Source organism: Gilliamella sp. CG25 (genome assembly GCF_046635705.1).
Taxonomy (GTDB): domain Bacteria; phylum Pseudomonadota; class Gammaproteobacteria; order Enterobacterales; family Orbaceae; genus Gilliamella; species Gilliamella apicola_I.
This window is the reverse complement of the sequence record NZ_JBIDFJ010000004.1, coordinates 1-57,671: the sequence shown is the minus strand read 5'-3', so window position 1 is coordinate 57,671 and position 57,671 is coordinate 1. Positions and strand designations below refer to the sequence as shown.

Annotated in this window: 57 protein-coding genes and 1 CRISPR repeat array (1 of these 58 running past the window's edge); of the genes, 28 read left to right on the top strand and 29 right to left on the bottom strand. The window is 36.1% G+C overall.

Features of this window, described 5'->3' with window-relative positions:
• A protein-coding gene (lpdA, locus tag ACGH6P_RS04465) for a dihydrolipoyl dehydrogenase (protein ID WP_065559371.1) crosses the window boundary here: on the top strand, positions 1–133 show its end. The gene continues 1,292 nt to the left of window position 1, outside the view; the window shows 133 of its 1,425 coding nt (coding positions 1,293–1,425); the start codon falls outside the window, past its left edge; its stop codon occupies positions 131–133.
• Positions 134–194: 61 nt separating this feature from the next.
• Here the strand turns inward: lpdA and manA are convergent, their stop codons facing one another.
• Positions 195–1,382, bottom strand: a complete 1,188-nt coding sequence (manA, locus tag ACGH6P_RS04460) for a mannose-6-phosphate isomerase, class I (RefSeq protein WP_411596821.1) — start codon at positions 1,380–1,382, stop codon at positions 195–197.
• Between the two features lie 416 nt (positions 1,383–1,798).
• Between manA and prfA the strand changes: the two genes are divergently transcribed.
• The 5 genes from prfA to ACGH6P_RS04435 all read left to right on the top strand — a co-directional run bounded on the left by prfA (position 1,799) and on the right by ACGH6P_RS04435 (position 9,227).
• Positions 1,799–2,884 carry a peptide chain release factor 1 gene (prfA, locus tag ACGH6P_RS04455; protein ID WP_267352540.1) on the top strand — a complete coding sequence of 362 codons (1,086 nt, stop codon included), beginning with the start codon at positions 1,799–1,801 and terminating at the stop codon, positions 2,882–2,884.
• Entirely contained in the window at positions 2,881–3,717 is an 837-nt protein-coding gene (gene prmC / locus ACGH6P_RS04450) for a peptide chain release factor N(5)-glutamine methyltransferase (RefSeq protein ID WP_267352541.1), read from the top strand. Before prfA ends, prmC begins: the two co-directional genes overlap by 4 nt.
• A 17-nt stretch (positions 3,718–3,734) precedes the next feature.
• Positions 3,735–4,589, top strand: a complete 855-nt coding sequence (kdsA, locus tag ACGH6P_RS04445) for a 3-deoxy-8-phosphooctulonate synthase (RefSeq protein WP_324123836.1) — start codon at positions 3,735–3,737, stop codon at positions 4,587–4,589.
• A gap of 529 nt (positions 4,590–5,118) precedes the next feature.
• Entirely contained in the window at positions 5,119–6,534 is a 1,416-nt protein-coding gene (locus tag ACGH6P_RS04440; RefSeq protein WP_267352543.1) for an OprD family outer membrane porin, read from the top strand.
• Positions 6,535–6,545: 11 nt separating this feature from the next.
• Entirely contained in the window at positions 6,546–9,227 is a 2,682-nt protein-coding gene (locus tag ACGH6P_RS04435) for a beta-N-acetylhexosaminidase (protein ID WP_411596819.1), read from the top strand.
• A 76-nt stretch (positions 9,228–9,303) separates the two neighbouring features.
• Here the strand turns inward: ACGH6P_RS04435 and rraB are convergent, their stop codons facing one another.
• Positions 9,304–9,702, bottom strand: a complete 399-nt coding sequence (rraB, locus tag ACGH6P_RS04430) for a ribonuclease E inhibitor RraB (RefSeq protein ID WP_267352545.1) — start codon at positions 9,700–9,702, stop codon at positions 9,304–9,306.
• 70 nt (positions 9,703–9,772) lie between these two features.
• Here rraB and rnm point away from each other — a divergent pair, with 70 nt between their 5' ends.
• The 3 genes from rnm (at position 9,773) to rluB (ending at position 12,488) form a co-directional block, all read left to right on the top strand.
• Entirely contained in the window at positions 9,773–10,609 is an 837-nt protein-coding gene (rnm, locus tag ACGH6P_RS04425; protein WP_267352546.1) for an RNase RNM, read from the top strand.
• Positions 10,610–10,713: 104 nt separating this feature from the next.
• Complete coding sequence (locus ACGH6P_RS04420; RefSeq protein ID WP_267352547.1) at positions 10,714–11,337, top strand: L-threonylcarbamoyladenylate synthase; 624 nt, start codon at positions 10,714–10,716, stop codon at positions 11,335–11,337.
• Between the two features lie 266 nt (positions 11,338–11,603).
• Positions 11,604–12,488, top strand: a complete 885-nt coding sequence (gene rluB / locus ACGH6P_RS04415; RefSeq protein ID WP_267360285.1) for a 23S rRNA pseudouridine(2605) synthase RluB — start codon at positions 11,604–11,606, stop codon at positions 12,486–12,488.
• A gap of 401 nt (positions 12,489–12,889) precedes the next feature.
• Here the strand turns inward: rluB and pgm are convergent, their stop codons facing one another.
• The gene (gene pgm / locus ACGH6P_RS04410) at positions 12,890–14,527 is read right to left on the bottom strand and encodes a phosphoglucomutase (alpha-D-glucose-1,6-bisphosphate-dependent) (RefSeq protein ID WP_411596818.1); all 1,638 of its coding nucleotides are present in this window, start codon (positions 14,525–14,527) and stop codon (positions 12,890–12,892) included.
• Between the two features lie 79 nt (positions 14,528–14,606).
• Entirely contained in the window at positions 14,607–15,116 is a 510-nt protein-coding gene (locus ACGH6P_RS04405) for a hypothetical protein (protein ID WP_065559380.1), read from the bottom strand.
• Positions 15,117–15,508: 392 nt separating this feature from the next.
• Between ACGH6P_RS04405 and ACGH6P_RS04400 the strand changes: the two genes are divergently transcribed.
• Positions 15,509–16,003: a glycine zipper 2TM domain-containing protein gene (locus ACGH6P_RS04400; RefSeq protein ID WP_267352550.1), complete on the top strand. Its 495-nt coding sequence runs from the start codon at positions 15,509–15,511 to the stop codon at positions 16,001–16,003.
• Positions 16,004–16,258: 255 nt separating this feature from the next.
• Entirely contained in the window at positions 16,259–16,666 is a 408-nt protein-coding gene (gene gloA, locus ACGH6P_RS04395) for a lactoylglutathione lyase (RefSeq protein ID WP_411596817.1), read from the top strand.
• A gap of 92 nt (positions 16,667–16,758) precedes the next feature.
• Here the strand turns inward: gloA and gmk are convergent, their stop codons facing one another.
• A complete protein-coding gene (gmk, locus tag ACGH6P_RS04390) occupies positions 16,759–17,409 on the bottom strand; it encodes a guanylate kinase (protein ID WP_411596816.1) in 651 nt (216 codons plus the stop codon).
• Positions 17,410–17,710: 301 nt separating this feature from the next.
• Between gmk and ACGH6P_RS04385 the strand changes: the two genes are divergently transcribed.
• Both ACGH6P_RS04385 and ACGH6P_RS04380 read left to right on the top strand, forming a co-directional pair.
• Entirely contained in the window at positions 17,711–18,406 is a 696-nt protein-coding gene (locus tag ACGH6P_RS04385) for an AzlC family ABC transporter permease (protein ID WP_411596815.1), read from the top strand.
• Positions 18,403–18,723 carry an AzlD domain-containing protein gene (locus ACGH6P_RS04380; protein WP_411596814.1) on the top strand — a complete coding sequence of 107 codons (321 nt, stop codon included), beginning with the start codon at positions 18,403–18,405 and terminating at the stop codon, positions 18,721–18,723. The genes ACGH6P_RS04385 and ACGH6P_RS04380 overlap by 4 nt, the downstream gene beginning before the upstream one ends.
• A gap of 45 nt (positions 18,724–18,768) precedes the next feature.
• Here ACGH6P_RS04380 and ACGH6P_RS04375 read toward each other — a convergent pair whose 3' ends face one another.
• From ACGH6P_RS04375 to ACGH6P_RS04340, 8 genes are all read right to left on the bottom strand, one after another.
• The gene (locus ACGH6P_RS04375) at positions 18,769–19,668 is read right to left on the bottom strand and encodes a heme biosynthesis HemY N-terminal domain-containing protein (protein WP_411596813.1); all 900 of its coding nucleotides are present in this window, start codon (positions 19,666–19,668) and stop codon (positions 18,769–18,771) included.
• A 10-nt stretch (positions 19,669–19,678) separates the two neighbouring features.
• Positions 19,679–21,121, bottom strand: coding sequence for a uroporphyrinogen-III C-methyltransferase (locus ACGH6P_RS04370; RefSeq protein ID WP_411596812.1), 1,443 nt, complete (start codon positions 21,119–21,121; stop codon positions 19,679–19,681).
• A gap of 7 nt (positions 21,122–21,128) precedes the next feature.
• Positions 21,129–21,878, bottom strand: a complete 750-nt coding sequence (locus ACGH6P_RS04365; RefSeq protein WP_411596811.1) for a uroporphyrinogen-III synthase — start codon at positions 21,876–21,878, stop codon at positions 21,129–21,131.
• Positions 21,875–22,795 (bottom strand): hydroxymethylbilane synthase, encoded by a 921-nt coding sequence (gene hemC / locus ACGH6P_RS04360; protein WP_411596810.1) that lies wholly within the window; start codon positions 22,793–22,795, stop codon positions 21,875–21,877. The genes ACGH6P_RS04365 and hemC overlap by 4 nt, the downstream gene beginning before the upstream one ends.
• Before the next feature lie 175 nt (positions 22,796–22,970).
• A complete protein-coding gene (purB, locus tag ACGH6P_RS04355; RefSeq protein WP_267352559.1) occupies positions 22,971–24,338 on the bottom strand; it encodes an adenylosuccinate lyase in 1,368 nt (455 codons plus the stop codon).
• Between the two features lie 40 nt (positions 24,339–24,378).
• Complete coding sequence (gene hflD, locus ACGH6P_RS04350; RefSeq protein WP_411590227.1) at positions 24,379–25,032, bottom strand: high frequency lysogenization protein HflD; 654 nt, start codon at positions 25,030–25,032, stop codon at positions 24,379–24,381.
• On the bottom strand, positions 25,022–26,143 hold the full coding sequence (gene mnmA / locus ACGH6P_RS04345; protein WP_411596809.1) for a tRNA 2-thiouridine(34) synthase MnmA: 1,122 nt from the start codon (positions 26,141–26,143) through the stop codon (positions 25,022–25,024). Before mnmA ends, hflD begins: the two co-directional genes overlap by 11 nt.
• 290 nt (positions 26,144–26,433) lie before the next feature.
• Positions 26,434–27,129 (bottom strand): helix-turn-helix transcriptional regulator, encoded by a 696-nt coding sequence (locus ACGH6P_RS04340; protein WP_267352562.1) that lies wholly within the window; start codon positions 27,127–27,129, stop codon positions 26,434–26,436.
• A 152-nt stretch (positions 27,130–27,281) separates the two neighbouring features.
• Here ACGH6P_RS04340 and ACGH6P_RS04335 point away from each other — a divergent pair, with 152 nt between their 5' ends.
• The gene (locus tag ACGH6P_RS04335) at positions 27,282–27,521 is read left to right on the top strand and encodes a transcriptional regulator (RefSeq protein WP_267352563.1); all 240 of its coding nucleotides are present in this window, start codon (positions 27,282–27,284) and stop codon (positions 27,519–27,521) included.
• A gap of 68 nt (positions 27,522–27,589) precedes the next feature.
• Here the strand turns inward: ACGH6P_RS04335 and tpiA are convergent, their stop codons facing one another.
• Positions 27,590–28,354: a triose-phosphate isomerase gene (tpiA, locus tag ACGH6P_RS04330; RefSeq protein ID WP_267380670.1), complete on the bottom strand. Its 765-nt coding sequence runs from the start codon at positions 28,352–28,354 to the stop codon at positions 27,590–27,592.
• A 100-nt stretch (positions 28,355–28,454) separates the two neighbouring features.
• Here tpiA and zapB point away from each other — a divergent pair, with 100 nt between their 5' ends.
• The 4 genes from zapB to ACGH6P_RS04310 all read left to right on the top strand — a co-directional run bounded on the left by zapB (position 28,455) and on the right by ACGH6P_RS04310 (position 31,921).
• Positions 28,455–28,700, top strand: a complete 246-nt coding sequence (gene zapB, locus ACGH6P_RS04325; protein ID WP_267352565.1) for a cell division protein ZapB — start codon at positions 28,455–28,457, stop codon at positions 28,698–28,700.
• Positions 28,701–28,775: 75 nt separating this feature from the next.
• Positions 28,776–30,080 (top strand): DUF2868 domain-containing protein, encoded by a 1,305-nt coding sequence (locus tag ACGH6P_RS04320; protein WP_411596808.1) that lies wholly within the window; start codon positions 28,776–28,778, stop codon positions 30,078–30,080.
• 1 nt (position 30,081) lies between these two features.
• On the top strand, positions 30,082–31,440 hold the full coding sequence (locus ACGH6P_RS04315) for a GTPase/DUF3482 domain-containing protein (RefSeq protein ID WP_411596807.1): 1,359 nt from the start codon (positions 30,082–30,084) through the stop codon (positions 31,438–31,440).
• Positions 31,388–31,921 (top strand): C40 family peptidase, encoded by a 534-nt coding sequence (locus ACGH6P_RS04310; protein ID WP_081299181.1) that lies wholly within the window; start codon positions 31,388–31,390, stop codon positions 31,919–31,921. The genes ACGH6P_RS04315 and ACGH6P_RS04310 overlap by 53 nt, the downstream gene beginning before the upstream one ends.
• A 74-nt stretch (positions 31,922–31,995) precedes the next feature.
• Here the strand turns inward: ACGH6P_RS04310 and ACGH6P_RS04305 are convergent, their stop codons facing one another.
• The 8 genes from ACGH6P_RS04305 to rsmE form a co-directional block, all read right to left on the bottom strand.
• Positions 31,996–33,183: a pyridoxal phosphate-dependent aminotransferase gene (locus ACGH6P_RS04305; RefSeq protein ID WP_411596806.1), complete on the bottom strand. Its 1,188-nt coding sequence runs from the start codon at positions 33,181–33,183 to the stop codon at positions 31,996–31,998.
• A 278-nt stretch (positions 33,184–33,461) separates the two neighbouring features.
• Positions 33,462–37,004 carry a pyruvate:ferredoxin (flavodoxin) oxidoreductase gene (gene nifJ / locus ACGH6P_RS04300; RefSeq protein WP_411596805.1) on the bottom strand — a complete coding sequence of 1,181 codons (3,543 nt, stop codon included), beginning with the start codon at positions 37,002–37,004 and terminating at the stop codon, positions 33,462–33,464.
• Positions 37,005–37,335: 331 nt separating this feature from the next.
• Positions 37,336–38,373: a phosphoribosylformylglycinamidine cyclo-ligase gene (gene purM, locus ACGH6P_RS04295; RefSeq protein ID WP_411596804.1), complete on the bottom strand. Its 1,038-nt coding sequence runs from the start codon at positions 38,371–38,373 to the stop codon at positions 37,336–37,338.
• Between the two features lie 99 nt (positions 38,374–38,472).
• Positions 38,473–38,883: a Holliday junction resolvase RuvX gene (gene ruvX, locus ACGH6P_RS04290; protein WP_267352571.1), complete on the bottom strand. Its 411-nt coding sequence runs from the start codon at positions 38,881–38,883 to the stop codon at positions 38,473–38,475.
• Between the two features lie 3 nt (positions 38,884–38,886).
• A complete protein-coding gene (locus tag ACGH6P_RS04285; protein WP_267360479.1) occupies positions 38,887–39,444 on the bottom strand; it encodes a YqgE/AlgH family protein in 558 nt (185 codons plus the stop codon).
• 21 nt (positions 39,445–39,465) lie between these two features.
• Positions 39,466–39,918 carry a GNAT family N-acetyltransferase gene (locus ACGH6P_RS04280; protein ID WP_411596803.1) on the bottom strand — a complete coding sequence of 151 codons (453 nt, stop codon included), beginning with the start codon at positions 39,916–39,918 and terminating at the stop codon, positions 39,466–39,468.
• A gap of 2 nt (positions 39,919–39,920) precedes the next feature.
• Positions 39,921–40,877, bottom strand: coding sequence for a glutathione synthase (gene gshB / locus ACGH6P_RS04275; protein ID WP_267380657.1), 957 nt, complete (start codon positions 40,875–40,877; stop codon positions 39,921–39,923).
• 144 nt (positions 40,878–41,021) lie between these two features.
• The gene (gene rsmE, locus ACGH6P_RS04270; RefSeq protein WP_267380656.1) at positions 41,022–41,747 is read right to left on the bottom strand and encodes a 16S rRNA (uracil(1498)-N(3))-methyltransferase; all 726 of its coding nucleotides are present in this window, start codon (positions 41,745–41,747) and stop codon (positions 41,022–41,024) included.
• A 112-nt stretch (positions 41,748–41,859) separates the two neighbouring features.
• Here rsmE and folB point away from each other — a divergent pair, with 112 nt between their 5' ends.
• Genes folB through ACGH6P_RS04250 form a run of 4 tightly spaced genes read left to right on the top strand, consistent with a single transcriptional unit; the run spans position 41,860 to position 43,936 of the window.
• A complete protein-coding gene (gene folB, locus ACGH6P_RS04265) occupies positions 41,860–42,228 on the top strand; it encodes a dihydroneopterin aldolase (RefSeq protein WP_411590241.1) in 369 nt (122 codons plus the stop codon).
• A gap of 14 nt (positions 42,229–42,242) precedes the next feature.
• Positions 42,243–43,241, top strand: coding sequence for an MBL fold metallo-hydrolase (locus ACGH6P_RS04260; RefSeq protein WP_267360473.1), 999 nt, complete (start codon positions 42,243–42,245; stop codon positions 43,239–43,241).
• Between the two features lie 57 nt (positions 43,242–43,298).
• Positions 43,299–43,505, top strand: coding sequence for a hypothetical protein (locus ACGH6P_RS04255; RefSeq protein ID WP_267352578.1), 207 nt, complete (start codon positions 43,299–43,301; stop codon positions 43,503–43,505).
• Positions 43,506–43,507: 2 nt separating this feature from the next.
• Positions 43,508–43,936 carry an EamA family transporter gene (locus ACGH6P_RS04250; protein ID WP_267352579.1) on the top strand — a complete coding sequence of 143 codons (429 nt, stop codon included), beginning with the start codon at positions 43,508–43,510 and terminating at the stop codon, positions 43,934–43,936.
• Here ACGH6P_RS04250 and moeA read toward each other — a convergent pair.
• The 3 genes from moeA to rsmI all read right to left on the bottom strand — a co-directional run bounded on the left by moeA (position 43,928) and on the right by rsmI (position 47,467).
• Positions 43,928–45,154: a molybdopterin molybdotransferase MoeA gene (gene moeA / locus ACGH6P_RS04245; RefSeq protein ID WP_411596802.1), complete on the bottom strand. Its 1,227-nt coding sequence runs from the start codon at positions 45,152–45,154 to the stop codon at positions 43,928–43,930. The genes ACGH6P_RS04250 and moeA overlap by 9 nt on opposite strands.
• Before the next feature lie 202 nt (positions 45,155–45,356).
• Positions 45,357–46,448 (bottom strand): redox-regulated ATPase YchF, encoded by a 1,092-nt coding sequence (ychF, locus tag ACGH6P_RS04240; protein ID WP_411596801.1) that lies wholly within the window; start codon positions 46,446–46,448, stop codon positions 45,357–45,359.
• 194 nt (positions 46,449–46,642) lie between these two features.
• Positions 46,643–47,467 carry a 16S rRNA (cytidine(1402)-2'-O)-methyltransferase gene (rsmI, locus tag ACGH6P_RS04235; RefSeq protein ID WP_411596800.1) on the bottom strand — a complete coding sequence of 275 codons (825 nt, stop codon included), beginning with the start codon at positions 47,465–47,467 and terminating at the stop codon, positions 46,643–46,645.
• A 398-nt stretch (positions 47,468–47,865) separates the two neighbouring features.
• On the opposite strand from rsmI, the gene ACGH6P_RS04230 reads away from it, so the two are divergent.
• From ACGH6P_RS04230 to ACGH6P_RS04205, 6 genes are all read left to right on the top strand, one after another.
• Positions 47,866–48,897, top strand: a complete 1,032-nt coding sequence (locus ACGH6P_RS04230; protein WP_411596799.1) for a peptidoglycan DD-metalloendopeptidase family protein — start codon at positions 47,866–47,868, stop codon at positions 48,895–48,897.
• Positions 48,898–49,014: 117 nt separating this feature from the next.
• The gene (gene gpmA, locus ACGH6P_RS04225) at positions 49,015–49,767 is read left to right on the top strand and encodes a 2,3-diphosphoglycerate-dependent phosphoglycerate mutase (protein ID WP_065559417.1); all 753 of its coding nucleotides are present in this window, start codon (positions 49,015–49,017) and stop codon (positions 49,765–49,767) included.
• A gap of 100 nt (positions 49,768–49,867) precedes the next feature.
• Positions 49,868–50,446: a thymidine kinase gene (locus ACGH6P_RS04220; RefSeq protein WP_065559418.1), complete on the top strand. Its 579-nt coding sequence runs from the start codon at positions 49,868–49,870 to the stop codon at positions 50,444–50,446.
• Between the two features lie 178 nt (positions 50,447–50,624).
• Entirely contained in the window at positions 50,625–51,833 is a 1,209-nt protein-coding gene (locus ACGH6P_RS04215) for an aldose 1-epimerase family protein (RefSeq protein WP_267352583.1), read from the top strand.
• Positions 51,834–52,266: 433 nt separating this feature from the next.
• Positions 52,267–52,860: a UbiX family flavin prenyltransferase gene (locus ACGH6P_RS04210; RefSeq protein ID WP_411596798.1), complete on the top strand. Its 594-nt coding sequence runs from the start codon at positions 52,267–52,269 to the stop codon at positions 52,858–52,860.
• Between the two features lie 67 nt (positions 52,861–52,927).
• Positions 52,928–53,317, top strand: coding sequence for a hypothetical protein (locus tag ACGH6P_RS04205; RefSeq protein WP_411596797.1), 390 nt, complete (start codon positions 52,928–52,930; stop codon positions 53,315–53,317).
• Between the two features lie 276 nt (positions 53,318–53,593).
• Positions 53,594–54,598: direct repeats of the CRISPR family, unit length 29 nt; unit sequence GTGTTCCCTGTATACACAGGGATAAACCG.
• A 400-nt stretch (positions 54,599–54,998) separates the two neighbouring features.
• Here the strand turns inward: ACGH6P_RS04205 and ACGH6P_RS04200 are convergent.
• The 4 genes from ACGH6P_RS04200 to ACGH6P_RS04185 all read right to left on the bottom strand — a co-directional run.
• A complete protein-coding gene (locus ACGH6P_RS04200; RefSeq protein WP_411596796.1) occupies positions 54,999–55,226 on the bottom strand; it encodes a hypothetical protein in 228 nt (75 codons plus the stop codon).
• Positions 55,227–55,596: 370 nt separating this feature from the next.
• Positions 55,597–55,965, bottom strand: a complete 369-nt coding sequence (locus ACGH6P_RS04195; RefSeq protein WP_411596795.1) for a hypothetical protein — start codon at positions 55,963–55,965, stop codon at positions 55,597–55,599.
• 112 nt (positions 55,966–56,077) lie between these two features.
• Positions 56,078–56,479, bottom strand: coding sequence for a DUF6896 domain-containing protein (locus ACGH6P_RS04190; RefSeq protein WP_411596793.1), 402 nt, complete (start codon positions 56,477–56,479; stop codon positions 56,078–56,080).
• Between the two features lies 1 nt (position 56,480).
• On the bottom strand, positions 56,481–57,671 hold a 1,191-nt coding region (locus tag ACGH6P_RS04185; RefSeq protein ID WP_411596792.1), incomplete at its 5' end, for a ParB/RepB/Spo0J family partition protein.

Genomic DNA, 57,671 nt, shown 5'->3' with positions numbered 1-57,671 from the left:
GGGGTGTGATGCCGAAGATATTGCCTTAACTATTCATGCGCATCCAACACTTCATGAATCAATTGGACTTGCTGCTGAAATTTATGAAGGAACGGTAACTGATTTACCGAATCCGAAAGCAGTAAAAAAATAGTTTATATTCAGTCATTCTATCTATCTTAAAATTTATGCCGTCAATGATTGACGGCTTTTTTTTAATCACTCACTTTTGCAAAACATCCTTTCCCACTATAACTATAATATTTGGCATGATACGCAACAAACACCGATTCCCCTTTATTTAAAGTGAGTACTTCATGTTTTGTTGTCAATGTAATAGCGCCATCTGCACAAAATAGGATTTGAGGGCTGTTGACTTTTTCTTTTCTTAATTGAAGATCACTTTGAATGATTTCAAATTTAAAATCATTAACGGGAACAGGAAAATCAATTTTATTATGATTAATTAACGGATTAATTAGCAATTCACTAGCATCAATACTGCTAAAGTTCGTATTCGCTATTAATGCGTCAATATCAATAAACTTATGGGTTAAACCTGCTCTTAAAACATTATCTGAATTTGCCATCACTTCAAAACCGGTTCCCGATAAATAACAATGCGGTGTTTGGGCATGTAAAAACATCGCTTGAGATGGCTTGAGTTCAATCACATTTAAAATTAAAGGCATAAACAAACCAATATCGTTAGGATAATCTTTTACCAGTGTATGAATGGTTAAAAAAGGCTCTTGATTGAAACTTCTAGTACAGGCTAATAATTGATGAATAGCTTGTATTTTTTGGTCTGGTGAAAGATTCAACAAAAATTGAAAAAAGTGTTTCAGTTGTTTTGGATAAGGATTATGTTGTAATTGTATTAATTCATGGTTAAAGATAGGGATAGTTATTTGCGAAAAAAATGATAATATTTGCTCAATCGGTCGAAACGAATTCATGGCTTTAAATGGCGTGAGTGCATACAATAATTCTGGTTTATGATTGGGATCTTTAAAATTTCGGTTTGGTGAATGAAGATCGATACCTAATTTATTTTCTTTTTCAAAACCTTTTTGAGCATCAGCTTTAGTTGGATGAACCTGAACTGAAAGGGGTTTATTTGCTGCGAGTACTTTGAATAAATAGGGAAGAGTACCGAAAAGTTGATAAGTATTTTTACCCAAAATCTGCAATGGGTTTTGATTGATAAGCGCATTAAGATTTATCTTTTCGCCATTTAAACCGATAATCTTTGAACAACCCAGAGGATGTATACCCATCCATATTTCAGCCATCGGCTTTTGGCTTGGGTTTTTAATACCAAATAAAGTCGTAATACTATCGATACTTCCCCAATCATAATCTTTAACACAATTTTCAAGTTTCCATATCGTTTGCTTCATATTATCAACCTGTAAAAGAGTGAATGTGATGCGAATATTGATATTTAAGCTTATTCCTTCTTAATAAACGTTATTTAACAGTAAAATCTGTGCTTTAAACCGATCATTTAACATATTTTTAGTTATCTTTTCCTGTATTCATAAAAAGCGTTGAATAAAGTAAAGACCTTTTAACAAAGTAATCAATCAACTGAATTATAGTAACGACTAAGCAAATTTTTGAAAAGATTAAAAAGTGATTTTTGTGAAATGAATAACACTTTTTGAATGTCTGTGTTTAAAACAAAATTCTGAGATATTACACAGCATTATTAATAGTTGCAAGGATGAAAAAGTAGGGAAACTGTATTTTAAAGGCGATTAAGTATATAATGCCCCGCAAATTCATTTATTCACGATTAAAAATAGACTTTTATATGAAACCCTCAATTATCAGTAAGTTAGAAACTTTGCAAGAGCGCTACGAAGAGGTTCAAGCGTTATTGTCTGATGCCTCGGTGATTGCCGATCAAAATCGATTCCGTACTCTTTCTAAAGAATATGCGCAATTAACGGGTGTGGTGAAATGTTTTACAAGTTGGAAGCAGACTCAAGAAGATATTGAAACTGCTAAAATGATGCTTGCCGATCCTGAAATGAGTGAAATGGCTCAAGAAGAGTTAAATGAAGCGTTAAACCGTATCGAAGAGCAAGAAAAGCAGTTACAAGTTTTATTATTACCTAAAGATCCCAATGATGATTATAACTGCTTTGTTGAAGTTCGAGCTGGAACAGGTGGAGATGAAGCAGCAATATTCGCTGGCGATCTTGCAAGAATGTATACAAGATATGCAGAATCCCGTCATTGGCGAGTTGAAATTATGAGTGCCAATGAGGGTGAGCATGGTGGCTATAAAGAAGTCATTATGTTAGTCAGTGGCGACGGCGTTTATGGTAACTTAAAATTTGAATCGGGTGGTCATCGTGTGCAGCGTGTACCTGAAACAGAATCGCAAGGTCGTATTCATACATCTGCATGTACGGTTGCGGTGTTACCTGAAATTCCAGAAGCAGAAATGCCTGAAATTAATCCCGCTGACTTAAAAATTGACACTTATCGTTCGTCTGGGGCAGGGGGTCAGCACGTTAATACAACCGATTCAGCTATTCGTATTACGCATATTCCAACAGGAATTGTGGTTGAATGTCAGGATGAACGTTCTCAACATAAAAATAAAGCTAAAGCGATGTCGGTTTTAGCAGCACGAATCCAAGACGCTGAAACCCGAAAACGCCAACAAGAAGAGGCGTCGACCAGACGTAACCTTTTAGGTACTGGTGATCGTTCAGATCGTATTCGAACCTATAACTATCCACAAGGACGAGTAACAGATCATCGTATCAATTTGACGATTTATCGCTTAGATGAAGTTATGGAAGGCAAGTTAGAAATGTTGATTGATCCAATTGTACAAGAATATCAGGCAGACCAGCTTGCTGCATTATCGGAACAAGATGAATGACTTATTTAGAGTGGCTTAAATATGCATCTCAAACCTTAAGTGAAAGTGAAAGTCCCAAGCGTGATGCGGAAATACTATTGAGTTTTGTGACGCACAAAACACGAACATTTTTAATGGCGTTTAGTGAAACTTCATTATCAGACGATGAGTTAACGCGCCTCAATGCATATTTAGCTCGTCGGCAAGCGGGTGAACCGATTGCTTACATTACCGGGGAAAAAGAGTTTTGGTCTTTAAAATTTAATGTGTCGGACTGTACTTTGATTCCAAGACCAGATACCGAAAAATTAGTTGAGCTGGGATTAGAATACCTACCTAAAATTCCCTGTGAAGTTTTAGATCTTGGAACAGGTACAGGAGCCATAGCCATTGCTATGGCAACAGAACGCCGAGACTGTCTTTTTACTGCTGTTGAAAAAAATCGAGATGCGCTAATATTAGCTCAACAAAATGCGACACAAATCGGTGTAAATAATGTTTATTTTTTACAAGGTGATTGGTATAAACCACTCAAAACCCGTAAATTTTCGATGATAACATCCAACCCGCCTTATATTGAGCCAACAGATATTCATCTATCTCAAGGTGATGTTCGTTATGAGCCAAGAACAGCACTTGTGTCAGACGACGATGGACTTGCGGATATAAAGTTAATTGTCAAAGGGGCTACCAAACATCTGAATCAATATGGTTGGTTACTGATCGAGCATGGTTGGAAGCAAGGCTCTGCAGTACAAACGATTTTCAAACAACATGGATTTCAATTAGTTGAAACCTTCACAGACTATAGTGGCAATGATCGAGTGACGCTTGGTCGTTGGTTCAAACCTTAACTAGGAAACAATTTATGATGAAGCAAAAACAAGTAAAAGTCAGGGATATTACGGTCGCAAATGATCTTCCATTTGTGTTATTTGGTGGTATGAATGTGCTTGAATCACGTGATTTGGCAATGAAAATTTGCGAGCACTTTGTGACGGTCACGGATAAACTCAACATCCCTTATATTTTCAAAGCTTCGTTTGATAAAGCGAATCGTTCTTCTGTTCATTCCTATCGTGGCCCTGGTTTGGAAGAAGGTATGAAAATTTTTCAAGAATTAAAACAACAATTTGGCGTAAAAATCATTACTGATGTTCATACCGAACAACAGTGTCAACCCGTTGCCGATGTTGTTGACGTTATTCAATTACCGGCTTTTTTAGCCAGACAAACCGATCTCGTTGTGGCAATGGCGAAGACAGGTGCCGTCATTAACGTTAAAAAACCACAATTTGTTAGTCCCGGACAAATGGGCAATATAGTTGAAAAATTTGAGGAAGCAGGCAATGATCAAATCATTCTTTGTGATCGTGGTAGCTGCTTTGGTTATGATAATTTAGTGGTTGATATGCTTGGTTTTAATATCATGAAAAAAGCCAGCCATGGTTCACCAGTAATTTTTGATGTCACTCATGCCTTACAATGTCGTGATCCTATGGGAGCAGCATCCGGAGGACGTCGTGGACAAGTGACCGAACTTGCTCGTGCAGGCATGGCAGTGGGTATAGCAGGGCTATTTTTAGAATCACATCCTGATCCAAGTCATGCAAAATGTGATGGACCTTCAGCACTTCCATTAGCTAAACTTGAGCCATTTTTAAAACAGATGAAAGCTATTGATGAGCTAGTAAAAAGTTTTGATGAAATTAATACTGAAAATTAAAATTGATTGATGTGATTAAATCCCTATTAATAAATTAAATTTTATCAATAGGGTTTAATCTCAGTATTAGTAATAAGAATTTTTTGATTTTTCTTTTTTCCCCTCCCTATATTTTCATTTCTGACAAGCAAATTTATTTAAACATAGGATTTATAAATCTGAATGCGTTAAGCGATCGTATGGGTTAATTCAAAACTCTATTAATCTTTTCTTATTTTTTAATATAAAAAAAGTTGTGATATTTATCGAAAAATTAGAAAAAAAAAGGGGTGTTTTGGTGATTCGGATCACGATTTAACAACATTTAATTTGATAACCAAAATATGTTTATGCATTATAAAAACACCTTATTCACAGGAGTTTTAGATTAATTTAGTAAATTTAACCAATTGTTTGTACAGAAGATTGACATTAATTTTGTCGTATTTTATTGATTTTAGGTAGAAAATGATTTTTTGATCCATAAAGATAAGTTGTTAACGGACTAATCTGATCGTTGATTTAAAAAAGTCATTTCAAGGAAGCAGATATGAATTTTTATAACCCCCTATTAACCACTCGTTCACTCAGTCGTATCACTAAGCTCATTTTGTCTTGCTCCATTTTAATCAGTGCGTTGCCTGCACAAGCAGAATATACCCATCCCTTTGTTGAGGATGCTTCATTAACCGGTAATGTCTTTTTTTGGAATCGTGATCGGGAAAGAAAGAATGTCACTCAACATAAATATGAGAAAAACCTAAGGCATACTTCTTTCAATACCAATCTGGATTTTAAAACAGGTTATATAGCCGATATGTTTGCTTTAGAATTGGGCGGCTATGGTGCTTGGGAAGTCAGTAATGGTGGTAATGGTCATCCTAATGAAATCGGTTTTAGTGGTGCCAATAATCGTTGGGACGAAAATTGGAAAAAAGATATTAGTGGTCTTAGTTTCTATAAAGCCCAAATGAACTTCAAACTTGATGAACTATTTTGGCTCAAAGCGGGGTATATTCAACCGTCAGGACAAACGTTGCTTGCTCCACACTGGAGTTTATTACCAGGCACTTATCGAGGCGTTGAATTTGGTACAAAGCTTGATTTTGATTCTGCGGGGGTGTTATCTATGTCCTATATGTGGGCAGATAAATATAAAGCACCTTGGTATAAACGACTTTATGAATTTAGACAATGGCAAAAAGGAAGAAAGATCGATTACTTACATTCTGCTGGTTTAAAGTATGATTTTAAAAATAATGTCGTGCTAGAAGGCGCATTTGGTCAATCCCATAACTATATGAATCAGTTTTTTGGTAAAGCGTCTTATCAATTAGATATTTTGGATAACCCGTTAACAATGAGTTATCAATTTTATGGTGCGAAAGATCAGTCTCATAAGGGGGCTAAAGTATATGATGGTTTAGCATGGTTACAAGCTGCGACGTTAGGTTATCAAATGGGGCCAGTAGGGTTACGTCTTGAAGGTGTAGCAGTTAAAGCAGAAGGTGAACAAGGATTCTTCTTACAACGAATGACGCCTGATTATGCTTCCTCAAATGGTCGTTTAGATGTCTGGTGGAATTCACGTTCAGATTTTAATGCCAATGGTGAAAAAGCATTATTTGCAGAAGTTACCTATGATTTAAGTCATCTATCACACTATTTATCTGGTTGGAGAACTGGCGCTTCGTATGCTTATGGCTGGGATGCTAAACCAAGTACTAATAAAGATTTTGACCAAAAAAGACGGTTGATTGAATCAGCTTATAACTTCGATTTAGGTTATACCGTACCACAAGGTTTTGCTAAAAACACCTCTTTCCAGTTACATTATACCAAATATAATAACCACTCAAAAATACCAAGCTGGAGTGAAGGTTATGGCAATATTTTCCAAGATGAACGAGATATCAAATTTATTGTTACCGTTCCATTCACTATATTTAATGCAAAACAAAAATAGGTAAAAAAATAATGAAAAAGCTTAAAACTGCAATACTTGCAACCTCGATAGCCTCTTTATTAAGTGTAGGCGTTACACAATCAGCTTATGCAAATCAAAAGACAGTTGATGTAATGAGTGCTCAACTTAATGTTAAATATACTGTTAATGATAATCAGGCAAATGATCATGGTATCAATTGTGCTACTTTAGGTGCGGATTGGGCTGCATGTAATAAAGTGACTATTTCGTTAACAAATAAAGGTTCAGCAATTAATGATAAAGATTGGGCAATTTATTTTAGTAGTATTCGTATGATTTTGTCCGTTGACAATGATCAGTTTAAAATTACACACCTAACAGGCGATCTTCATAAAATTGAGCCGACGGATAAATTTGTTGGTTTTCCTGCTAAAAGCACTATCGAAATTCCTATGATTGGTGAATATTGGATCTTGAGCGAAAGTGATATAATGCCTCGTTGGTATGTGACATCGACCAATGCAACCCCTAAAATTATAGCAAATACCAATACAGATTCTGATAATTTATCGGCATTTGTGTCGCCAATTAATCAACACTGGAAAAGAACGGCTGATGATCATAATATTTTAATGACACCCGTCAATCGTTTTCAATATAATGCCGATATTGAAAACTTATCGGCAGAAGCATTACGTGGGCAAATCTTGCCAACACCAAGTAAAATATCCATTGGAAATGAAGATATAACGCTCGATTCGCAAGGGGTAAATTTAGTTTTAAATGGATTAAATCAAGACAGTTTAGCTGTTATACAGACTGAATTTAAAGCATTAAATATCCCGATTACTCAACAAGGCTTTAAAATACAAGCAACAATCGAACCTCAACAATTTTCCCAAAAGCAAGCAGGGGCTTATCAGTTAGTAATCAACAAAGACAAAGCAACCATAACAGCTTATGATGAGACTGGAATTTTTTATGCGATCCAATCCATTTTATCGACAATTTATGTCGATCATTCTCATACCATTCCAACACTTAATGTCATTGACTCGCCTCGATTTGAATATCGTGGTGTCATGCTTGATATTGGCCGTAATTTTAAATCTAAACAGGCCATTTTGCGTTTATTAGATCAAATGGCAAAATATAAAATGAATAAATTTCATTTTCATTTAAGTGATGATGAAGGTTGGCGAATTGAGATCCCAGGATTACCAGAACTCACCGAAATTGGTAGTAAACGTTGCCATGATCTTACTGAACAAACTTGTTTACTTCCTCAATTAGGATCTGGCCCTGATAGTAATACATCTGGCTCGGGATATTTAAGTCGTCAAGACTATATTGAAATTATTAAATACGCTAAAGCACGGTTTATTGAGGTCATCCCAGAGATTGATATGCCTGCTCATGCTAGAGCGGCGATTGTCTCTATGGAAGCACGTTATAACCGTTTAATGAAAGAAGGTAAAGAACAGCAAGCGAACGAATTCCGTTTAGTTGACCCAACGGATACTTCTAACACGACAACTGTTCAATTTTATAATCGATTAAGTTATTTAAACCCTTGTCTTGACTCGTCTAAACGGTTTGTAAATAAGATTATTGATGAAATAGCTAGCATGCACATCGAGGCAGGCCAACCTTTGACAACTTGGCATTTTGGTGGTGATGAAGCTAAAAATATCCATTTAGGATCTGGCTACCAAGATTTACAGCTTAAAGAAAAAGTTGCTTTTAAAGGTATTATCGATCAAAGCAATGAAGACCATCCATGGGCTAAATCACAAGCATGCCAAGCTTTTATATCTAAGGGTATTGTCAAACAAATTGAACATCTACCAAGTTATTTTGCTGAGCAGGTTAGTACTATCATTAAGGAACATGGTATTGACCATATGCAGGCTTGGCAAGACGGCATGAAACATGCCGACAGTGCTAAATCTTTTGCTGTTGATAAAGTCACGGTGAACTTTTGGGATACTCTTTATTGGGGTGGGGCTGACTCAGTCAATGAATGGGCAAATAAAGGCTATCAAGTCATTATTTCGAATCCGGATTATGTCTATTTAGATATGCCATACGAAGTCAATCCTAAAGAAAGCGGTTATTATTGGGCTACACGTTACAATGATGAACGTAAAATATTTACTTTTGCGCCTGATAACTTACCTCAAAATGCTGAAACGTCGTTAGACCGCGACGGCAATCCATTCACCGCTAAAGGTACACTTAATTGGTCGGGCGCTTACGGATTATCTGCGCAAATTTGGACAGAAGATATTCGTAGCGATAATAAAATGGAATATATGGCATTTCCTCGTTTGCTAGCGGTGGCAGAAAGAGCGTGGCACCAAGCCGATTGGGAACTTAGTTATCAAAAAGATCGTGAATTCATACAAGGGAAAACACAGTATGTGGATCAACAAAAATTACGGCAAGATTGGGTACGTTTTGCTAACTTAGTTGGTCAGCGAGAATTAGCGAAATTGGATTTAATGGGAATAGATTATCGATTACCTATCCCAGGGGCTAAAATTGAGAACAATCAGCTCAATGCTAATATTGTTTTTCCGGGATTAATTATAGAATATTCGATGGATAATGGTAAAAATTGGCATCGCTATACTGATCCCGTGACAATTAAAAAAGGTGATGTTGTATCAGTACGTAGTCTTTCAGCTGATCGAAAAAGAATAAGCCGTATTGAGCAAGTTAACGAGTAATCGAAACAGTTTACCATTTTTATCCAATCACCATTGGATAAGAATGGTAAATAATTAGTTCAATGTTTCTAGGCTATTAATGTAACGTTTCATTGTCAAAGACGCTATCATCTAAAATATCGTCACTTCCGTCTTCAAAATAAGTGCCCCAACCGTCATAATTCACATTAAATTGGTGCGCCAACGTCATAATTTGGGCAATTTGTGCATTGATTAAATCAGCACTGAGGGGGCTTTCAGCGATGATATCAAAACCAATAATAACGTTACCAGAATCATCGACATCTTCATCAGGATCTGTTGCTTCATAACCTAATTTATAGGCTTCTACTGCAACTTTTTCAAGTTTATCAAAGTTTTCTGAAGAAATATGATGTTCTATCAAATACAGCGCATGGGGATCACTCCCATCTTCTAAAAGTTCATCAATAATTGATTGAGTATCTTGTTGGGCAAGCAGAATTTGATCTTTCATAATATACCTTTTAGTGGTCACGCAAATTGTGTGGTATATTACACGTTTAAAAATAATTTTCGAGAAAAAAGTGATCGTAGATTTGCATTCTCATACTATAGCCTCTGATGGTGTTCTATCACCAAGCGAGCTGGTTAAACGTGCTGTCGATAACCAAATTGACATATTAGCGATAACGGATCACGATACCATAAAAGGAATTCCTGAAGCGCAAAAGTTGATCTTAACTGAAAATCTTCCGGTTAAACTGGTGAGTGGAGTTGAAATATCAACCGCTTGGAAAAATAATGAAATTCATATTGTTGGATTGAATATTGATATTGAAAATCAACAATTATTAACATTGCTTCAAGCTCAAGAACAAGGTCGGATTGATCGCGCAATGGCAATTAGCCATAAATTGGCTAAGTTACATATTGATAACGCTTATGAACAAGCAAAGACTTTTTCAAAGGGGGATATTGTGTCTCGTGCACACTTTGCTCGATTTCTTGTTGCTCAAGGTTTGGTCAAAGATGTGAAAACGGCATTTAAAAAATATCTGGGAAAAAGTGGATATGCTTATGTACCAGCAAAATGGTGTAGTATTGAAGAGGCAATAGCGGCGATTCATGTGGCAGGTGGACTTGCAGTATTAGCGCATCCGACTCGTTATGATTTAACTGGCACTAAATTAAAATTATTAATTAATGATTTCAAAACTTGGGGTGGTGATGCCATTGAAGTTTCGCAAAGCCGACAAACACAAGATGACTTACAGCGATTAGCTAAATTAGCCAACGAATTTGAACTGCTTGCTTCGCAAGGTTCGGATTTTCATGATCTGGTTAACTATTTAGATTTAGGAAAAACGCCTCCTTTGCCAGGCAGTGTCACACCGATTTGGCATAATTGGAAACTAAATTAATATGGACTAAAATTGCTTTAAGTTAACATGCTATCAACCTTCATGATAGCCAATCTGACATTGTAAAAAGTGTTTTAAATTTAATATTAATATAGAAGAACATTATGAGCCAAACTTTTTATATTCATCCGGACAATCCTCAAAATCGATTATTAGAACAAGTTGTTAAAATCTTAAAAGAGGGTGGCGTTATCGCTTTTCCTACTGATTCCGGTTATTCATTAGGTTGCTTGCTTGATAATAAAAATGGTGTTGAGCGTATTTGTAAAATACGACAGCTTGATAAATATCATAATTTTACGTTGATGTGTCGAGATTTATCGGAATTATCTTCCTATGCAATGGTCGATAATATTACGTTTCGACTGTTAAAAAATAATACGCCCGGTAAATACGTTTTTATTCTACCTGCAAGTAAAGAAGTACCACGTCGCTTGATGAATGACAAACGAAAAACCATAGGGTTGCGTATACCGGACAACAAAATTGATTTAGCGTTACTGGATCTATTAGGGCAACCATTGATGACCACAACGTTAATTTTACCAAATGAAGAGGAAGCGCAATCCGATCCGGATGAAATTGAGGATAGAATTGGACATCTACTTGATGCTGTTGTCCATGGTGGTTATATAGGTCAACAACCTACAACCGTTATTGATTTAACAAATGATTACCCTGATATTATTCGTCAAGGAAGTGGTGATATAAAACCTTTTGAATCGTGATCAAATATTTCAAGAGCTCACTATTAAAAGCATCTGGATTATTTAATCATGGTAGCTATTTATTATGTGTTTTTGAAATATTGAAGTTCAAATTATGGATAATCTAAAGATTTTGTTTGGTAAACACTATCCATTTTTAAGTTAGTCAAGCTGAGCACTATCGTATTAATTGTAATGCTAGTAAAGCAATATGAGTAAACTGTCGTTTTTCACAAAACGAACAAAGATATAGTTAATCTGATACCTGTGAAGGTAGCGAGGAAAATATGAAAAAGGTAAATGACAATACTGAAAAGTTGCAAAAAGTGTTAGCTAATTTAGGTAATGGCTCACGTCGTGAAATTGAGGCGATGATAGCCGCAGGAAAAATTAGCGTTGACGGAAAAATTGCAACATTAGGTGATAGGGTTGATGTAAATGCTAACCCTAAAATTCGAATTAATGGACACTTAGTTCAGCTAAGAAGTAAAGAAAAAACGGTTTGTCGTGTATTAGCCTATTACAAACCTGAAGGGGAAATCTGTTCGCGAAGCGATCCTCAAGGGCGAGCAACGGTTTTTGCTCGATTACCGCGTTTAAAAAATGCCCGTTGGATTAATATTGGACGATTGGATATTAATACTTCCGGTTTACTCCTTTTTACCACAGATGGTGAATTGGCTAATCGATTAATGCATCCTCGTCATGAAATAGAACGTGAATATGCGGTACGTGTATTTGGAAATGTGACTGATCAGCAAGTTAATCAATTACGCAAAGGGGTGCAACTTGAAGATGGCCCAGCTTCTTTTAAATCTGTAAAAGCGCAAGGTGGTGATGGTTTAAATCAGTGGTTTAATGTCGTCATAACTGAAGGGCGTAACCGTGAAGTGCGACGAATGTGGGAAGCGATTGATGTACAAGTAAGCCGTTTGCTGCGTATTCGTTATGGCAATATAACCTTGCCTAAAGGTTTATCACGAGGAACTTGGATGGAGTTAAGTATTGATTCGGTTAATTATCTACGTGATATTGTCGGATTAGCAAAAGAATCCAAATCATTCATTGACGCCAAAACGGATAAACGTAGTTTCAGACCAAAAAGAACTAAACTTAACAACTTGTCAAAATCATCAAGACAAGCCACAGCCAAAAAACCAACACGAATCTAAAAACTAAATCACATCCTCAATAAAAAACATCAATTTATTGGGGATATGATGACATCTATCCAATTTTTCTTACATAGACAGTAAACCAATTATCATTAACTACATTGATTAAGTTGATAAACTTAATTTTAATTTATAAATTATTTGGTCACTCAATTGTGGTTTAGACCTTGTTATTGTTGTTGTAGATTTTCCAAATTTAGACTTAAATAACTTGAAATTAACAAATATAAATAAAGTAAAATGACTACGAAAACATTAACCGTCAAATGTTCACAATGAAGGTGTATTAAGCATATTTCATTAAGCTATGTACAACTACCTAAAAAAAACAAACAATAAAAATATTTTTCGTACATTCATAATTAAAAGCCGACATAACGTCGGCTTTTTTGTTTCAATTACTTAATGGCATTAGCAACAATTTGTTGTGCTTCTTCTTGAAGTAAAGCTAAATGCTGATTGCTGATAAAACTTTCCGCATAAATTTTATACGCATCTTCAGTGCCAGAAGGTCGGGCTGCAAACCAGCCATTTTCAGTGATAACTTTCAATCCACCAATAGGAGCATGATTAGCTGGCGCAGTGGTTAAACATTGGGTAATTTTTTCACCCGCAAGTTGATTGGTTGTCAGTTGGCTTGCATCAAGTTTGGCTAGTTTTTGTTTCTCAGCAAATGATGCGGGTGCCTGAATTCTGCCATAATAAGAAACACCAAATTTATCCTCAAGTTGTTGATATTGTTCTTGAGGGTTTTTGCCTATTTTGGCAGTCATTTCTGCTGCCAGTAGACATAAAATAATCCCATCTTTATCGGTTGACCAAACTTTACCATTCGTTCGTAAAAATGATGCGCCTGCACTTTCTTCACCGGCAAAACCTAATTGACCATCATAAAGTCCTTGGGCATACCATTTAAAACCAACAGGGTATTCTAAAAATTTTCGGTTTAGACTGTTTGCAACGCGATCTATCATTGAACTTGTCACCACTGTTTTGCCAATGGCAACATCTTTATGCCATTCTGGACGGTGCTGAAATAAATAATTTACACAAGCTGAAAGATAAGCGTTTGGGTTCATTAATCCTTTTGGCGTAACGATCCCATGGCGATCAAAATCGGTGTCATTACCGAATGCTAGATCAAACTTGTCTTTTAAATTTAACAAACCATCCATTGCCCAGCGGCTGGAACAATCCATTCTGATCACTTCGTCGTGATCTAAATGCATAAAACTAAAGGTAGGATCAATTTTGTTATTTACAATATCAAGATTCAGACCATACTTTTCAGCAATTCGGGGCCAATAGGTAATACCTGCGCCACCTAATGGATCAACGCCTATTTTAAGCGATGAAGATTTAATCAATGCAAGATCAACAATGTTTTCCAGATCGTTAATATAATCAGTCTCATATTCTTTGGTATGAATAAATTGTGAATGAGTGGCTTTGTCTAATGAGACCCTTTTCACACCGTCTAATTGCTGTTTAAGGAGTTCATTTGCTCGATGTTCGATTTGTTTAGTGATGTCAGTATCAGCAGGGCCACCATTTGTTGGATTATATTTAATTCCACCATCTTCTGGGGGATTATGGGAAGGAGTAATGACAATACCATCAGCAAGCTGTGATTTTTTATCTTGATTATACGTTAAAATTGCATGTGAAATAACTGGAGTAGGGGTATATCCCCAATCATGTGCAATAACAACAGTCTGTTCGTTAGCAACGAACACTTCAAGCACTGATTTGAGCGCTAATTCAGATAAAGCATGCGTATCTTGGCCAATAAAACAAGGACCAGTGATACCATGGGATTTACGGTATTCGGCAATAGCTTGAGCGATAGCGAGTATATGGGCTTCATTGAATGTGCCTTTATTTGAACTACCTCGATGTCCTGAAGTGCCGAAAATCACCAATTGGCTGATATTATCGGTATCGGGTTTAATTCGAAAATAGTTATCTTGTAAGGTTTCCACATTGATTAGATCAGAAGGTTTAGCTAATAATCCCGCTCGGCTATGGTTTGCCATTTTTCGCTCCTCTACATAATTTTTAATCATTTGATAATGGTTACAGCGCTTTTCTGATTAATATGTGACCACAGAAATTTTATTTCACTGATGTTGAAAACACATCTTTAATTTGGTTAATCGTATTTTCTGAAATCCCCATGTCGCTCATGATTGATTCAATGATATAAATTTTTCTTGCCGTATTGGTATTACTGATTACCCAATAAGGTGTGCCAATAATTTCACGAGGTTTAGTATTTTTACCCGAAATCTCTAAAGATTTTTTATCTTTGGCTAGATATTGGCGTTTACTACCATGAAGCGATGTCGCCGCAATGGCAAAAAGTGCTGGATTATAGTTATAAAGTGCAGCGAGTAATAATAAAAAACGACTGATAATCGATTTTTCATTCGTAAAGGTATCGCTGGTTAACAAATCATTGAACATGGAGTAATGACTTTCTAAATGAACTTTGGCGTTTGAGTTAACAGGATCCGCTTCTATTTTTAACAAACGTCGCAATATACTTGATGCATCTTCACCGATGTGTTTTGTTTGCCCTGCAATAAATTTATATAATTCGTCGTCAATTTCGATAGTTTTCATTATGTTAATTATGCCTATTAGATTATCTTACTGGACACCCTTGTACAGCAATATTGTCAATTTTATGTAAGTTTTGTGTTACGCTATTATTTAAACAATCATTATGAACCTCATCTTGCGGCTTAATGTTTGTTATTACGTCATTTTTTTGTTGTTGATATGAATTATGACAGGCCGATATCATAACTGATAATAATAATTGAAAAAATAACCGTTTCATATACTTATTGTATGTCATATAAACTATTAACTTGAGTATACTCCAACTTAAATGTAAATTGTATTATCTATTGATAAAATAATGAAAAAGATATTGTTGTTATTGTAAAAGAATATTATGCTTAATCTGACAAAAAAAGTATAACTTCAATAATATATATGGGGAATCAAATATGAAAAAAATTGTTTTAACAAGTATCATAGTTGCTATCCTTTCGGGATGTAGTAATAGTGATATCTATTCTGGCGATGTTTATACAACCGATCAAGCAAAACAAGTTCAACAAGTAAGTTATGGCACTGTTGTTTCAGTAAGACCAGTTAAAATTCAAACAAATGCATCTAATGGACGAAGTGAAAATGTGGTAGGTTCATTAGGTGGTGCCGTGATTGGTGGTGTACTTGGTAACACCATTGGTGATGGAGCCGGTAGAGCTTTAGCCGTTGCAACAGGTGCGATTGGTGGTGCGTTAATTGGTAACACAATCGAGGATAAAGCAAGCCAATCAAATGCGGTTGAATTAGAAATTAAGCAAGCAAATGGTGCAAATATTGTGATTGTGCAAAAAGGCACAACCAAAGAGTTTTATGTTGGTCAACAAGTTAGATTAGTGAGTAATGGAAGGCAGATAAGTGCTTCTCCTCGTTATACTACTTCAACACAATAGTTGTCATTAAAAGTTACTAACCCATTTATTATTAGTTTACATTCCAAGACTTTTGTTTATACCTTGTATAAATAAAAGTCTTTCTATCTATTTTATATGAAAGCGATTTCATACTCTACTTCATCTAAACTACTAAACGTTTTATCACTCGGTTGATAATGTTTTGCCTGCTATGACATCAAAAAAATTTGCGTCACTAAATATGAACATATAAACTCAATATTAATTTCACTAATAAAAAGGAATATTTTAGCAATGCGCATTTTACATACGATGATACGTGTAGGAGACTTACAACGTTCTATTGATTTTTATACTCAAGTTATGGGAATGAAAGTATTAAGAACAAGTGAAAATACAGAATACAAATATTCGTTAGCTTTCGTCGGTTATGATGATGAATCTGTCAGTTCCGTTATTGAGCTAACGTATAACTGGGGAACGCAAGAGTATGACCATGGTAATGCATTTGGTCATATTGCTATTGGTGTTGATGATGTCGCCAAAATGTGTGAAGACGTTAAACTTGCTGGTGGTAACGTAACCCGTGAAGCTGGTCCCGTGAAAGGTGGAACGACCATTATTGCCTTTGTTGAAGATCCCGACGGTTATAAGATAGAACTTATTCAGAATGATCAGGCTGAACAAGGACTAGGTAATTAACGCTAACGCTTTTATATATCGCCGATAACATCGGCGATATGTGTATTAAATAAGTATCAAATGATTAGTACTCAACTATATCAGCATGATTATTAATTATTGTGCGTTAAAAGTTTTGTGAAGAATGATTGATGAATGACTTCTTGTTTATCACGCTCTAAACTTGCTGCAATAATGATAGAATTAAGGGCGTTTAATGAAGTGTTAAAATCATCATTAATAATCACATAGTCATATTCATGATAATGTGAAATTTCAGCTTGTGCTTTTGCCATTCTTTTACAAATAACTTGTTCGGTATCTTGTCCTCGCTTAATAAGACGATGTTCAAGTTCTGCTAACGAGGGCGGTAAGATAAAAATACTTTTGGATTGTGGCATTTTTTCTCTAACTTGCTGTGCACCTTGCCAATCAATATCTAAAAATACGTTAACTCCTTGTAATAAGCTTTGCTCAATTTCTGCTTTCGAAGTACCATAATAGTGATCAAATACGTTTGCATATTCGACAAATGCCTGCTGACTAATCAATGACTCAAAATGGTCATGATCCACAAAATAATAATCTTCACCATGTTCTTCGCCTGGTCTTGGCGCTCGGGTGGTATGCGAAATTGAAACTTTTGCCGGATACTGATTTTTTTGCTCTAAATAAGCCCGAATCAAACTTGACTTTCCTGCTCCACTCGGAGCCGAAATAATAAAAAGTGTACCCGTATACTGGTTTGATATGTTATTTTTCATATAAAATCGATTTTGATTATCTTAAAAAACAATTTAAAGGATTATAACAAATTTACAGGCGGAGTGGTGCATAGTCGAACTATTTATCTTAATAATTACTATTAACCTGATCAAACTACATTACTGAGTGTAATTACGTTAATGTGATCCTTGTTAAAATAAGTGAATATTTTGCCTAGACTGAAAACGCATAACAAACTGGTCAATCATTTCATTTAAAATAAATTTTAAGATTAATCATTTATTGTTTGACAGTACCGTGTTAATAATTATGATGAAGTTTTTATCAAGAGAATGCGTTATGTCACTCACATTTAAAGATGGTGTTTATGCTTGTATTCCAACGTTATTAGGCTACGTTGGTATAGGTATTGCTGCTGGCGTTGTAGGAAAATCGGCAAATTTAACGATTTTAGAAGTAACTCTACTTGCTGTGATTGTTTATGCTGGAGCGGCTCAATTTATCATAGCTGGGTTAATGTTAGTTGCTACACCCATTTCAGCCATTATTTTTACTGTTTTTCTGGTTAATTCCCGCCATTTTTTAATGAGCATGGCTACTGCGCCTTCTTTTCGCCGTTTTTCATTACTGGATAATATTGGTATTGGTAGTTTGCTCACAGATGAGAGTTTTGCAGTGGCCATGAATGCAATTGCCAATCATAAACCTGTCAACGCCATATGGATGCATGGACTGAATGTCACCGCTTATGTTGCTTGGATATTATCCTGCTTAATAGGTGCTTTAATCGGTGAGTGGTTACCCGATCCCACTATGTTTGGTCTGGATTATGCTTTAGTGGCTATGTTTATCGGTTTACTTTATTTACAGTTGATAGGTGACAAAACAAAAAGTATTTCTAACAAGATTCTTGTTATGCTCACTGTTTCAGTACTGCTGATCATCTTAATGCGATTTGTATCCCCTGAAATGGCAATATTAATTAGCACATTTGCTGGATGTTTTATGGGAATAGCGATGGAGCGTAAAGTATGACTACTTATAGTTTACTCATCATTATAGGATGTGGATTGGTAACATGGTTACCTCGAATTATTCCTTTTATACTTGTTAGAAAGTTACATTTGCCTGATATTGTGATTCGATTTTTATCGTATGTTCCACTTTGTATCTTAACGGCACTTTTTGTACAGAACCTCTTTATTGCAAAACAAGGGCATTTTCCTGATTTTAAGATCGAATACTGTTTAGCTAGTCTTCCCACTATTTTAGTGGCTTTATTGATGAAAAATCTGATGTGCATTGTTGTGACAGGGATGTGCTTTATGGCGTTGATTCGATATTTTTTATAATACAAAATATTTTATACCTAAAAAACAGGGCTTGTCGCCCTGTTTTTACGTTCTTTCTTGATCTTTAATTTTAGCCACTGATTCCAGCAATTTATCTGCTTCGACAGTTTGACCAAGTTGTTTAAGGTAGTTAGCCATTGCTTTTTGATACGCAGTATTATTAAGTATAGCTTTTGGTTGTGATTTCCACCATTTAATTAACGCAAGCGGATCATTATCGGTTGATAACTGTTTGATTCGAGCAATATAAGCAGCTTGTTTAAACTGATCTAATTGAGAATCACTATACGTTTTCACTTTATACATAATAGGTAATAAATCAATGACAGCTTGATAATTACCCATTTCATAATAAAGTTGATCTGCAAGCCTTAACACTTCGGCATTACGTGGCTTTTCATTTAACAAACTTTCAATAATAGTATGAGCATTATCATATTCATGATTCTTAAGCTGTAAGCGAACTTGAACCAATTGGAAAGCAAATTTTTCGCTAGGTTGGCAAGTCGCAGCTGCTGCTTCGAGCATTTGGTTGGCTTGAATCAACTGATCATTATCAATATTCGCTTGTGCAGCTAATAAATAAGATAATGTTGTATTGGTTGCCCCCTTAGCACTTTTCATGAAAAGTTTAGCAGCTTGTTGATAGTTACCTTCAAGTAATAAAAATTGTGCTTGTTCAATTAATTTTTTTGCTTTATGCGGCGATTTTAAACGAAGCCAATTACCGAAAGCTGTTTTAGAATTGAAGATTTTTTTAAATAATCGATCAACCAAATAAAGACAAAAAAGCGCCAACAATAATAAAATAACAAACGAATTGAAGGACATGCTAATTTTATAATTGGCGATGATAAATACAGCTGAACCTTGATTGAATTGCAATAAAGGCCCTAAAAAGAATCCCCCAACTAATGCTAAGAAAATAACTAATATTTTAATCATTATTATTCTCCTATTTAGCCAACATAGAACGAACACGAGTTTGCATTAACTTCTCAAGTTCACTTAAGCTAGCTAATCTGTCAGGAACACTTTTATTACTAATGGTTTGATTTTGCAAATTATCAAGATCACTTAGGAAGGCTTTAACACTTGGCGAATTATTATCAAAATAGGCATTAACCCAAACAGCAACATCATTAAGCGAACGCTGATAAATCAACTCTTGATGTCGAGGTACAGCTTGTGCGGCTATTAACAGACGGAAACGAATATTTTCACGAAGATACAGTGATTGTTCTAAATTTAGTGGGGTACTTAAAATATGGCATCTAACGATCTGCTTTTCATCTTTTCCTGCTTGTGACAAACATGTCGCAAAGTTATTATCATTTTTATCCAATTTTTCAATGGTAATAAATTTTTGCATAAAAGAATCAATGTTTGCCCATAAATTATGCGACCAATCAGAAATTGACGAAGTGACCACATTGTCGGAACTTTTAGTTGGGTCAATTTTATTTTCTGAATCAGCATCTGAAGATGCGCTGTGAGAATCATCAACTGGCAAAGCATCATTATACTGCGTTAAGCCAAGATCAATATCATTATAATTCTCAACCAAAGGAAGATCGGTCAACGAATCCGAAAGACTAATTAAATTTAAAACAATACCGTCAGAATCGATAAAACTCAATTCAGAAAGCGAACTGATATCTTTATTAATGGCTTGTCTGGCAGGCAATAAACTGGGATCATTTGTTTGTGCTAAACTTTCATCTGCATTTCTTAACAACAAACGGGCAGTGGTATAATCTTGATCACTCCAGATTTTTCGAGCTGCTAAATGGACTAAATAGTTAGCTTGCGATATCAGCCAAACATTATTATCAGTGCTCGACATTGCTGATAATCGTTCGTTAAAGTTATGAAGATTTTGTTCATTTAACCTAATTGTGTCATTAATTTGATTGGTTAACTGTCGTTGTAACTTTTGTTGCTCATTTAACTGATTAGTAACACGCTCTTCAAGCGAAGAAAACTGCTGGTCTTGTTTGGTTACTGCATCATTAATATTACTTTCTAAATCCTTAACAATACTCTGCTTGGTAGTTTGTTTTAAATTGGCTATTTCCATTTCGAGCATTGAAATAGTGCTATTTTGTTTTTCAATTTGTTCATGGCCGTGATAAAAAACAAAGCCACCTAAGCCTAAAGTTAAAGCAATAGCTACAAGCGATAGTTTTGAAATGGGTTTTTTATTGACATTATTTTTGCTGGATGAAGAAGTCGATTTTTTTTCTGTTGTTAGACTTGAATTTGTCGTCATCGTATTTTTTTCTTCTTTCATAATATTGTTCACTTGTGTTAGTGCATCGGTTGTAAAAGGTTTACTAAATGAGGTGGTACTAATCGTTGAACTGGTTGCATTAGCTCCATAAAATCGAATCGGCATAAAAACCTCATTTAGATGATTTTATATAATTGATATTATTATGACATAGACTTATCATTGTTTTAAATAAAATTTGATTATTTGCGCTTTTGGCTAAAACAATATTTTGCCAGTTTAGGCGCTTAGCTTCCTCAAAAATTCTTAGACTGGTCACCACTAAACAAGCTTGTTTTTTATGTTCTGTTTGGCAATACAACTCAAGTTGATGTAAATGTTCTATACTGGTAATGATAACGAGCTGATGCTCAATGGAATTACTCAGTATGTCCAACGGATAGGATATAGCATGACGAGAATAACACTCTACCAGTTTGACTTGGGCTTGTTTGGCACTTAATGTATCGGCAATTAGCTGTCTTCCTGAATCACCGCGTAAAATTAAAACTCTTCGGTTTTTCACCATATCAGCATCAAATAAGGCAAGTAATCCTTCACTATTTTCTTGTTTTGGAAAACTTACCGATTTATGGACTAATTGACGAATCAGTTCCGCCGTTTTATTTCCTATGGCAAAATACTGTAAATGTTTAGGAAAATTAAGATGCGGATTAAATGTGGTAATAACATTTGCGACTTGTGGTGACACTGCAATAACAATATCATTTGGTAATAACTGGTTTAAATCGTTTTGTAAATTCAGCAGATCCTTACCTGCTGAAATCCTAAATAAAGGAAGGTGGGTAGCCTGTAAATTGGCTTGATTTAATAATTTAGTCAATGCTTCACCTTGCGGTGAAGGGCGGGTGACGAAAATCATTCGCTATTCAATTCCTCTAAAATTGCTTTAGCACCAAGCATTAACAATTCATTAGCGACATCTCGTCCTAACTGTTCTGCTTGAGTAATGCTACCGGACAAAGGGACTTTGATTATTGTAGAACCATCTGTTTTGCCAACTAAACCCTTTAAATATAGCTTATCATCCAAAATTTGGCTATAACAAGCAATCGGAACTTGGCAACCACCTTGCAATTGTTGATTCATTGCTCTTTCAGCTTGTATGCAAATTCGACTATATTGGTCATCTAAAGGGGCCAGTAAAGCTAAAATTTGCTTATCATTAGCACGTGTTTCAATACCAATTGCCCCTTGACCGACAGCAGGTAAGATTACATCAGTATCAATATATTGTTTAATACGGTCTTGCAATGATAAACGTTTTAATCCTACAGCGGCTAAAATAATTGCATCATATTCTTGATTGTCTAATTTTGCTAAACGGGTACCAATGTTGCCTCGCAAATCTTTAATATGCAAATGTGGGTAAAGCGCACGTAATTGACATTGTCGTCGTAAACTTGAAGTACCAACCACCGCACCAGAAGATAACTGTGATAAATTTTCGTAGCGATTTGAAATAAATGCATCTCGGACATCATCCCGTTTGCAGATTGTTGCAAGTGTGAGTCCATCGGGAAAATGCACGGGAATATCTTTTATAGAATGCACTGCAATATCAGCTTCATTATTTAAAATGGCTTCTTCCAATTGTTTAACAAATAATCCTTTGCCACCTATTTTTGATAATGGGCTATCAAGTAATATATCACCTTTTGTCACCATAGGGATAAGCTCTACAGACAAATCAGGGTGAATGGCTAATAGCTGCTGTTTAACATAGTTAGCTTGCCAAAGAGCTAAAGGGCTTTTCCTTGTTGCAATGCGGATTTTCAATGGATGTTCCTATAAATACTTTTAATGTTATTTTATTATTGATGTCTTAAAGGTGAATAAGAATAACCGTTTGTTATTTAATCACAAATTGACATCATTCAATCATGTATTGTGATTCAATATAATCTGAAACATTATTCAATGATGTTTCAGATTATTAACCAACAAAAGATAATCAAAGTTTATCAATAAACGTTGATGCGTAACCAATATAGTTGGCTGGTGTTAACTGTTTCAAACGTGATTTTTCATTTTCTGGTAAATCTAACGAATCAATAAACTGCTTCATTCCTTCGGCATCGACACGTTTTCCTCGCGTCAATTCTTTTAGTTTCTCGTAAGGCTTTTCAATACCATAACGTCGCATCACTGTTTGAATGGGTTCAGCTAAGACTTCCCAGTTACGATTGAGCTCATCCAACAAGTACTCTTGATTCACTTCAAGTTTGCTTAATCCTTTTAAGGTTGATTGATAAGCAATGATTGCATAACCAATACCCACACCAAGATTACGCAAAACGGTTGAATCTGTTAAATCACGTTGAAAACGAGAAATTGGCAATTTGCTACCTAAATGATTCATAATGGCATTAGCTATGCCAAGGTTGCCTTCAGAGTTTTCAAAATCGATTGGATTGACTTTGTGTGGCATGGTTGACGATCCGATTTCGCCAGCTACCGTTTTTTGTTTAAAGTGATTTAGTGAAATATAACCCCAAATATCACGATTAAAGTCGATCATAATGGTATTAAATCGAGCAACACAATCAAAAAACTCGGCAATATAATCATGCGGTTCGATTTGAGTTGTGAATGGATTCCATTGTAAACCCAAAGAACAGACAAACTCTTCACTAAATTGATGCCAGTCAATATGAGGATAAGCCACAATATGCGCATTATAGTTACCGGTAGCCCCATTGATTTTACCCAGTATTTCTACCGATTGTAGCTGTTTTAATTGACGCTGTAAGCGATAAGCAACATTAGCAAATTCTTTACCAATCGTTGATGGAGTAGCTGGTTGACCATGAGTTCTGGAAAGTAAAGGTAAATCACGATACGCTTTAGCCTGATCAGTAATTTTATCAATTACTTTTTTCCAATACGGGATTAAAACACTTTCTTTCGCCGTTTTTAACATTAAAGCATATGATAAATTATTAATATCTTCGGATGTACATGCAAAATGAATAAACTCATTGACGGCATGCAACTCTTCATTCGTTTTCACTTTTTCTTTAAGAAAATACTCAACCGCTTTAACATCGTGATTGGTTGTTTTTTCGATCGCTTTAATACGTTTGGCATCATCTTCGTTAAACTGTTCAACAATTTGATTAAGATGCGCCAAAGCCGATTGGCTGAGTGCAGGCACTTCAATAATTTCGGGGTGTGAAGCTAATTTTTGTAACCAACGAACTTCGACTTGTACACGGTATTTTAATAAACCATATTCGCTAAAAATAGTACGTAATTCTGTCGTTTTATCTCCATATCGACCATCAATAGGCGAAAGGGCGGTAAGTGCAGATAATTCCATCGGGATAACTCCGTTGCGATGTTAAAATAGTAATAAAAAATTAAAGTGAATTTGCTTTTTCAATTTCTTGCAAAAGCGCCTGAGCCGTTTTTATTAAGCGTTTTCGTTGAAAAAATAGCTGTAAACGGCTTCCTCCTACTTGGTACCATAAAATAGCAGAACGAATACAACCCAACAACGACGTTCTCACCTTTGCTTGAACTAAAGAATTTTGTAAATACTCAATTTTACCCATCACTTTAATTTTAGTGGTTAATGGGCTAATAATATCGGAATAAATACCGGCTAACGAATAAGACAGATCATCTACATGTGAACTAATCGTTTCTTCATTCATGACAGGATACAATCCCGAAATACGCGTTAAACGCTGGTCAATATTATTTAATGCATCATTATTTTTTATTAATCTACTGGTAATACTTAATGTTCTTAACAGATAGCGAACAACATCCAGTTGTTCTTTTTGCCCTGATGAAAACAGATAAACTAATGTTTGTAAACCCGTTTTAATATTCTGAATACCACCATACACTTCTTCGGTCGTTTGTGGTGAGGTAATAAAAAGGCTATGTATAGTTTGCTCATAAAGTGTTGAGCTACAGACCCCAGTATTGGCTAACTGGGGAACTAAAACAGAACTTTGTATCACACCGGCAAGGGCAATAGTCGTATGGTAATACTTATTCGTCACTCGAACTCTCCTTACTACGAATAATACGTTCCTCAATAATGCCGCCACCTAGACACACTTCGTCTTGATAAAACACAGCAGATTGTCCAGGAGTGACTGCCGCTACAGGGTTAGCAAAAATCACTTCGATTTTGTCTTCTGATATTGGATTGACCTGGCACTGAATATCTTGTTGACGATAACGCGTTTTCACCGTACAAGTAAAAGGTTTGGTCACAGCTTTTCTATCTACCCAATGTAGTTGTTGTGAAATCAGACCATCTGAAAATAGCGCAGGGTGATCATGACCTTGAGCAACAATAAGTTCATTATTTTTAATATCTTTATCCACAACATACCATGGGGTATCATCGGCTTGTTTTAATCCACCAATTCCCAGCCCTTTACGTTGTCCTAAAGTATGATACATAAGTCCTTGATGTTTACCGATAATCTGTCCATCCACCGTACGAATTGCGCCAGCTTGAGCCGGTAAATATCGAGCTAAAAAGTCACTAAACTTTCGTTCGCCAATAAAGCAAATTCCTGTAGAGTCTTTTTTAGATGCAGTAGCTAATCCTAGCTGCTCAGCGATTTTACGAACTTGCGGTTTTTCAAGTTCCCCAACAGGGAACAGACTTTGTCTGACTTGGTCTTCGCTTAACGTATATAAAAAGTAACTTTGGTCTTTATTATTATCTACCCCTCGCAATAATTCGACTTTATCGCCAGTGGTACGTTTACGAACATAATGACCAGTTGCAATATAATCGGCACCAAGATCTTGCGCTGCATACTCTAAAAATGCTTTAAATTTGATTTCTTTATTACATAAAATATCGGGATTAGGGGTTCGCCCTGCTTTATATTCTGATAAAAAATGTTCAAATACGTTATCCCAATATTCGGCTGCAAAATTAATAGTATAAAGTTTAATATTGAGTTTATCACAAACAGCTTGAGCATCGGCTAAGTCAACAGCCGCTGAACAGTATTCATCTGTATCGTCTTCTTCCCAGTTCTTCATAAATAAACCAACAACTTGATAACCTTGTTGTTGAAGTAAATATGCAGAAACAGAAGAATCAACGCCACCAGACATACCGACGACAACTTTTGGGGAAGTATTCATATTTGGCATAATAACTAACATTGTCTATAAAAAAATAATGGCTAATTTTAGCATAAATGACCCCAAAAGCATAAATTTATGCCAATAAGAATTCTGATTGAGAACATTTTTTTTACTGGAACATAGACGGATACTTAAACATTTTTACGTTTTTTTACTCATTAATCTTTCTAAAATCTAAAGAAAAAAAACGAGTGCCTAAATTTCTTAATAAGTGGTTCTATCAACATTAATCAACAAAACCACATATTTTATATGCCATAAAAAAATACAATCAATACACAATATTGTTAATAAAGATCCTTTAACAGATAAACGACATGACCAATAATTTTAAAATCTTGAGGTTCATTTTTGTCTACAGTTATAGACGGATATTTTTGATTATCACAGAGCAAAGCAATGTTAGAACCCTGATTTTGGATGCGTTTAATACTTATCTGATCATCATATTGCACGGCATAAAGATATCCATCAATCGGTTTGCTATGTGCAGTATTAATAATCAAAATATCATGATTGGATATTGTTGGTTCCATGCTATCACCTTTAGCCCAAACCGCCCGCAAGTCATCATTATCAAAAAGTTGATGTTTAATCAATGTGATATCAAACGGTATTGCCTCGATTTGTAAAAGTGACTTATTATTACCGAATTCATTTAATTTATAAAAAGGGATATAGACAAAACCACGACGTTCAGTATCGGGAAGTAACCGACACTCACCTTTACCTGTTGCTAACCACTCAATAGGGATATCACATTTTTGTGCGATAATTGCTAATCTATTAAGAGAAGGGTAAGTTTTACCAGATAAATAGTCACGAATAACGGCTTCAGACATTCCCACTTTTTTGGCAAAGGCATTACCCGATAAACTCTCTAAAACTAAGGTAAGTCGATGCTTAAAATCGATAACACCTGTTTCCTTAAGAATTCGTGTTTTTTCTTGATCTTCAGTTGTTTTTATGTTGCTTTCTTTCATTTTTATAATCCATTTTGCGTTATTTTTTATTTTTCTTGTTTTAATTCGTTTTTTTATGTGTTATTCTTTTGCTTGGAATTTACACCATGCTAGTGTTGTATACCGATAATCTTTTGGATAGCAATAAAAATAAACTTATAGAGGATCTCATAATGAGCGAACAAGATCAAGACTGGACTCCATCAAGAGTAGTAGGCGAAATTAAAATTAGAGGTGGAAATTTAAGAGGTCTATCTCGTGCGAGTGGCTTGCAAGCTGATACTCTACGAAACGCACTTTATCGTCATTGTCCTAAGTATGAACATATTATTTCAGAATATTTAAAAGTTCCTGCTGAAAAAATTTGGCCTTCTCGATATAACTCAAAATCAAATAAAGTTAAATATAAATAAATTATTTAAGTTTCTATTGAAAGACGCCAATCTGGCGTCTTTTATCTTATTGTTAAGTTTTAAAAAAATTAATTCTTTGCTTTTTCCGCTGCTTTAACAATAGCTGCAAATGCATCTGCTTTTAATGATGCGCCACCCACTAATGCACCATCAATATCTGGTTGAGTAAATAACTCAGCGGCATTTTTATCATTGACCGAACCACCGTATTGAATAATGACTTGATCAGCTACTTTTGCATCTTGTTTTGCAATATGGTCACGAATAAATTTATGAACAGCTTGAGCTTGTGCAGGCGTCGCTGATTTGCCTGTACCAATTGCCCATACAGGTTCATAAGCAATAACTGCACCATTGAAAGCTTGAACACCTAATGCATTAATCACCGCATCAATCTGACGAGCACAAACAGTTTGAGTTTGACCCGCTTCGTTTTCGGCTTCGGTTTCACCAATACAAAGTACAGGAACTAAACCTGCTTCTTTAATGACTCCAAATTTTTTAGCGATAAATTCATCTGATTCTTTATGATAAGTACGACGTTCAGAATGACCAATAATAATATGCGTGACCCCGACTTCTTTTAGCATGTTGACAGATACTTCACCAGTATAAGCGCCAGATAAATTAATTCCGACATCTTGAGCGCCTAAAAGAATATTTGATCCACCTAATTGGTGTTTAACAAAATCTAAATAAACGACTGGTGGAGCGATCGCAACATCACATTCGACATCCGTAGATAGCTCATTTCTTAGTTCGGCAACTAAGTTTTTAGCCATTTCAATACTACCATTGAGTTTCCAGTTACCCATCACGAGAGGTTTACGCATAATTTTCTCCAACTTAAATTTTAAAAAGGTGTTGATTTTAGAATGAATTCGTTATAATAGTAGACATTATACACCAAGTAAATAAAGTCTGAGGAAAAATATGTCATTAGAAATATTGAATCAATTGGAAAATAAAATCCAACATACTGTGAATACTATCAGTACATTACAACAAGAGATTGCAACGTTAAAACAAGGAAATCAAGAATTAGAACAGTTGATTAATGACAGTTCAGACGAAATGAAAGCACTACGTGATGAAAACGAAAAATTAAAACAAGATCAACAAGTTTGGCAACAACGTATTCAAACTTTATTAAGTAAAATTGGTGAAATAGCACAGTAATATATTTAACTTACACAACGCGACTTAAGTCGCGTTTCTTTTATGCTTCATTAATCTCATTTTAAGATAAGTATAATGCGAGAAAAGTTAAAATCTTTATGGCTTGCTGAAACGATACGCTTGATTGAAAATGAATCAGGTCGATATGCCGATCAAGACATCAATCGAAAGGCAAGGGCTACACAATCATCATTATCCGATCGAATTTTCCTACGAGCGGTGATGTTGTCTAAGCAAAATGGACTTTATACTGCACAAACGCTATTACTGCATGCGATAAAAATTTCTTTTGTTCTGCTCCTGTTACTTTCCGTTTTTTTAGGCGTGACATTAGCGTTTAGCGCACTCAATCAAAACCCTGTTAATTTATACTGGGCACTTTTCAGCTTATTAGGCGTTCACCTCATCACCTTTTTAATCTGGGTTTGTTCCTTTTTTTTCTTTTCCAATATGGGCGGAAGTATTCTTATCCATTGTTGGTTATGGTTAGCTAAAAAGCTATCTCAAAAAAAGACCATACAAGAACTGATTCCTGCTTTTGTACAACTGTTTGGGGGTAAAATCCGCTGGCTAATTGGGTTTGTCCTTAATCTTTTTTGGACAATCATATTAAGCTTTGCCCTTGTTGTACTGGTGGTTTTGTTTTCGACACAACATTACAGTTTTGAATGGAAATCAACCCTTCTAAACCCCGATGCAATTATACAACTGACCCATTATCTAGGGTTGTTACCTTCAATATTTGGGTTTTCAATTCCGCAAGATGAGATTATTCGATACAGTGAACGCGCACTTAATGCTAGCGAAGTTCGATCTGCGTGGGCGATTTGGTTACTTGGCGTGTTTATTGTTTACGGATTAGCAGTACGTTTTATTTGCATGATCATTTGCGGTATTAACTGGATAGTCAGTTGCCGTAAAGTAAAATTGAATTTAAATTTACCTGAATATCAAATTTTGGCTAATGATTTACAACCGATTTCAATCCACATTGTGGATGAAGATACGCATAAACAAGATCTTAATATTGATTTAACCAAACATTTTATAAACAATGGCGAAGGAATTTTTTTAGTTGCGGTAGATATTCCTGAAAGCTGGACACCGCCAGCATCTGTTACCTTTTTAGGTTTTGTAAATACGCGTGAACAGCGCAAACAAATTTTAGATTATCTTCAAATAAACCCAGCTAAAAAATTATTAATCGCTATTGATACCGACCGATCACCCGATCGAGGAGTATTAAATTTACTTAGTCAATTAACTGAAAAATCGCAACAAAACCGTATTTGGTTCATCAATCAAGGTCACCAACTTAACAACTGGCAATCTTTACCGTTTGGGTTTGCTCAACCGTCATGGTTAAAAGAGGAACTGTAAAATGTTAACAACATTAAAATTAGCCGTTGTTGGTCATGCTAATGTTGGTAAAACCTCATTATTACGGACATTAATTCGCAATAGTCATTTTGGTGAGGTTTCGAATAAACCTGGCACAACAAGGCATGTCGAATCCATAAAAATAAAACTAGGCAATCAAAAATCGATTATTTTTTATGATACACCTGGTTTAGAAGATAGCTTGGCTCTATACGACTACATTAATCAACTTTTGCCTACCAATCATAAACTTGACGGCATTGATAAATTAACGATTTTTTTACAAAGTCCAGAGGCAGAAAACCAATTTAACCAAGAAGCAAAAGTTATAAAACAACTCCTAAATAGTGATGCAGCTATCTATGTTATTGATGTGAGAGAGCCTATACTACCTAAATTTCATGATGAATTAGCTATCTTAGCCAATAGTGATAAACCTATTTTAGCGGTGTTAAATTTTACTGCACAACAAAATCAGAATGAAAAAGAATGGAAAATGTTACTTTCACGAGTCGGGATACATGCTATCATAAGGTTCGACGCGATCGTGCCACCATTGGACGGTGAAGAAAGATTGTACAAAAGCCTTGCGCTTATGATTGAGCCAGCTAAAGCTATTTTAGATGAATGGCTAAATAAGATAACCGAATTACGAGACTCTCGCAACCAAAGCGCTAACTTAATTATTGCAGAAACACTGGTTGATGTGACTGCATTTTATCAAATGGCTAAAACAGATGATAAACAAGCCATAGTTGATATGCAAAATAAAGTAAGAAAGCGAGAACAAAAAGCAATTGATGAATTATTATCGCTTTATCAATTTGATGCTGAGCACGAAAGCGAACAAGGTTTACCCTTAATTAAAGGGCGCTACAAAGCGGATCTTTTTAATATTGATGCGTTAAAAAGCATGGGCGTTCATTTAACCAAAGGTTTTGTATCGGGAGCCACTATCGGTGCAAGCATCGACTTAGCAACCGGAGGATTGACTTTCGGATCTGCTGCGTTAATTGGTGGTGCTTTAGGTACGCTAATGCAAACGGCCAAACATTACGGATCTAGAATGCGCTACCAGCTATCTGGATACAGTAAATTAAGTGTTGACGATGCAATTATCTGTTTTCTTTCATTGCGATTAATTCGTCTTAAAGAAAATTTGAATAATCGTAGTCATGCAAATACCGACCCGATTCAATTGTCTAATTTGGATAATAGCGAATGGGAAAAGGGTGTATTACCCAAAAGTCTAAAAGTTGCAAGACGTTATTCACAATGGTCAAACTTAAACAAGGGAACCAAAAGATATGACAAAAAAAGGCAATCAACGATACGTGACGTTGCTAAGCAGTTGTTTTAGTCTAAGGAAACGTTGTTTTATTCTCACGTTAATTTTATCTATGTTTATGCTATTTGGCTGTAGCAGTAGTCGGGGACAAGTGACCTCAAATACGCTAAGATCAGAAACGGCTATGTTAGCTAAAATAGAATCCCATTACAAAAAATGGCAAGGTACGCCATACCGTTATGGTGGAACAACCCTAGCTGGGAGCGATTGTTCAGCTTTAGTCATGAACTTCTTTAAAAATAAACTAGCTAAACGATTGCCAAGAAGTGCAGCTGAACAAGCTAAACTAGGTTACAAAGTGACGAAACCCAAAGCGGGGGATTTAGTCTTTTTCAAAACCGGTGGACGGGGTAGTGGATTACATGTCGGCATCTATTACACGGATGGAAAATTTTTACATGCCTCGACGTCGAAAGGTGTCATCTATTCCAATTTAAACGAGTCTTATTGGAAACAGCGCTATTGGATGGCAAGACGAATAAATGATATTTAAAAACGACTAAAATGCTCACTCATCACATCATGACAAGTGAGCATGATACTATCAGCACAATCAGTAATTTCAACTTAAATCAAAGACTGACTTTTCAAATTTCGCATAACATTTGCAACATAAAGCATTTCACTTGGTGTCCCTAATGATATTCGACACCAATTTGAGGCAGGCTCAAAATCTCGACCTATTAAAATAAAATTTTGTTTCATGAGTTCTCGATATTTTTTTAAATCAATGGGGCTTTTATGAAACAAAAAGTTCGTTTCAGATTTAAGATAATGTAAACCTAAATCTGACAAAGTCTTTTCCATAATCGTCCGTGACACATCAACCGCTTTTTTAGAATAAGTTAGAAACTGGACATCATCCATTGACGCTAAAGCCGCACAGACACCGCAATAATTTAACTTTTCGCCTGCAACATACTGAGCAATATGACGAATATTATCTGCTGAACTCACCACATAACCGACACGTAGACCAGCCATAGCATGAATTTTTGAAAACGTTTTCAGTAAAACAATATTATCAAACCCCTTTGAAATTAAGTAATCAACCGACTTAAAAGCTGGATCATTGACGAATTCGGCATAGGCTTCATCGACAATAAATACCGTATTTTTGGGTTTACTTGTTAACCATGATTCTATTTCGCTATTGGCAAATACAGTCGAAGTAGGATTATTAGGGTTGACTAAATAAACGATTGAAGAGCCTTGATAATCCTCAACCGCTTTTTGTAAGCCTTTAATATCAATTTGCCAATCGGCTAAGCAGGGCACTTTGGTTACCTTTAATTTAAAGATTTTAGCAAGATGTTCGCCGTCACTATAAGTTAATTCCGGTATCACTAATTGTGTATCCGGTTTCACATAAGCTGCTAATGAACTTCGAATACCTTCAGATGATCCTGCCGTTAGCAAAATGTGATTATCGCTTACATGATGATATTGAGCCAATCGTCTATTTAACAGGGGCATTTCAGCTTTAGCATAACGGTTTGCTTTAGGAATCGCATCAATGGCTGCTTGTTTAGCTGCGCCTGACATACCAAGCGCATTTTCATTAAAGTTCAGTCTAACGGGATTGTTAAGGTTAGGTATCACAACGTTATCTTGTATGGGTAACGAATATGATACTGTTTTTTGTTGTTCTAGCGCATGTGCTTTAGCCAGTAATTGATTAACCGTCAAACCTGCAATTGCAGCGGAAGACAACGTTAATAGTTTTCTACGGTTGATATTCAAATTTGCGACCATTTTTCACCTCTCGATTAATGATTTCTTTACAGGCTAATTGAACAGTGCAAAAAACATACCAAATATAATGATAATCATTAAAAGCGTATTAATACCCTAATTAGGGTCAACAATGGTCCATTTTGAAGATGATAACGATTAACTTGGTTAAAAAACGCACTTAACTGGTGCTAGTTTGCACTAAAGCGCATCACGAATAAACAGCCATTGCGTATGTTGCATAACATACGCAATGGTCTTAATTAAGATGATATGATTCTAATCACAACAGCGATTGATTAGCTATCTGCGGGCGTTTCGATATCAGAATACGTCGATAACATTTGCAAGAACTTAAATTTAGCGTTTACCATTTTGGTTGAACGTTCATGCAAGGTATTGGCAATCACCGGTTCTAACGTTTCTAAACGTCTAAAACGCTGCTCTTTCAATAAAATACTAGATAATAATTCACTATTTGGTGATTTAGAATCAAGCACCAGACCAGGTTTACCTTCTGCCGTACGTCGTGGATCATAACGATATAGCGGCCAGAATCCTGATTTAACTAAATCTTTCATCTGTTCATGCGATTTTGCTAAATCATAACCATGCTCTTCGCAAGGGCTATAAGCGATCACTAAAGATGGGCCGTCATAGGCTTCGGCTTCTTGCAGGGCTTTTAACGTTTGATTAAGCTGTGCACCTAATGCAATTTGCGCAACATAAACATGCCCATACATCATCACACTCACGCCTAAATCTTTGCGTGCTTTATGTTTACCTAAATCGGCAAATTTAGACACGGCTCCCATTGGCGTTGCTTTAGATTGCTGACCACCAGTATTAGAATAGCATTGTGTATCTAATACCAAAATATTAACGTTATTGGTCAAACTCATTACATGATCCAGTCCACCAAAACCAATATCATATGCCCAACCGTCACCACCAATTGCCCAAACTGACTTATCGATTAAATAATCCGCATCTTGAATTAACTCTTTTGCTTCAGGCGAGTCCAAATGAGCCAGTTGATCACGCAATAAAGCAACCTGCTTGCGTTTATCATCAATAGTAGAATCAAGGGACTGTAACGCAATGACAATTTCGGGCGAAATCTCACCCGCTACATGTTCAAGCAAACGTAACGCCCGTTTTTTATGTTGGTCATAAGTGATCCGATAACCTAAAGCAAATTCGGCATTATCTTCAAATAACGAATTTGCCCAAGCAGGGCCACGACCGTAACGATCGGTAGTATAAGGGGTAGAAGGTAAATTACCGCCATAAATTGAAGAACAACCGGTTGCATTAGCTATGGCAAGATGATCACCATAAAGTTGCGTTAACAATTTAATGTAAGGGGTTTCACCACAGCCGGCACAAGCGCCCGAATACTCAAACAATGGTGTTAATAACTGCGATGTGCGGACATCAATACGTTCAAGTGATTTAATATCACGATCAGGCAAATCATTAAAGAACGCAAAATTGGCGCGTTGCGTTTCTAAATTATCAATGCGTGATTGCATATTAATCGCTTTAATATCAAAATTATTACGATCCCGAGACGGACACACCTCAACACACAAATTACAACCCGTACAATCTTCCGGCGCAACTTGTAAAACGTAGCGTTGACCTCGCATATCGCGGGCTTTTACCTCGAGCGAACTCAATGAATCGGGTGCGTTTGCCAAATCGTCAGGTAATACCACTTTAGCTCGAATTGCCGCATGTGGACACGCAACCGCACAATGATTACATTGGGTACAAAGGTCGGGTTGCCAAATTGGAATCGCTTCGGCGATGTTTCGTTTTTCCCATTTTGTGGTGCCCGTTGGCCACGTGCCGTCGGGTGGAAAGGCAGATACTGGCAAGTTATCGCCTAAACCGGCAAGCATTGATGCCGTCACTACTTTCACAAAGTCAGGCGCATTACTTGGTACTATAGAAGGGCGTGATGCGCTACTTTGATCGACACAACTTAACGGAATTTGCTCTAAAGAAGCAATCGCTAAATCAAGGGCTTTCCAGTTGTTTTCGACTAATTCTTGACCTTTGCTACTGTAACTTTTGGCTATCACTTCTTTAAGCTGTGTGATACTAAAATCATTTTTAAATATTTCAGAAAGATGAAAGAAAGCCGCTTGCATAACGGTATTAATACGGGCTCCTAAATTACATTCTCGGGCAATTTTAGCGGCATTAATAATATAAAAGTGTGCTCTTTTCTGGATTAATTGTACTTGAACTTCTTTCGGTAAACGATGCCAAACTTCATCTTTACTATAAGGTGTATTAAGTAAAAAGATCCCGTCATCTTTTAGTTTTTCAACAATCTGGTATTTATCGATAAATTGATCTTGATGACAGCCAATAAAATGTGCGCTAGTGATTAAATAAGGAGAATCAATAGGCTCCAAACTTACTCGTAAATGCGAAGTCGTTAAGCCACCGGCCTTTTTAGAGTCATAAACAAAATAGCCCTGCACATAAAAAGGTGAGCTATCACCAATAATTTTAATATTATTTTTAGTCGCCGAAACCGTACCGTCACTACCCAAACCATAAAATAATGCTTCAAGCGCAGATTTTTGTGGAATAGATTGTTCGGGTAATTTCAATGACAATCCAGTTACATCATCATAAATCCCAACGGTAAAGCGTGGTTTTGGTTTTTCTGCTAACAGCTCGTTAAAGATAGCCAAGACACAGCGAGGATCAAACTCTTTCGATGACAAACCATAACGTCCACCAACAATGGTTGGTAAACAATGGCGTTCACCTTGGCTAAAGCTTTCGGCAAAAGCAGTCATAACATCTAAGTACAAAGGTTCGGCTTGGGCACCAGGTTCTTTTGTTCTATCTAAAACTGCTATTTTTTTAACAGAATCCGGAATGACCGTTAACAAATGTTTTGCAGAAAAAGGGCGGAATAATCTAACAATCACCACACCGACTTTTTCATGATTATCAAGCAGATAATCGACGACTTCTTTACAAGTACTCACGCCTGAGCCCATTATGACAATCACACGTTCGGCATCACTTGCCCCATAATATTCAAACGGTTGGTATTGTCTACCTGTCTCTTTTTCAAATGCTTGCATCGCATCGACAACATGCTGATAAGTCTGATCATAATAAGAATTTACCGCTTCACGACATTGAAAATAGGTATCAGGATTAGCCGACGTGCCACGAATAACAGGATTATCGGGCGTCAAAGCACGGCTACGATAAGCTTTTATAGCATCATGCGGTAACAGGTTATGAATTTGTTCATCGCTTAAAGGATGAATTTTATTCACTTCATGGGATGTTCGAAAACCATCAAAAAAGTGGACAAAAGGCACACGACTATTTAATGTTGCCATTTGTGCAATTAGCGCAAAATCTTGGGCTTCTTGAACTGAACTTGAACACAGCATAGCAAAGCCCGTTTGTCTGATTGACATTACATCAGAATGATCACCAAAAATTGACAGCGCATGGGTGGCAACCGTACGAGCAGCGACATGTAAAACAAAAGGCGTTAATTCACCGGCTATCTTATATAACGAAGGGATCATTAACAACAAGCCTTGCGATGATGTAAACGACGTCGCTAATGCGCCCGTCATTAAAGAACCATGCACAGTTGAAATAGCACCCGCTTCAGACTGCATTTCAACTACTCTTGGAATATCGCCAAAGACATTAGGCTTATTAAATTCAGCCCAAGTGCTTGCTTGCTCAGCCATGGTTGAGCTTGGCGTAATAGGATAAATTGCTATGACTTCATTGGCACGATAAGCAACGGATGACACCGCACTATTAGCATCAGATATGATCATTAAAAAACCTTGTGTTTTATAGTGTTACGACATTACTTCATTATTATAAATTTTGACTATTGTATCAGAAACCAAGATAGCTTTGAGTTATTTTTGAATTAAAATTTTTTTGACTTGAAATTAGTGTTCAATAATTGGATTAGGATTAACTAAATAAACCCAACCTTTTTTAAACATGACTGATGACTTTGTAGATATTAAAAAAGAATTGCATAGTTTCATTTATATAATATGTACTCAATAATGAACAAATGAAATGGTTTTGGCATTATTCATTGAATAGATTGTTACTATACAATTTATCTAAATTATATAGTAACAGATGTCTATTTTACTGAATAATGACTTGTTCATCCGATGTTGACTGTTTTATTTCACCCATTAACCACGCTTTTTCACCATGGTTATTGAGTAACGTTAAGGCGTCATTAACACAATGTTGGGGTAAGACAATAATTAAACCTACACCGCAGTTAAAAGTCCGGTACATTTCGTGCCGACTGACATGACCTGCTTTTTGTAGCCAATTAAATAGTGGTGGCCATTGCCAACTGCTTTCGTTAATGATTGCTTGCATATTGTCGGGTAGCACTCGTGGAATGTTTTCCCAGAATCCACCGCCTGTAATGTGCGCTATGGCATGTACATTGACATGTTCAATTAAATCAAGAATCGATTTGACGTAGATTTTGGTCGGTGCAAGCAGGTGATCAGCAAGTGGAATACCATTTAATTGTTCAGTTGCCGGATTTACCCCACTGACTTCAATAATTTTTCGAATTAATGAGTAGCCATTAGAGTGCGCCCCACTGGATGCTAACGCAATGATGGCATCACCGTCTTGTACTTGACTGCCGTCAATCATTTTTGATTTTTCAACGACACCCACACAGAATCCAGCTAGATCGTAATCATTATCCTGATACATGCCTGGCATTTCGGCCGTTTCGCCACCGACTAGTGCACAACCAGCTTGTTTACAACCTTGTGCTATTCCTGTCACTACCGTTGCTGCAATGTCAACATTGAGTTTTCCTGTTGCATAATAATCAAGAAAGAATAGGGGTTCAGCACCTTGAACAATAAGATCATTTACACACATGGCGACTAAATCAATGCCGATAGAGTCATGGCGTTGTAAGTCCATTGCTAACCGTAATTTAGTCCCGACACCATCTGTACCCGACACTAGAATCGGTTCGTGATATTTTTGTGGGATTGCGCATAGTGCGCCAAATCCACCTAATCCGCCCATGACTTCAGGACGTTTGGTTTCTTTGACAACTGATTTAATACGATTAACCAGTGCATTACCGGCGTCGATATCGACACCGGCATCTTTATAGCTAAGAGGTGTTTTATTTGACACGAGAAGCAGTCCTTAAATAAAAAAACTGCTGATTATTTTAGCAAGTATGTAAATGATTAGCGATGAATTATTTGTAAAATAAATAAAAGGTTAAAATAGTTAATGGTTTTCAAACCAACTTTCTAAAATAATAATTGCCGAAGTAGCATCAATATGACCTTTTTCAAGTGCACGGTAACCACGTGACGCAAAGATGTGCGATTTAGCTTCGACCGTCGATAATCGTTCATCCTGTAAATGAACTTGATAACCAAACATACCATGTAAACGGTTAGCAAATTTTCGTGCTCTGGCTGTCAGTGGTTGTTCGCTACCGTCCATGTTAAGGGGTAACCCAACCACTAAGTAATCAGGTTTCCATTCTTTAAGTACCTTTTCAATAGTTTGCCAATTAGGAATGCCGTCTCGTGCTTTGAACGAACAAAGTGGATTGGCTGTTTTGGTGATATCTTGTCCAATCGCCGCACCAATACTTGAGGTTCCAAAATCAAATGCAATAATGGTTGCCATTGTTTATGCATTTCCCATTTGATGTGATATGCGATTGATATTAATCCCTAGCGATTCGGCGGCTTTTTGCCAGCGTTCTTCAATAGCAACATTAAAAATAATATTGGGATCGGCTTCTGCCACTAACCAATCGTTGCGGGCAACTTCTGATTCAAGTTGCAGTGATTGCCAACTTGAATAACCTAATGCAAGAAAAAGATCTTTCGGTTGTTCAGGTGTCCCAATCGATTTTAATGCATCAAGTGATGTGGTTATCATCACGTCATCAGATATTTGAATGCTCGATGAAAAGCCCGATTGTGGAGTATGTAAAATAAATCCTTGTTCATCCGCTAAAGGGCCACCACAAAATACAGGGTGTTCTAGTTCAGCACAGTTTTTTGGTGCCATAATTTCAAGACGAGTCAATACGGTGGCAACATTGAGTTCAACAAGAGGTTTGTTAATGATGATACCCATTGCTCCATCTCGATTATGTTCACAAATATATACCACCGATCGGCTAAACAAGGTTTCGGATACGTTTGGCATTGCAATGATAAAATAATTTTTTAGATTCATATGCTCACATTTTAGTTTTATTTAAATTGCACACTTGCCGATTTTTACGTTGTGTTCAACTAAGCAACGCATCAATAATTCGGGTTCATTGGTTTCTTCGTTGATGGATTCAGAAACAATTTCAAAATTTTGTGAAAGATAAAAATTAACAGCTGTACTATTTTGTTTGTAGACATGAACAAGTAATTCGTTGTAACGCTGTTTCGCTTTATTAACTAGTGCTTTTCCTGTCCCTTGTCGGCGGAATTCTTCATCAACAAATAAACCAGAAATATAGTTTTCGGTTAAGCCAATAAATCCTTTTACGCCATTAAGATCTTGCACGTAAATGGTTGACATTGGAATGAGCATTTTAACAAATTCATAATTTTGTTTGAAAAATTCAGGATCAATAAAATTATGGGCTTGTATATTTCCTTCAAGCCATAGTTGCATAATTTTATCGAGATCCGTTTTTTTATATTCTCTAATCATGTTTAGCTCTTTTTATTTAATCGTTTTTCAATGGCATCCATTAACATGCCTGTAATAGATATGTCTGGGTTTGCCGCTTCAATTTCACGTACACAAGTCGGGCTGGTGACGTTTATTTCAGTTAATTTATCACCAATAATATCTAAACCAACAAACAATAGTCCTTTTTCTTTTAAGGTTGGTGCTACGCTTTTAGCTATTTGCCAATCACTGTCACTGAGTGGTCTTACTTCGCCATATCCCCCAGCTGCCAGATTTCCACGAGTTTCCCCTTTTTGAGGGATTCTAGCAAGACAGTAAGGCACCGGTTGACCGTCAACGACCAAAACACGTTTGTCGCCGTCTTTAATTGCAGGAATAAACGCTTGAGCCATGCAATATCGGGTGTTCATTTCGGTTAGGGTTTCGATAATAACGGATATATTGGGATCATCTTGTTTTATTCTAAAAATTGACGATCCGCCCATACCGTCAAGTGGTTTTAAGATGATATCTTGGTGTTCTTGATGAAATGCTCGTATTAATTGAGTTTGACGAGTCACGAGGGTTTCTGGCGTAAATTGGGCAAACCATGCTGTAAATAGTTTTTCGTTACAGTCACGTAAGCTTTGTGGTTTATTTACCACAAGTACACCATTTGCTTCTGCTCGTTCTAAAATATAAGTTGAATAGATAAATTCAGTATCAAAAGGGGGATCTTTACGCATTAGTATGACATCAAGATCACTTAATGGTAGTGTTTGTTCTTCATCCATATCAAACCAGTGATTGAGATCGTGATGAACGGTTAACTTTCGTGTTGTTGCATAAGGTTGACCATTACGTAAAAACAGATCGTTCATTTCCATGTAAAAAAGTTGATAACCCCGTTTTTGTGCTTCAAGCAACATTGCAAAACTGGTGTCTTTTTTTATCTTGATATGACTGATTGGATCCATAACAATACCAAGCTTAATCATGGTAACTCCTTTTGTATTGTTCAATAAAATATGAATTGTGACAGATAGTGTTTTTATCACTATGCAAAAGCTTTGGCAACTATCATACTCGTAACAGATTAAGATGCAATGTAAACATGATGAATTATGATTTTTTACAGTTAATTATCCTAAATCACCAAATTGAACTTGTAGTGCTGTTAAGGCTGTAAGCGCTGCAGTTTCGGTGCGCAGTATTCGTGGTCCTAGTAAAATATCGGTAAATTGATACTGATGTGTCATGTTGATTTCGTCATCAGATAATCCCCCTTCAGGCCCGATTAGTAAACTGATATCCGTTTGTCCGGTAGGAAGGTGTTTTACTCCATGTGTTGCTTTAGGGTGTAAGTTTAATCGTAAACCGCTGTTTAAGTTGGCACACCAATTTTCTAGTTTCATGACGGGATGAATCACCGGAATGATATTACGACCACATTGTTCACAAGCTGAAATCACAATTTTTTGCCACTGATTCACTTTTTTGTCTAATCGTTCTGCATCGAGTTTTACTCCACAACGTTCAGAAAGTAGGGGCGTAATACTGGTTACCCCTAATTCGACAGATTTTTGTATGGTGAACTCCATTTTTTCACCGCGTGATATGACTTGTCCAAGATGAATTTTTAAAGGGGATTCACGGTTGTCTAATAGGGTGGTCGCCGTTTTGACGGTTACCGATTTTTTATTGATTTCATGTATTGTTGCTGGAGTGATGTGATTAGTACCATCAAAAAGGATAATATTTTCACCTGTTTTCATTCGTAAAACCCGAATAAGGTGATTAAAAGCATTATCATCTAATGTCATGATGCTATTTTCAATAATCGAAACAGGTTGATATATACGGGTCATAAGTGCTATGGTTAATTTCATTACAATTTAAAATAAATTATAGCGTAATTTGTTGAGATTCGGTAATCTTCTGTTTAAAGTAGATAAACTTAATCTGTTTTTAGGGTGAAATATGCGCATAAATAATCATGATCGTGTTCTGATTGAAGGTTTAACTATTTTTACAACCATTGGGGTCTATAGTTGGGAAAAAGACATTAAGCAAAAGCTTATCTTGGATTTAGAGATGGCTTGGAATAATCAACCGGCAGGCAAAAATGACGATGTTTCGCTCTGTTTAGACTATTTTTTGGTTAGTCAGTCTGTTACTTTGTTTGTTGAAAGTCAGCAATTTGAATTAATTGAAACCGTTGCTGAACAGGTTGCTGAGCATGTTATGCAAAAGTTTTCAGTTGGTCATATTAAAATTAAAGTCTCTAAACCCGATGCTATTGCTAATGCTAGTAATGTCGCTGTGTTAATTGAGCGATACGCAAATTAATAAGGGTCGTTTTAATGAGTTATGAACAGAAAAATATCGTTGATCAATCTCACCATAACGGTAAAAAATTTAAAAATCAGGAGCCGTTTAAGCTTACTTTAAGTGATACTTGTCGTTGGTATTTTAATCGGAATGTTTTGCCCCCACAAGCAGGATATCTTGGTTTTAATCATCAATGGTGTCAATCGATTGATATGACGTTAGATGATGATAGAATTTGGTGGATAGGGCATTCAACCACGTTGATTCGTCTTAACGGTAAAATGATTTTAACCGATCCTGTTTTTTCTGATCGTGCTTCACCTTTTCAGTTTTTAGGCCCTAGACGCCGTACACCACCCGCACTGAGTATTGAAGAACTTCCTAACATTGATTTTATTGTGATTTCACATAATCATTATGATCATCTTGATTATCATAGCATTCGACAATTAGTGAGTCGTTTTGCAAATGTTGTTATTTTAGTGCCATTAGGTTTAAAAACTAAACTTCATAAGTGGGGGGCTAAGACGGTTATTGAGCTGGATTGGTGGGGATCGGCGGATATCGATAATCTTACTTTTACTGCAACACCTGCCAAACATTGGAGTAAACGTGGTTTATTTGATGTGAATAAGGTATTGTGGTGTGGTTGGGTGATTCAATCAAATGTGGCTAATGCTAATCAAACAAAAACACTCTATTTTATGGGCGATACCGCTTATTCATCAGTTTTAAAGCATATTGGTGAATATTTTACACATATTGATTTGGCACTTATTCCAATTGGTGCTTATGCGCCTCGTTGGTTTATGCAGTCACAACATATCGATCCTGAGCAAGCAGTACAACTTTATGATGAGTTACATTGCCATGCCGCAATGGCAATACATTGGGGAGCGTTTGAGTTAGCCGATGAACCTTTAGATGAACCGCCAACTTTGTTATCTCAATACCGTGAAGCTCGAGCCTTTCATTTGTTAAAAATAGGTGGTAGTCTATCTATTCATCAAACAGATTCTAAAATAGAATAACAGTTATTAATCTATATAGCTTAAGTAATCATTTCTACATTAACATCGGAGAAAACCATGAAAACAGTACTGATTACATTGTCTTGTGTGATACTGAGTTTAAGCTTAATTGCTTGTGGTGGTAAGAATGATCACGGTAAACAATATCGTTGGTCAAAAGCGCACGGTGTGTTAGAAGGTTGTGATGGTGTGATGAGTAATTCACAACAATGCCAAAAAAATTCAAATAACCAGCAATATATGATTCAAATAGACAGGAATTAAAGATGAGTGCTTGGCTTATTTATGCCTTGTTGTCTGCCATTTCTGCGGCTTTCGTGGCAATTTTAGGCAAAATTGGTTTACAACATCTTGATGCAAATACGGCAACCGCAATTCGAGCTATTGTTATGGCGATATTTTTGGTTGGCGTGGTGGCAGTTCAGGGTAAATTAAACTTAATTAATACGTTTTTTAATGATAAAAAAGCATTACTGATTATTGCATTAAGTGGTATTGCCGGTGCGTTGTCATGGCTGTTTTATTTTATGGCAATCAAAGACGGTAAAGTGTCGCAAGTTGCCCCTATTGATAAGCTAAGCGTGGTGTTTGCAGTGGTATTTGCCGCGGTTTTATTTGGTGAAAAAATTTCATTTTTATCAGGCGTAGGGGTTGTGATGATTGCCGCTGGAGCCATTTTAGTGGCACTATTTTAATAAGTCATTAAACAGCGTAACGGTGACATATTCTCCTTTACTGACGTTTCCGCGTTCTTGTTCTAATATTATAAAACAGTTAGCTTTATTGAACGATTGGGTAATATGTGAACCTTGTTGACCCGTTGATTTAACTTCTAACTCGCCTTGGTCATTTGGTTCCACTCTACCACGTTGAAAATCTATGCGCCCAACACTTTTTTTAAGATCGGTTGCTGTTTTAACTTTAAAAGTTAAATCCGCTGATAGCGTTTGTTGTCCTGCAAGCGCTGAAATTAAAGGTTGAACGAGTTGATAAAATGTCACTACTGTTGAAACAGGATTACCGGGTAAACCACAAAATAGGGCTTTGCCAATTTGTCCAAAGGCAAATGGTTTACCGGGTTTCATCGCTATCTTCCAAAAATTAATTTGTCCTAACTCTTCTAAAGCCGTTTTGGTGTAGTCAGCATCGCCTACCGATACCCCACCACTGGTAATGATTAAATCAGCTTGGGTTGAGGCTATCATTAAAGCTTGTTTAATTTGGTTAGGATCATCTGGAATAATACCTAGGTCGATCACTTGGCAATTCAGTTTTGTTAATAGCTGTTTTAATGTGAAACCATTACTGTCATAAATAGCACCATTGTCGGTTAACGGTTGACCAATTGGCGTTAGTTCGTTGCCGGTTGAAAAGATAGCAACGTTTAATGTTTTATACACGCAAACTTGCTGAATGCCAAGCGTTGCTAATGTCGATAAAGTAGAAATTGATAAGCGTTGACCTTTGGCAACTGTGATTGCATCTTTTTTGATATCTTCACCGATTCGGCGAATATTATCCCCCGCTTTAATATCTTTAAGAAAAGTTATGTATTGACCTGTCGCTTGAGTATGTTCTTGCATAACAACCGCATTAGCATCATTAGGAACAGGCGCACCTGTCATAATTCGTAAACAACTGCCAATTGCCCAGTTAAGATCACCGATATCATCACCTGCATAAACAGTCTTAGAAACCGGTAAGGTTCTTGATTTTTCAATATCAGCTAATCTGACAGCATAACCATCCATTGCCGAATTATCAAAACGAGGGACGTTAATGGGGGATATAATGGGTACAGCAGTAATTCGGTCGAGTGCATCATTTAATGATACTGTTTCGTGTTCAAGTGATTTTACGGTGGTGCAAGCTTGCAATATTTTTTGTTTTGCTTGGTCGAAAGTCAGTAACATAGTTTTTCCTTACCTAGTTGATGCATCCATTTTATCGATAGTGTTAATGTTTTATTAACATGGTTATTTGCGTTTCAATGGATCGACTCGATGTGTTTTAATTATTGTTTAATGATTTAGGCTTTGGTTATCGTGTTTTTTATCGTTAAACGTTAACGCCACCTTGTGGTGACGTTAATGTATTTCATCATACGTGTTACTATTAGACATTAAATAAAAAGTTCATAATGTCGCCGTCTTGTACGATGTAGTCTTTACCTTCAGAACGCATTTTACCTGCTTCTTTTGCACCTTGTTCACCCCCGTATTTGATAAAGTCATCAAATGCGATAGTCTGCGCTCGGATAAAGCCTTTTTCAAAATCAGTGTGGATTTTTCCAGCCGCTTGCGGTGCGGTATCACCAACGGATATTGTCCATGCTCGTACTTCTTTCACGCCTGCGGTAAAATAGGTTTGTAAATTAAGTAATTTATAACCTGCACGTATGACACGATTTAACCCCGGTTCAGTTAATCCTAAATCTTGCATAAATTCATCTCGGTCAGCATCATCAAGTTCTGAAAGTTCCGCTTCAATGGCAGCACAGACAGGAACAACAACCGCTTTTTCTGCTTCTGCAATGGCTTTGACTTTATCTAAATAAGGGTTATTTTCAAAACCGTCTTCGTTGACATTAGCAATATACATGGTTGGTTTTAAGGTTAAGAAGCTAAGATACTTTATTGCGTTTAGCTCTTCTTTGCTTAAATCCAATAGTAATAATTTTTTACCTTGTTCTAAGTGGGGTAGACATTTTTCTAGAATTTCAAGTTCAAACTTGGCATCCTTGTCACCGCCTTTTGCTCGTTTTTGTAGTCGAGTCATAGTACGTTCACAAGCTTCAAGGTCTGCTAACGCTAGCTCGGTGTTAATAATTTCAATATCTTCGGCAGGGTCAATTTTACCTGCTACGTGAATGATGTTTTCATTTTCAAAGCATCGTACGACATGACCAATTGCTTCGGTTTCACGGATATTGGCTAAAAACTGGTTTCCAAGCCCTTCACCTTTTGATGCACCTTTCACTAATCCAGCAATATCCACAAATTCCATTGTGGTTGGTAAAGTGCGTTGGGGTTTGACAATTTCAGCAAGCTGATCGAGACGAGGATCGGGCATTGGCACTACACCAGTGTTTGGCTCGATTGTACAAAACGGAAAGTTAGCCGCCTCAATGCCTGCTTTAGTTAGTGCGTTAAAAAGTGTTGACTTACCAACATTTGGTAGTCCGACGATCCCACATTTGAATCCCATACTGTTTGTTACCTTTTATCATTAAATTACTTAAAAATAGTGGCTAATTATATACTAAATCGCACTATTTGTGCCAATGTTCTTATCGATGTTTTACTGTCTAATCTTATTCGAGGTTAACGCTTTCTTACTATTTAGCTAGTAAGTTTGTTTTAGCTCAATAGCTATTAAATGTTAGTTGGTTGATGCTTTCATTATTCCAAACTCAATCCAATTTGATAAAGTTGGTTCTTTTTAAGTCCGTATATTTCGGCGGTGATTGCAGCCGCTTTTTTTAATGGAAGCTCGTTGGTTAATAACTTTAATGTGTGAATGACATTGGGATCGATATCCCTGTCAGTTTTAGTATGACCTTCAACAATTAAAACAAACTCCCCTTTTTGACGGGCAATATCTTCATTTAGCCAATTAATTAATTGACTCACCGGATAGCTGACAATCGTTTCCCATGTTTTAGTTAGCTCTTTGGCTAATACGATTTGTTTGTCTGCGCCAAATACAGTTTGCATATCATGTAAGGTATCAAGTAAACGATGTGTTGATTCATAAAATATCATCGTTCGTGTTTCATTCACCAGTGTCATTAAATAGTCCTGACGAGCTTTACTTTTAGCGGGTAAAAAACCTTCATAGCTGAATTTATCAGACGGTAGTCCTGCAACCGATAAAGCTGCAATCGCTGCGCAAGCACCAGGAATAGGAGCAACGTTAATCTCATTTTCACGGCAAGCTTTCACTAAATGATAGCCTGGATCATTTATTAAGGGGGTTCCAGCATCAGATATTAATGCTATCGATACGCCAGACTTGAGCTTTTCGATTAATAGCTGAGATTTTTCTTGCTCGTTGTGATCGTGCAGTGCAAAAAGTTTGGCTTTGATTCCCAAATGTTGCAACAGTAATCCACTGTGGCGAGTGTCTTCGGCAGCAACTAAATCAACCTTTTTAAGGATCTCAATTGCGCGAAGCGTGATATCGTTTAAGTTTCCAATTGGGGTGGCTACAATATATAAAGTCATTAGATTTGGTCACATTTTAATTTTGAAAAAAAATACCACAAATATACTATACGAAAACCTATTTTATTGTATATACTCATTGCGTTCAAAACAATTTCAGTTTTTATCATTTTATACCCATTGTAAAATTGCATTTTGAATATTTAATCTTAGTTGATAAGCAAGTTTGCTTGTTGATTCACTAATGGTATAGTGGTATTAAATTTCTTGTCAGAAAGGGCATCCATTTTTATACAGCTTATTGGATTTATGGCGTGAGTTTGTCTTTAATTAAGTACTCCTCATCATTCTTCGACCATGATCAAATTAGCATGAATCTTTTAAAGATAATAGCTTTTTACGGTAAAAACGTTAAAATGTATAATCATGGGCAATTTCTACCAAAATAAGATTAACGAATGAAAGGTATTAAAGTGAAAAAAATTCTCACATTAAGTAGTTTAAGTTTGCTGATTGCTGCGTGTACTCAAACAAACCCTGCTACAATTGTAGATATTTCAGATTCTTCCGGGAGTTCAAATCCGTCTATTTATAGCAGACCACCGACAAATATTTCGACGGGTAACCGAATATCGAACTCTACTTATCCTAAATCGTCATCAAGCTCTAGTTCAACCGTGCAATCTTCCAGCTCGTCTGGTCAAAGCGTTGCAACAACGAATGAACGTATTGTGTATAATCGTAATTATGATGATATTCCTAAAGGTGGCTATAAAGGGGATACTTATACTGTCAAACGTGGAGATACCTTATTTTATATTGCTTGGGTAACGGGTAATGATTATCGATCATTAGCCGCAAAAAATAATATTAAAGAACCTTTCGCCGTTAATGTAGGTCAAGTTTTGGATGTCAGTTTTGGAACAACGGTTGTTGAAACTAAAAATAATGTTACCCAAAAAGTTGTGACGATCAAAGATAATTCAAATGGTACTTCATCAAGCCGTTCATCTGATCAAGGCAGCACCATTCAATCTGTTCAAAGTAATACTATTACACCTGTTCCAAGTAGTTCTAATTCATCGGATCAAAGTCGTTCCAATTTAGGAGGCGCAACAGCCACGGTTGCTAATATTTCTTGGCAATGGCCAGCTAATGGTAAGATTATTGAAAAGTTTTCTAACGCAAGTAAAGGGATTGATATTTCAGGATCGTTAGGTGATAAAGTTGTCGCTGCGGCTGATGGTCGAGTGGTTTATTCTGGTAATGCGTTACCGGGATACGGTAATTTAATTATTGTTAAACATAATGATGATTATTTAACAGCTTATGCGCATAATCAATCAATCTTAGTTAAGGAACAACAAACAGTTCGAGCCGGTGAGCAAATTGCAACAATGGGCGCAACAGGAACTTCATCAGTTAGACTACATTTTGAGATTCGTTATAAAGCGCAATCCGTTGATCCTGCAAAATATTTACCAAAATAATGTGTATAGTTTAAAAACGTTTATTGAAATACAACAGGAATACATGATTAAAATCATGTATTCCTGTTGATAACAAGATACATCAAATTTATTTTACGTAACAAAGGAGTTATATTCATGGCAGTAAAAAAATTAGTTCTTATTCGACATGGAGAAAGTGTTTGGAATCAAGAAAACCGTTTTTGTGGTTGGACTGATGTTGATTTATCTGATAAAGGTAATAAAGAAGCAGCAGAAGCAGGTCAATTACTTAAAAAAGAAGGTTTCGAATTTGATTATGCGTATACCTCAGTGTTAAAACGTGCTATTCACACATTATGGCATGTTTTAGATGAAGTGGATCAAGCATGGTTACCTGTTGAAAAAAGTTGGAAATTAAATGAGCGTCACTATGGTGCACTTCAAGGTTTAAATAAAGCGGAAACTGCTGCAAAATATGGTGATGAGCAAGTAAAATTGTGGCGTCGTGGTTTTGCTATTACCCCACCTGCATTAGAAAAATCAGATGAGCGTTTTCCGGGACATGATTCACGTTACAGCAAATTGCCTGAATCAGAATTACCATTAACAGAAAGCTTAGCATTAACAATCAAACGTGTTCTGCCTTACTGGGAATCAACGATTGCACCACGTGTAGCAAGAGGCGAGCGTGTTATTATTGCTGCTCATGGTAACTCTTTACGTGCTTTAGTTAAACATTTAGATAATATCAGTGATGATGATATTATTGATCTTAACATTCCAACGGGTGTGCCTTTAGTATATGAATTTGATGACAATATGAAAGTGATCAAACATTACTATTTAGGTAATGCTGATGAAATTGCCGCCAAACAAGCAGCTGTTGCAAATCAAGGCAAAGCAAAATAGTTTTTATTTCATTATAATGATAAAAGGTAGGTTTGATAACTTACCTTTTTTATTTTCTAAATTATTCTGTTTCTTTATTAATTTATTTTGAGGCCTTATTTTGTCGAAAATTTATTATATTTATGCCGTCATGAATGCGGGTAAATCAACTGAATTATTACAAATCGACCATAATTATTTAAGTAATAATATGCAAACATTGCTACTTAAATCGTCTGTCGATACGCGTGATTCTGCTGTAGAAATTGTATCACGTTTAGGATTACGCAAAAAAGCGCTACAACTTGATGATAATAGTGTTGATGAGATAATTGAATTAATTAAACAAAATGATTATGCCTGTATACTGATCGACGAAAGTCAGTTTTTATCCCGAAATACAATCTGGAAATTATCTGATGTTTGTGATGAGTATGGAGTACCAATGATGTTTTTTGGATTAAAAACAGATTATATGGGACATCTTTTTGAAGGCTCAAAAACCTTACTTGAAATCGCAGATAATTTTAGAGAGCTTAAAACCGTTTGTTGGTGTGGAAAAAAAGCAACGATGAATTTGCTAGAAGGTAAAGATGGTAAGATTGTTAAGTTTGGTAACTCTATACATTTAGGTGATAGCGAGTTTCATTCTGTTTGCCGTAAACATTGGAAAGCAGGACAGGTTAGACCCAATCGTTAATTGTGGTTAAATAAAATCATTTCATTATAACTCATAAGATTATTGATATTTTTTCTGTTTAAAAAGTGTGAATAATCTCTCATTTTTGATATTTTCTTTTTGTTGATTTATCTCGTTTTATGCCATATTGACTGAAGCGATTCAGTTTAGTTGTTTTAATAAATTATGAGGAATTAACATGAAAGTTAAAATCATTTCACTTGCAGTATTAGCATGTTTTACAACCATGACGGCTAATGCTAAAGAGTTTGTGCTAATTGATACCGAGAAAGATGTAGCAAAAGGAAATTGGTCTATCTCCAATAAAGATTTAGGGATAAACGCCGAAAAATTTTTTATTGCAAATACTGTCCTTAAAGGTGGAAAACAAGAAGGAAGCGAGTTATTAACAATCAACAGTAATGATTTTACCATAAAATTAAGTCCGACTCGTGGACTGGGAATTATTTCAGTTGTTGGTGACGGTATTCGAATGGGGTGGGATTCACCAGTTGACGAAATTGTTCACCCCAAATTTATAAATCTTGAAAGCCGTGCAGGACTGGGTTGGTTGGATGGTTTTAACGAAATGATGGTGCGTTGTGGTTTTGAATGGACAGGTCATGCAGTGCAAGCAGACGGAATGATGTATACATTGCATGGGCGAGCTCAAAACACTCCAGTTTCAAAATTAGTCGTCGAAGTTTTAGATAAAGCACCTTACACAATCACGGTTAAAGGTTTAATAAAAGAAAACACATTCAAAAAGAGCAATCTTGAAACGTGGGCATCAATAAGTTACGTACCAGGTAGTAAAGAGTTTACGGTACATGATGTTGTGACCAATAAAGGTGATTACACGAAAGATTTCCAAATCATTTATCATAGCAATTACGGTACGCCAATTTTGGAAGAGGGTGCTCAATTTGTTGCACCAGTCCGAGAAATCTCGCCATTTAACGATTATGCTAAAGATGGGTTAAAAACATGGCAAACTTATCTAGGGCCAACCAAAGGTTTTGACGAAATGGTATTTAACGTTTATCCGTATGCCGATGCTAATGGTAAAACGCAAGTTATGTTAACGAATAAAGCAGGGGATAAAGGCACAGGTATTGCTTTTAATACCAAAGAACTTCCTGTTCTTTCTTTGTGGAAAAATACCGATACACTTAAGCAAGGTTATGTTACTGGTTTAGAACCGGGAACCAGTTTTGCCTATCCTGTGACAATTGAACGTGAACAAAAACGGGTACGCCAGTTAGAGCCGGGACAAAGTACCGAATTTACGTTAACTTATAGTCTGTTATCCGGTAAAGATGCTGTCGCCAAATATGCTCAACAAATCCAAGCAATTCAAGGTAATCAAGAAACCAAAGTGGTTGAACAGCCAATGGCTAAGGAATAACGGAAAGTATACTACGCCTAAGCCTATTAAATTAGGCGTAGTTAGCGCATTTTATCTTAATTCATCACATTTCATCTGTAATGTTGTATTTGTGTCGCTGATATCCAAATCCTTAAACTTAATGTAATATCGTTTTATTAAAAAGATTAATTTTATTAAATAAATTTATTCTTTTTTGTTCTCAATTTTTATATAAGCTTTCCCTTACTTGAAAGCTAAATTCGATATAGGTATGATGTGTTGTGATAAATCTATCATAATCGATCTTTTTAACTTGACAGCTTTTTTGTTCAATGAGCTATCAATGATAAGTGATAAGATTTACTCATGCATAACATCTCAGTTTATCGAATGAAAAAATTGGAATCATCTTATTTTGAACATATCAATGTCAACCGATGTTGTTTGTATTCAAAATACTATAGGAATTAACATGACAGCAAAGCGTATCATTATAGGAATCAGTGGTGCAACGGGGTTTGCTTATGGCATAAAAGCGTTAACGCTTTTAAAACCATTGGATATTGAAACTCATTTGGTAATCTCTAAAGCTGCCCAAATGACCTGTTCTTACGAAGTTCCCAATATGAGCATCAAACAGATAGAGGCGCTTGCCGACAAGGTTTATTCTATTAATAATATCGGGGCAGCTATAGCAAGTGGTTCTTATAAAACAATGGGCATGTTAGTTGCACCGTGCTCAATGCGTAGTTTGTCTGCAATTGCTAACAGTTTATCGGATAATTTGCTAACTCGGGCTGCCGATGTAGTTTTAAAAGAACGTCGCCGTTTAGTCTTAATGGTACGTGAAGCACCTTTACATTTAGGACATATTAAAAATATGGAGGCTGTCACTTTAATGGGTGGGGTGATATTTCCACCTGTGCCGGCACTGTATCAACGTATTGATAGTATTGATGATATGATAACTCATAGTGTAGCTAGAGCGTTAGACCTGTTTGATATCGATATTTCTGCATTACCTCGTTGGGGTGAAGATATGCATTTAAACAATACACCATCTTAATCGAGTTTAACTTTCATTAAATATGCAGCCCAATAAAAAAATCCTTGAATTTATTAACAAACACCATGTGTTATCACTCAGTATGATTCTGCCTGATCATCAACTTTGGGCGTGTAATGCTTTTTATGTTTTTAATGAAGATTCCATGTGTCTTTATATCCTTTCTGACGTGAAAACAATTCATGGTAATGCGATGTTAACCCATTCACACGTGGCGGGTACAATAAGCATAGCACCAAAGACCGTTGCAAAAATCCAAGGTATTCAATTTCAAGCCATCGCATCGCAATTAGAGGGGCACGATGCCACCCAAGCTTACTCACACTATTATCGAAAATTCCCTTTTGCCAGAATGATTAAAGCGCCAATTTGGTCACTTAAATTACAACGAATTAAAATGACCAATAATTTAATGGGATTTGCACATAAAACCCATTGGGATAGGACAGAGGAATAAATAATGAGTGAGTTTTTTAGTAAAATCTGCTTAGTCCAATAGAGCTAATTAACATAACGATCTGTTATGCAATGATCCAAAATAGCGTCGGTACATAAGCGCATGGCAAGTATAAATATTGCACAAATTTCTTTACTAATATTGCTTAATAAATTGATAATATTATAAATTTTGTCAAACTCCATCAGAATTTCAATCGCTTAAAAAAGCAGCAAAAAAGTTGGTGGAATTTTACACCCTCCTATTTTAATTAATAAACAATAGGTTATAATTAGAGTGTTCCCTGTATACACAGGGATAAACCGCATAAACCCCACCAGCCCAATTTTTACCAATAGTGTTCCCTGTATACACAGGGATAAACCGCCCGCCAACTCTGGCTAATCCGTCAATTAGCAGTGTTCCCTGTATACACAGGGATAAACCGGATTTACAGAAAAATGAATTAGATTACGCCGCGTGTTCCCTGTATACACAGGGATAAACCGCATTGCTCGTGAGCTGGGTTTGAAATTATCAAGTGTTCCCTGTATACACAGGGATAAACCGTTATACGTTACAGGAACAACGAGCGTATGCCTGTGTTCCCTGTATACACAGGGATAAACCGTAAATCTGACTCGCTATCTGGAGTAAGACGAAGTGTTCCCTGTATACACAGGGATAAACCGGGAGAATTTCAAATTGTCTACACTGGTTGCCGGTGTTCCCTGTATACACAGGGATAAACCGACTTCCAATCTGCCAACGAGGCCTTTGTCGTTGTGTTCCCTGTATACACAGGGATAAACCGATGCGGAGCGTTTAGGCTTTGATTTATTTGAGTGTTCCCTGTATACACAGGGATAAACCGCGATCGTAAAAATCACGCACAACAACAGATAGGTGTTCCCTGTATACACAGGGATAAACCGCCTAGTGATTACGAGTGGTCTCGCCGAGAATAGTGTTCCCTGTATACACAGGGATAAACCGGGGGCCGTGTCTACTGACACCACCACGGTGGAGTGTTCCCTGTATACACAGGGATAAACCGGATTAATCATTTTTGTAGTACCCATTTTGATTGTGTTCCCTGTATACACAGGGATAAACCGGTTACAAGTCTGGAATTAGCAGTGAATGCAAACGTGTTCCCTGTATACACAGGGATAAACCGAAACGAGTAACGGAAGACGTGTTAAAGCAAGCGTGTTCCCTGTATACACAGGGATAAACCATAAACACCAGATCCGAAAATCATCAATACAAAGTGTTCCCTGTATACACAGGGATAAACCTCGATACAGCAAATACCAGTAGGTGATCTAAACTATATTCCTTATATACTGTTCGCATGCGAACAAAATGGATTACAGGAAGCGTTTGCAGGGATTTCGTAAAATAAAGCTACTTGATCGGGCGTAGACATCAACAAAATAATGCCACCTGTACCAATCATGAACCCATTTGCATAAGTTTTTATCTCACCATTTAAAATATGTTCAGTATTGATTGTTACTTGAGCACCTTTACCTACTTGTTGCTGAATTAATTCAACAGGTATAGTTGAAGATTATCATAGCAAGTTAATTATTAAACATGCATGTAGATTTAGGAACATTAAAAGGACTTCCCACGGATTAGGTGGGGTGTTTTTTAACAAGCGTAAGGAACTAGATGAGAATTTGGCAATCTATTATTAGATATCGATCGTTTCTTGCCCTTCTGCAATAAATTCAACATCAATAGGATCGGGTGGGTTATTGGGATCTTTAAAATCTCCTTCTAAGAAAGCTTTATATTGCTCTAACACATATAAAAGTTGTTCTTTGGTCATAATGACTTGTTGTTCTTCGACGTATTCAGTACCTATAAAAACATAATTTCCAGTAATCAATACCCAGTGAGCATTACCAATGCCAAACATGCCATCAGGTGCTCGGCTGTGTTCTAAATCTGTCAGATTGTTAATCCAGATATTGACTGAGTTTATTGAATATTAACTCTTAGCCAATTAGCAATTACTCTCGCTCCAAAACCAAATATTCTTTGGTCGTCTGTAGATTTTACAAGTTTTCCACCCGTAGGAATAAAACAAGAGTAATCCCACTAGAATATAATTTTATTATTTAAAATATATCAAATCTTTTATACATGCTTCTACTATTTTCTATAATATCATTTAAAAATTAGGAATCGGTTTACCACCTACGGTATAAGTTAATTATTGACTTTGCAATGCTTATTTAAAGAAAGCTTATAAAGATTCCCCAAGTTAAAAAGCTGATATTTAATACCTAACCATGATCGATATATATTTCATCGGATTTTGCTGGTATAACATTTTCCCAATTCATGATGAGCAATATATCAATGGCCATTTTTCTCATCTTCTGCCACTCAGCACTTTGGCAAAGTGCGTCATTATTCCAGTATTGAATATTAGCTGCTCCGCTTATAGATAACATATAATCATCTAATTTTTTTACTGCTAGTTTTTGCTCTGATGTAAGAGAAGATTCTACCAGAGGGTCATTAAGTTCTTCTAAAGCCATTTCCCACTCAACCGCTAATTCATCAGCTATATTTGCAAAATCAGGAAATAAACTTTTTTGTATTTCACAAGGTTGTGCTATTGCCTGAGTTACCCATTTAATCTTATTCATATTCTATTCCTTTGGTTGATTAATAATTGTTGCTTTTTCTCCCACACTTGGTTTATAGGTGTTTGGATCTACTACTTTTATCGTACAATGTGTTGTTGGTTCCATTATTGTTTTATTTATCATGATTTTCTTTATTTAACTCATATTCTTTTTCCGATATTTTAGTTAAAAAATTGGTAAATAATAAACTTTCCAAACAGTTATCAATTTCATTTTTTGTTATATAAATGTTCATCGATTCAAGAAACTGTATTAATCGCCATTCATCAAACACATTTGGGTTGGTGATGTAATTGTGTATATTAACTATTATTTCAGGCAATGGATTTTTTCTTATAAATTTGATCCCTTTTCCATGTTTAATAAACACCCATTCTTGCCCGAGAATTTCTAAATTCCCTTTTGAAGGAAAATCTAATAATAAATCAAAATCTTTAATTTTGGGATAAGTTAACCTGAAACAAGCCATAATAGTATTTTGTAATTGAAGTAATTTTTTTATGTGTTTTATCATATTAATATCTCAAATGAGCCTCTGCCGCTTCTATTAAAAGTTGATCTGCTTGTGCTTCTGTTAAATGATTTACTCGGACAGGTACCTTTTTAATACCAGCTTTAATTGCTGCTACAGCCCTATGGTGACCGTCAATAATTATCATTTTGCCATTTATAGTAGCAATATCTATAGGTTGACTTATATCAAATCCATTTGTTTTCATATCTTTCACAAGTCTTTTAATGTCTGATCCCGATATTTCATTAGAATTCTGTCTACTAATTAGATATTTAGGATCTACTTCTTTGATAGTCTGTTGTATATTAGATATAGCATTAATTCCCGTATTAGAATTATTCCAATTAACCTCATCTAATTCAACCTCTACCGCTTCAATTTTATGATGTACCTTCGCTCTGACTTCAGTGCCGGTTATTTTAATTCGGGAGTATTTTAATAAGCGTAGTGAACGGGTTAAGGGTTCGGCTAAGCAGCCTACTAACAATCCTTCTAAGCTGTTTTTTAATCGTCCTTCTGCAAAACTATCGTCTGGTTTGGCTTGTAAATATTCGGTTATTGGGTTAGCCAGTTCGGGAAATTCTTGTACTAAGTTTGACAGGCGTTCTTCATGAGGGCTAAATACCGTAAAATCTGTGACACTGCCTGCTATCATCCCTTTTACCCACGAGCCTACATTTTTCAAGGGTTTTATAAATTTGGTTGCCCTTACCGCCGGTATAAACCCGACAATAAATTGACTGACACCATGTGTTATCCCACCTGAGATAGTCTGTGGTGGTGATACCTCAGGAATTTGTATAGGATTGGGCGCCTGACCAATCGGTTTATCACTGATAATTTCTGCATGCACTCGAGCAAAAAATAGTGGCAATATCGGATTAATTAAGTTGCTATCCCATAATAAATCGAGTGTACTTTGCCCTGCATCTCGTAAACCACCCAATATCTGTAAGGGGACATCTTGATACCAGGCTCGGTGTTGTGCTTGGCGGTCAAAGACGACATCCACTAATTTTATATCCGGCTCAAGATTGACGTAAGCGTGTCCTCGACTATCAAGTTGACCCTGATAAATCATTCGTTGATTACTGTTATTAAATAACGTAAAAGAGTGATTCGGTAAGTTTTCGACACTGAATTCTATCCAGTTATTATCATCAAAGAAAGACAACTCCCGTTCCCGTATTTC

Bases quoted from the DNA above. Each gene is read 5' to 3' on its own strand.
- ACGH6P_RS04215 (WP_267352583.1), top strand. From the start codon at position 50,625: ATGAAAGTTAAAATCATTTCACTTGCAGTATTAGCATGTTTTACAACC.
- ACGH6P_RS04250 (WP_267352579.1), top strand. From the start codon at position 43,508: ATGAGTGCTTGGCTTATTTATGCCTTGTTGTCTGCCATTTCTGCGGCT.
- ACGH6P_RS04190 (WP_411596793.1), bottom strand. From the start codon at position 56,479: ATGATAAAACACATAAAAAAATTACTTCAATTACAAAATACTATTATG.
- ACGH6P_RS04440 (WP_267352543.1), top strand. From the start codon at position 5,119: ATGAATTTTTATAACCCCCTATTAACCACTCGTTCACTCAGTCGTATC.
- ACGH6P_RS04365 (WP_411596811.1), bottom strand. From the start codon at position 21,878: ATGATTTTCGTCACCCGCCCTTCACCGCAAGGTGAAGCATTGACTAAA.
- rraB (WP_267352545.1), bottom strand. From the start codon at position 9,702: ATGAAAGATCAAATTCTGCTTGCCCAACAAGATACTCAATCAATTATT.
- ACGH6P_RS04210 (WP_411596798.1), top strand. From the start codon at position 52,267: ATGACAGCAAAGCGTATCATTATAGGAATCAGTGGTGCAACGGGGTTT.
- ACGH6P_RS04420 (WP_267352547.1), top strand. From the start codon at position 10,714: ATGAGCCAAACTTTTTATATTCATCCGGACAATCCTCAAAATCGATTA.
- ACGH6P_RS04260 (WP_267360473.1), top strand. From the start codon at position 42,243: ATGAGTTATGAACAGAAAAATATCGTTGATCAATCTCACCATAACGGT.
- gpmA (WP_065559417.1), top strand. From the start codon at position 49,015: ATGGCAGTAAAAAAATTAGTTCTTATTCGACATGGAGAAAGTGTTTGG.
- rsmE (WP_267380656.1), bottom strand. From the start codon at position 41,747: ATGACCCGTATATATCAACCTGTTTCGATTATTGAAAATAGCATCATG.
- ACGH6P_RS04310 (WP_081299181.1), top strand. From the start codon at position 31,388: ATGACAAAAAAAGGCAATCAACGATACGTGACGTTGCTAAGCAGTTGT.
- ACGH6P_RS04255 (WP_267352578.1), top strand. From the start codon at position 43,299: ATGAAAACAGTACTGATTACATTGTCTTGTGTGATACTGAGTTTAAGC.
- gshB (WP_267380657.1), bottom strand. From the start codon at position 40,877: ATGATTAAGCTTGGTATTGTTATGGATCCAATCAGTCATATCAAGATA.
- ACGH6P_RS04200 (WP_411596796.1), bottom strand. From the start codon at position 55,226: ATGTTTGGCATTGGTAATGCTCACTGGGTATTGATTACTGGAAATTAT.
- gmk (WP_411596816.1), bottom strand. From the start codon at position 17,409: ATGAAAAATAACATATCAAACCAGTATACGGGTACACTTTTTATTATT.
- ruvX (WP_267352571.1), bottom strand. From the start codon at position 38,883: ATGGCAACCATTATTGCATTTGATTTTGGAACCTCAAGTATTGGTGCG.
- ACGH6P_RS04405 (WP_065559380.1), bottom strand. From the start codon at position 15,116: ATGAAAACTATCGAAATTGACGACGAATTATATAAATTTATTGCAGGG.
- ACGH6P_RS04400 (WP_267352550.1), top strand. From the start codon at position 15,509: ATGAAAAAAATTGTTTTAACAAGTATCATAGTTGCTATCCTTTCGGGA.
- nifJ (WP_411596805.1), bottom strand. From the start codon at position 37,004: ATGATCATATCTGATGCTAATAGTGCGGTGTCATCCGTTGCTTATCGT.
- ACGH6P_RS04385 (WP_411596815.1), top strand. From the start codon at position 17,711: ATGTCACTCACATTTAAAGATGGTGTTTATGCTTGTATTCCAACGTTA.
- purB (WP_267352559.1), bottom strand. From the start codon at position 24,338: ATGGAATTATCTGCACTTACCGCCCTTTCGCCTATTGATGGTCGATAT.
- kdsA (WP_324123836.1), top strand. From the start codon at position 3,735: ATGAAGCAAAAACAAGTAAAAGTCAGGGATATTACGGTCGCAAATGAT.
- ACGH6P_RS04285 (WP_267360479.1), bottom strand. From the start codon at position 39,444: ATGAATCTAAAAAATTATTTTATCATTGCAATGCCAAACGTATCCGAA.
- ACGH6P_RS04280 (WP_411596803.1), bottom strand. From the start codon at position 39,918: ATGATTAGAGAATATAAAAAAACGGATCTCGATAAAATTATGCAACTA.
- mnmA (WP_411596809.1), bottom strand. From the start codon at position 26,143: ATGAATACTTCCCCAAAAGTTGTCGTCGGTATGTCTGGTGGCGTTGAT.
- prfA (WP_267352540.1), top strand. From the start codon at position 1,799: ATGAAACCCTCAATTATCAGTAAGTTAGAAACTTTGCAAGAGCGCTAC.
- zapB (WP_267352565.1), top strand. From the start codon at position 28,455: ATGTCATTAGAAATATTGAATCAATTGGAAAATAAAATCCAACATACT.
- folB (WP_411590241.1), top strand. From the start codon at position 41,860: ATGCGCATAAATAATCATGATCGTGTTCTGATTGAAGGTTTAACTATT.
- rluB (WP_267360285.1), top strand. From the start codon at position 11,604: ATGAAAAAGGTAAATGACAATACTGAAAAGTTGCAAAAAGTGTTAGCT.
- moeA (WP_411596802.1), bottom strand. From the start codon at position 45,154: ATGTTACTGACTTTCGACCAAGCAAAACAAAAAATATTGCAAGCTTGC.
- ACGH6P_RS04320 (WP_411596808.1), top strand. From the start codon at position 28,776: ATGCGAGAAAAGTTAAAATCTTTATGGCTTGCTGAAACGATACGCTTG.
- ACGH6P_RS04375 (WP_411596813.1), bottom strand. From the start codon at position 19,668: ATGATTAAAATATTAGTTATTTTCTTAGCATTAGTTGGGGGATTCTTT.
- tpiA (WP_267380670.1), bottom strand. From the start codon at position 28,354: ATGCGTAAACCTCTCGTGATGGGTAACTGGAAACTCAATGGTAGTATT.
- ACGH6P_RS04380 (WP_411596814.1), top strand. From the start codon at position 18,403: ATGACTACTTATAGTTTACTCATCATTATAGGATGTGGATTGGTAACA.
- ACGH6P_RS04305 (WP_411596806.1), bottom strand. From the start codon at position 33,183: ATGGTCGCAAATTTGAATATCAACCGTAGAAAACTATTAACGTTGTCT.
- ACGH6P_RS04340 (WP_267352562.1), bottom strand. From the start codon at position 27,129: ATGAAAGAAAGCAACATAAAAACAACTGAAGATCAAGAAAAAACACGA.
- rsmI (WP_411596800.1), bottom strand. From the start codon at position 47,467: ATGACTTTATATATTGTAGCCACCCCAATTGGAAACTTAAACGATATC.
- gloA (WP_411596817.1), top strand. From the start codon at position 16,259: ATGCGCATTTTACATACGATGATACGTGTAGGAGACTTACAACGTTCT.
- ACGH6P_RS04435 (WP_411596819.1), top strand. From the start codon at position 6,546: ATGAAAAAGCTTAAAACTGCAATACTTGCAACCTCGATAGCCTCTTTA.
- prmC (WP_267352541.1), top strand. From the start codon at position 2,881: ATGACTTATTTAGAGTGGCTTAAATATGCATCTCAAACCTTAAGTGAA.
- manA (WP_411596821.1), bottom strand. From the start codon at position 1,382: ATGAAGCAAACGATATGGAAACTTGAAAATTGTGTTAAAGATTATGAT.
- ACGH6P_RS04370 (WP_411596812.1), bottom strand. From the start codon at position 21,121: ATGCCGATTCGATTTTATGGAGCTAATGCAACCAGTTCAACGATTAGT.
- ACGH6P_RS04315 (WP_411596807.1), top strand. From the start codon at position 30,082: ATGTTAACAACATTAAAATTAGCCGTTGTTGGTCATGCTAATGTTGGT.
- ychF (WP_411596801.1), bottom strand. From the start codon at position 46,448: ATGGGATTCAAATGTGGGATCGTCGGACTACCAAATGTTGGTAAGTCA.
- pgm (WP_411596818.1), bottom strand. From the start codon at position 14,527: ATGGCAAACCATAGCCGAGCGGGATTATTAGCTAAACCTTCTGATCTA.
- ACGH6P_RS04335 (WP_267352563.1), top strand. From the start codon at position 27,282: ATGAGCGAACAAGATCAAGACTGGACTCCATCAAGAGTAGTAGGCGAA.
- ACGH6P_RS04230 (WP_411596799.1), top strand. From the start codon at position 47,866: ATGAAAGGTATTAAAGTGAAAAAAATTCTCACATTAAGTAGTTTAAGT.
- ACGH6P_RS04195 (WP_411596795.1), bottom strand. From the start codon at position 55,965: ATGAATAAGATTAAATGGGTAACTCAGGCAATAGCACAACCTTGTGAA.